At 71.9% G+C, this 55,636-nt stretch carries 54 protein-coding genes, 1 tRNA gene and 1 pseudogene (1 of these 56 cut by a window edge); 22 read left to right on the top strand and 34 right to left on the bottom strand.

The window, feature by feature from the left end:
• Positions 1–131 precede the first annotated feature (131 nt).
• From CXH06_RS14700 to CXH06_RS14715, 4 genes are all read right to left on the bottom strand, one after another.
• A tRNA-Ala gene (locus CXH06_RS14700) sits at positions 132–204 on the bottom strand.
• A gap of 78 nt (positions 205–282) precedes the next feature.
• Positions 283–1,161 carry an inositol monophosphatase gene (locus CXH06_RS14705; protein ID WP_114855953.1) on the bottom strand — a complete coding sequence of 293 codons (879 nt, stop codon included), beginning with the start codon at positions 1,159–1,161 and terminating at the stop codon, positions 283–285.
• A gap of 76 nt (positions 1,162–1,237) precedes the next feature.
• A complete protein-coding gene (locus CXH06_RS14710) occupies positions 1,238–2,110 on the bottom strand; it encodes a hypothetical protein (RefSeq protein ID WP_114855954.1) in 873 nt (290 codons plus the stop codon).
• A 36-nt stretch (positions 2,111–2,146) separates the two neighbouring features.
• On the bottom strand, positions 2,147–2,773 hold the full coding sequence (locus tag CXH06_RS14715; RefSeq protein ID WP_114855955.1) for a GNAT family N-acetyltransferase: 627 nt from the start codon (positions 2,771–2,773) through the stop codon (positions 2,147–2,149).
• A gap of 86 nt (positions 2,774–2,859) precedes the next feature.
• Between CXH06_RS14715 and CXH06_RS14720 the strand changes: the two genes are divergently transcribed.
• The 3 genes from CXH06_RS14720 (at position 2,860) to CXH06_RS14730 (ending at position 4,696) form a co-directional block, all read left to right on the top strand.
• Positions 2,860–3,516 (top strand): 5-formyltetrahydrofolate cyclo-ligase, encoded by a 657-nt coding sequence (locus CXH06_RS14720; RefSeq protein WP_114855956.1) that lies wholly within the window; start codon positions 2,860–2,862, stop codon positions 3,514–3,516.
• 74 nt (positions 3,517–3,590) lie between these two features.
• Positions 3,591–3,923 (top strand): FmdB family zinc ribbon protein, encoded by a 333-nt coding sequence (locus CXH06_RS14725; RefSeq protein ID WP_114855957.1) that lies wholly within the window; start codon positions 3,591–3,593, stop codon positions 3,921–3,923.
• Positions 3,924–4,039: 116 nt separating this feature from the next.
• Positions 4,040–4,696, top strand: coding sequence for an SAF domain-containing protein (locus tag CXH06_RS14730; protein ID WP_114855958.1), 657 nt, complete (start codon positions 4,040–4,042; stop codon positions 4,694–4,696).
• Between the two features lie 9 nt (positions 4,697–4,705).
• Here the strand turns inward: CXH06_RS14730 and CXH06_RS14735 are convergent.
• Positions 4,706–4,849, bottom strand: a pseudogene (locus CXH06_RS14735) (ISL3 family transposase); the annotation flags it as partial.
• Between the two features lie 50 nt (positions 4,850–4,899).
• Between CXH06_RS14735 and CXH06_RS14740 the strand changes: the two are divergent.
• The 3 genes from CXH06_RS14740 (at position 4,900) to CXH06_RS14750 (ending at position 6,845) form a co-directional block, all read left to right on the top strand.
• Entirely contained in the window at positions 4,900–5,406 is a 507-nt protein-coding gene (locus tag CXH06_RS14740; RefSeq protein ID WP_114855959.1) for a DinB family protein, read from the top strand.
• A 99-nt stretch (positions 5,407–5,505) separates the two neighbouring features.
• Positions 5,506–5,916 carry a large conductance mechanosensitive channel protein MscL gene (mscL, locus tag CXH06_RS14745; RefSeq protein WP_114855960.1) on the top strand — a complete coding sequence of 137 codons (411 nt, stop codon included), beginning with the start codon at positions 5,506–5,508 and terminating at the stop codon, positions 5,914–5,916.
• 59 nt (positions 5,917–5,975) lie between these two features.
• Positions 5,976–6,845 carry an A/G-specific adenine glycosylase gene (locus CXH06_RS14750; protein ID WP_114855961.1) on the top strand — a complete coding sequence of 290 codons (870 nt, stop codon included), beginning with the start codon at positions 5,976–5,978 and terminating at the stop codon, positions 6,843–6,845.
• A gap of 4 nt (positions 6,846–6,849) precedes the next feature.
• On the opposite strand, the gene CXH06_RS14755 is transcribed toward CXH06_RS14750, so the two are convergent.
• From CXH06_RS14755 to CXH06_RS14765, 3 genes are all read right to left on the bottom strand, one after another.
• Positions 6,850–7,350, bottom strand: coding sequence for an amino-acid N-acetyltransferase (locus CXH06_RS14755; RefSeq protein WP_114855962.1), 501 nt, complete (start codon positions 7,348–7,350; stop codon positions 6,850–6,852).
• The gene (locus CXH06_RS14760) at positions 7,347–8,096 is read right to left on the bottom strand and encodes a DedA family protein (RefSeq protein ID WP_114855963.1); all 750 of its coding nucleotides are present in this window, start codon (positions 8,094–8,096) and stop codon (positions 7,347–7,349) included. The genes CXH06_RS14755 and CXH06_RS14760 overlap by 4 nt, the downstream gene beginning before the upstream one ends.
• A gap of 165 nt (positions 8,097–8,261) precedes the next feature.
• Positions 8,262–10,844, bottom strand: coding sequence for an ATP-dependent Clp protease ATP-binding subunit (locus tag CXH06_RS14765; protein ID WP_114855964.1), 2,583 nt, complete (start codon positions 10,842–10,844; stop codon positions 8,262–8,264).
• A 183-nt stretch (positions 10,845–11,027) separates the two neighbouring features.
• Here CXH06_RS14765 and CXH06_RS14770 point away from each other — a divergent pair, with 183 nt between their 5' ends.
• Positions 11,028–11,762 carry a FadR/GntR family transcriptional regulator gene (locus CXH06_RS14770; protein ID WP_198684087.1) on the top strand — a complete coding sequence of 245 codons (735 nt, stop codon included), beginning with the start codon at positions 11,028–11,030 and terminating at the stop codon, positions 11,760–11,762.
• A 149-nt stretch (positions 11,763–11,911) separates the two neighbouring features.
• Here the strand turns inward: CXH06_RS14770 and CXH06_RS14775 are convergent, their stop codons facing one another.
• Genes CXH06_RS14775 through CXH06_RS14795 form a run of 5 tightly spaced genes read right to left on the bottom strand, consistent with a single transcriptional unit; the run spans position 11,912 to position 16,640 of the window.
• Positions 11,912–12,769: an amidohydrolase gene (locus tag CXH06_RS14775; RefSeq protein ID WP_114855966.1), complete on the bottom strand. Its 858-nt coding sequence runs from the start codon at positions 12,767–12,769 to the stop codon at positions 11,912–11,914.
• Positions 12,759–13,697, bottom strand: coding sequence for an aldo/keto reductase (locus tag CXH06_RS14780; protein ID WP_114855967.1), 939 nt, complete (start codon positions 13,695–13,697; stop codon positions 12,759–12,761). The genes CXH06_RS14775 and CXH06_RS14780 overlap by 11 nt, the downstream gene beginning before the upstream one ends.
• Complete coding sequence (locus CXH06_RS14785; RefSeq protein ID WP_114855968.1) at positions 13,694–14,041, bottom strand: L-rhamnose mutarotase; 348 nt, start codon at positions 14,039–14,041, stop codon at positions 13,694–13,696. The genes CXH06_RS14780 and CXH06_RS14785 overlap by 4 nt, the downstream gene beginning before the upstream one ends.
• 5 nt (positions 14,042–14,046) lie before the next feature.
• Entirely contained in the window at positions 14,047–15,342 is a 1,296-nt protein-coding gene (locus CXH06_RS14790; protein ID WP_114855969.1) for an alpha-L-fucosidase, read from the bottom strand.
• Complete coding sequence (locus CXH06_RS14795; protein ID WP_114855970.1) at positions 15,339–16,640, bottom strand: enolase C-terminal domain-like protein; 1,302 nt, start codon at positions 16,638–16,640, stop codon at positions 15,339–15,341. Before CXH06_RS14795 ends, CXH06_RS14790 begins: the two co-directional genes overlap by 4 nt.
• A gap of 349 nt (positions 16,641–16,989) precedes the next feature.
• Here CXH06_RS14795 and CXH06_RS18355 point away from each other — a divergent pair, with 349 nt between their 5' ends.
• The 5 genes from CXH06_RS18355 (at position 16,990) to CXH06_RS14820 (ending at position 24,193) form a co-directional block, all read left to right on the top strand.
• Positions 16,990–18,774, top strand: coding sequence for a hypothetical protein (locus CXH06_RS18355; RefSeq protein ID WP_157975768.1), 1,785 nt, complete (start codon positions 16,990–16,992; stop codon positions 18,772–18,774).
• A gap of 90 nt (positions 18,775–18,864) precedes the next feature.
• A complete protein-coding gene (locus CXH06_RS14805; RefSeq protein WP_114855971.1) occupies positions 18,865–19,818 on the top strand; it encodes a carbohydrate ABC transporter permease in 954 nt (317 codons plus the stop codon).
• Between the two features lie 7 nt (positions 19,819–19,825).
• Positions 19,826–20,833, top strand: a complete 1,008-nt coding sequence (locus CXH06_RS14810) for a sugar ABC transporter permease (RefSeq protein WP_114855972.1) — start codon at positions 19,826–19,828, stop codon at positions 20,831–20,833.
• 56 nt (positions 20,834–20,889) lie between these two features.
• A complete protein-coding gene (locus CXH06_RS18770) occupies positions 20,890–22,644 on the top strand; it encodes an extracellular solute-binding protein (protein WP_114855973.1) in 1,755 nt (584 codons plus the stop codon).
• Positions 22,645–22,711: 67 nt separating this feature from the next.
• On the top strand, positions 22,712–24,193 hold the full coding sequence (locus CXH06_RS14820) for an arylsulfatase (RefSeq protein WP_114855974.1): 1,482 nt from the start codon (positions 22,712–22,714) through the stop codon (positions 24,191–24,193).
• A gap of 18 nt (positions 24,194–24,211) precedes the next feature.
• Here CXH06_RS14820 and CXH06_RS14825 read toward each other — a convergent pair whose 3' ends face one another.
• Entirely contained in the window at positions 24,212–25,522 is a 1,311-nt protein-coding gene (locus CXH06_RS14825; protein ID WP_114855975.1) for an alpha-L-fucosidase, read from the bottom strand.
• Between the two features lie 165 nt (positions 25,523–25,687).
• Between CXH06_RS14825 and CXH06_RS14830 the strand changes: the two genes are divergently transcribed.
• The 7 genes from CXH06_RS14830 (at position 25,688) to CXH06_RS14860 (ending at position 33,030) form a co-directional block, all read left to right on the top strand.
• Positions 25,688–26,365, top strand: a complete 678-nt coding sequence (locus tag CXH06_RS14830) for a DUF624 domain-containing protein (RefSeq protein ID WP_157975769.1) — start codon at positions 25,688–25,690, stop codon at positions 26,363–26,365.
• Between the two features lie 109 nt (positions 26,366–26,474).
• The gene (locus CXH06_RS14835) at positions 26,475–27,224 is read left to right on the top strand and encodes a DUF624 domain-containing protein (RefSeq protein ID WP_114855976.1); all 750 of its coding nucleotides are present in this window, start codon (positions 26,475–26,477) and stop codon (positions 27,222–27,224) included.
• 162 nt (positions 27,225–27,386) lie between these two features.
• Positions 27,387–28,871: a malate:quinone oxidoreductase gene (locus CXH06_RS14840; RefSeq protein ID WP_114855977.1), complete on the top strand. Its 1,485-nt coding sequence runs from the start codon at positions 27,387–27,389 to the stop codon at positions 28,869–28,871.
• A gap of 91 nt (positions 28,872–28,962) precedes the next feature.
• Positions 28,963–29,748, top strand: a complete 786-nt coding sequence (locus CXH06_RS14845) for a (Fe-S)-binding protein (protein WP_114855978.1) — start codon at positions 28,963–28,965, stop codon at positions 29,746–29,748.
• The gene (locus tag CXH06_RS14850; protein ID WP_114855979.1) at positions 29,745–31,304 is read left to right on the top strand and encodes a lactate utilization protein B; all 1,560 of its coding nucleotides are present in this window, start codon (positions 29,745–29,747) and stop codon (positions 31,302–31,304) included. Before CXH06_RS14845 ends, CXH06_RS14850 begins: the two co-directional genes overlap by 4 nt.
• A complete protein-coding gene (locus tag CXH06_RS14855; protein ID WP_114855980.1) occupies positions 31,301–32,068 on the top strand; it encodes an LUD domain-containing protein in 768 nt (255 codons plus the stop codon). Before CXH06_RS14850 ends, CXH06_RS14855 begins: the two co-directional genes overlap by 4 nt.
• On the top strand, positions 32,065–33,030 hold the full coding sequence (locus CXH06_RS14860) for an aldose 1-epimerase family protein (protein ID WP_114855981.1): 966 nt from the start codon (positions 32,065–32,067) through the stop codon (positions 33,028–33,030). Before CXH06_RS14855 ends, CXH06_RS14860 begins: the two co-directional genes overlap by 4 nt.
• Before the next feature lie 114 nt (positions 33,031–33,144).
• On the opposite strand, the gene CXH06_RS14865 is transcribed toward CXH06_RS14860, so the two are convergent.
• From CXH06_RS14865 to CXH06_RS14935, 15 genes are all read right to left on the bottom strand, one after another.
• The gene (locus CXH06_RS14865; protein WP_114855982.1) at positions 33,145–33,471 is read right to left on the bottom strand and encodes an Lsr2 family protein; all 327 of its coding nucleotides are present in this window, start codon (positions 33,469–33,471) and stop codon (positions 33,145–33,147) included.
• A 115-nt stretch (positions 33,472–33,586) separates the two neighbouring features.
• Positions 33,587–33,769: a hypothetical protein gene (locus CXH06_RS14870; protein WP_114855983.1), complete on the bottom strand. Its 183-nt coding sequence runs from the start codon at positions 33,767–33,769 to the stop codon at positions 33,587–33,589.
• Position 33,770: 1 nt separating this feature from the next.
• Positions 33,771–35,279, bottom strand: a complete 1,509-nt coding sequence (gene lysS / locus CXH06_RS14875) for a lysine--tRNA ligase (protein WP_114855984.1) — start codon at positions 35,277–35,279, stop codon at positions 33,771–33,773.
• A gap of 43 nt (positions 35,280–35,322) precedes the next feature.
• Positions 35,323–36,192, bottom strand: a complete 870-nt coding sequence (gene panC, locus CXH06_RS14880) for a pantoate--beta-alanine ligase (protein WP_114855985.1) — start codon at positions 36,190–36,192, stop codon at positions 35,323–35,325.
• On the bottom strand, positions 36,189–37,091 hold the full coding sequence (locus CXH06_RS14885; protein WP_114855986.1) for a Rossmann-like and DUF2520 domain-containing protein: 903 nt from the start codon (positions 37,089–37,091) through the stop codon (positions 36,189–36,191). The genes panC and CXH06_RS14885 overlap by 4 nt, the downstream gene beginning before the upstream one ends.
• Positions 37,088–38,764, bottom strand: a complete 1,677-nt coding sequence (locus tag CXH06_RS14890; RefSeq protein ID WP_114855987.1) for a PH domain-containing protein — start codon at positions 38,762–38,764, stop codon at positions 37,088–37,090. Before CXH06_RS14890 ends, CXH06_RS14885 begins: the two co-directional genes overlap by 4 nt.
• The gene (locus CXH06_RS14895; RefSeq protein ID WP_232820380.1) at positions 38,761–39,324 is read right to left on the bottom strand and encodes a PH domain-containing protein; all 564 of its coding nucleotides are present in this window, start codon (positions 39,322–39,324) and stop codon (positions 38,761–38,763) included. Before CXH06_RS14895 ends, CXH06_RS14890 begins: the two co-directional genes overlap by 4 nt.
• A gap of 77 nt (positions 39,325–39,401) precedes the next feature.
• The gene (locus CXH06_RS14900) at positions 39,402–39,911 is read right to left on the bottom strand and encodes a DUF3180 domain-containing protein (protein ID WP_114855989.1); all 510 of its coding nucleotides are present in this window, start codon (positions 39,909–39,911) and stop codon (positions 39,402–39,404) included.
• Entirely contained in the window at positions 39,908–40,798 is an 891-nt protein-coding gene (folK, locus tag CXH06_RS14905) for a 2-amino-4-hydroxy-6-hydroxymethyldihydropteridine diphosphokinase (RefSeq protein ID WP_114855990.1), read from the bottom strand. The genes CXH06_RS14900 and folK overlap by 4 nt, the downstream gene beginning before the upstream one ends.
• A complete protein-coding gene (gene folP, locus CXH06_RS14910; RefSeq protein ID WP_114856019.1) occupies positions 40,795–41,652 on the bottom strand; it encodes a dihydropteroate synthase in 858 nt (285 codons plus the stop codon). Before folP ends, folK begins: the two co-directional genes overlap by 4 nt.
• A gap of 5 nt (positions 41,653–41,657) precedes the next feature.
• The gene (folE, locus tag CXH06_RS14915) at positions 41,658–42,224 is read right to left on the bottom strand and encodes a GTP cyclohydrolase I FolE (RefSeq protein WP_114855991.1); all 567 of its coding nucleotides are present in this window, start codon (positions 42,222–42,224) and stop codon (positions 41,658–41,660) included.
• A 1-nt stretch (position 42,225) separates the two neighbouring features.
• Positions 42,226–44,391: an ATP-dependent zinc metalloprotease FtsH gene (gene ftsH, locus CXH06_RS14920; RefSeq protein WP_114855992.1), complete on the bottom strand. Its 2,166-nt coding sequence runs from the start codon at positions 44,389–44,391 to the stop codon at positions 42,226–42,228.
• 4 nt (positions 44,392–44,395) lie between these two features.
• Entirely contained in the window at positions 44,396–44,950 is a 555-nt protein-coding gene (gene hpt, locus CXH06_RS14925; protein WP_114855993.1) for a hypoxanthine phosphoribosyltransferase, read from the bottom strand.
• 44 nt (positions 44,951–44,994) lie between these two features.
• On the bottom strand, positions 44,995–46,089 hold the full coding sequence (gene tilS / locus CXH06_RS14930; protein WP_114855994.1) for a tRNA lysidine(34) synthetase TilS: 1,095 nt from the start codon (positions 46,087–46,089) through the stop codon (positions 44,995–44,997).
• Positions 46,089–47,498, bottom strand: a complete 1,410-nt coding sequence (locus CXH06_RS14935; RefSeq protein WP_114855995.1) for a D-alanyl-D-alanine carboxypeptidase/D-alanyl-D-alanine-endopeptidase — start codon at positions 47,496–47,498, stop codon at positions 46,089–46,091. Before CXH06_RS14935 ends, tilS begins: the two co-directional genes overlap by 1 nt.
• Positions 47,499–47,590: 92 nt before the next feature.
• Here CXH06_RS14935 and CXH06_RS14940 point away from each other — a divergent pair, with 92 nt between their 5' ends.
• Entirely contained in the window at positions 47,591–48,103 is a 513-nt protein-coding gene (locus CXH06_RS14940; RefSeq protein WP_114855996.1) for an inorganic diphosphatase, read from the top strand.
• Positions 48,104–48,194: 91 nt separating this feature from the next.
• Here CXH06_RS14940 and CXH06_RS14945 read toward each other — a convergent pair whose 3' ends face one another.
• Both CXH06_RS14945 and CXH06_RS14950 read right to left on the bottom strand, forming a co-directional pair.
• On the bottom strand, positions 48,195–48,932 hold the full coding sequence (locus tag CXH06_RS14945; protein ID WP_232820381.1) for a hypothetical protein: 738 nt from the start codon (positions 48,930–48,932) through the stop codon (positions 48,195–48,197).
• A 139-nt stretch (positions 48,933–49,071) separates the two neighbouring features.
• A complete protein-coding gene (locus tag CXH06_RS14950) occupies positions 49,072–49,755 on the bottom strand; it encodes a peptide deformylase (protein ID WP_114855997.1) in 684 nt (227 codons plus the stop codon).
• 193 nt (positions 49,756–49,948) lie between these two features.
• On the opposite strand from CXH06_RS14950, the gene CXH06_RS14955 reads away from it, so the two are divergent.
• Together CXH06_RS14955 and CXH06_RS14960 are read left to right on the top strand one after the other, a co-directional pair.
• The gene (locus CXH06_RS14955; RefSeq protein WP_114855998.1) at positions 49,949–51,034 is read left to right on the top strand and encodes an ABC transporter ATP-binding protein; all 1,086 of its coding nucleotides are present in this window, start codon (positions 49,949–49,951) and stop codon (positions 51,032–51,034) included.
• Positions 51,035–51,208: 174 nt separating this feature from the next.
• On the top strand, positions 51,209–52,450 hold the full coding sequence (locus CXH06_RS14960; RefSeq protein ID WP_114855999.1) for a DUF4032 domain-containing protein: 1,242 nt from the start codon (positions 51,209–51,211) through the stop codon (positions 52,448–52,450).
• 200 nt (positions 52,451–52,650) lie between these two features.
• Here CXH06_RS14960 and rlmB read toward each other — a convergent pair whose 3' ends face one another.
• The 3 genes from rlmB to CXH06_RS14975 form a co-directional block, all read right to left on the bottom strand.
• The gene (rlmB, locus tag CXH06_RS14965) at positions 52,651–53,616 is read right to left on the bottom strand and encodes a 23S rRNA (guanosine(2251)-2'-O)-methyltransferase RlmB (RefSeq protein WP_114856000.1); all 966 of its coding nucleotides are present in this window, start codon (positions 53,614–53,616) and stop codon (positions 52,651–52,653) included.
• Positions 53,617–53,636: 20 nt separating this feature from the next.
• Complete coding sequence (gene cysS, locus CXH06_RS14970) at positions 53,637–55,082, bottom strand: cysteine--tRNA ligase (RefSeq protein ID WP_114856001.1); 1,446 nt, start codon at positions 55,080–55,082, stop codon at positions 53,637–53,639.
• A gap of 170 nt (positions 55,083–55,252) precedes the next feature.
• A protein-coding gene (locus CXH06_RS14975; RefSeq protein ID WP_114856002.1) for a phage holin family protein crosses the window boundary here: on the bottom strand, positions 55,253–55,636 show its 3' portion. The gene runs 99 nt beyond the window's last position; 384 of the gene's 483 nt are visible here — the last part of the coding sequence; its start codon lies beyond the right edge, outside the window — the gene reads right to left on this strand; it ends in the stop codon at positions 55,253–55,255.

Consider the following 55,636-nt stretch of genomic DNA (forward strand, 5'->3'; position numbering starts at 1 on the left):
TCGCCGAGTTCACCATCGACACCACCCGCGGCTACCAGCCAAAGAAGAAGGGCCCCGGTGAAAACCGGGGCCCTTCTTCGTGAACCATGTCCCGAGACATCTGCGAACGATGTCCCGAGACTTCACAACGGTGGAGCTAGGGGGATTCGAACCCCCGACCTTCTCATTGCGAACGAGACGCGCTACCAACTGCGCCATAGCCCCATGTCGCCGTGGCGACCTGGACAACTCTAGCATCGGCCGGGCCGTGCTGCCGCACCGAGCGAACGGCCTTGAGGAAGGTCACACCGCGGGGACCCGCAGCGCCTGGAGCTCGTCCTGCAGGGCGTCGAGGATCTCCAGCCGCTCCGGGCCGGTGCAGGCCACGTAGGCGGGCTGGAGGTGATCCGGGCGCTGTGCGTCGCCCGTCCCGGGCCAGGTGCGGATCGAGCCTCCCGCCCGGCGCAGGATGTGGAAGCCGGCGGCCACGTCCCAGGAGTTGATCCGCCCCAGCGCCGTGGCATCGGCCCACCCGGCGGCCACGTAGGCGAGCTCGAGAGCGGCGGTGCCCAGGTGCCGCACGGAGGAGACGCCCTCGCCCAGCTCCACGGCGGCGCGCCCGGCGAACTCCGGGAACTCGCGGCCGATCGTGTGGCCGGGGAAGCCGGAGACCACGAGGGCGTCGGCCGCGGGGCGGGTGGCGCGCGGGGCGAGCGGGCGCCCGTTGAGGGTGGCGGCTCCGTCCGCCGCGGCGAAGACCTGCCCCAGGATCGGGGCGTCGATGACGCCGGCCACCAGCTCGTCGTCCACGCTCACGCCGATCGAGACGCAGAACAGCGGCAGGCCGGCGGCGAAGTTGCTGGTGCCGTCGATGGGATCGACGTAGAAGCTGACGACCGGCCCGTCGGACTCCGCGGCGGGGCCCTCGGCGGCGCGCACGCCGCCCTCCTCGCCGACGATGCGGGCGGAGGGCAGCCGGCGGCGCAGCTCGGCGACGATGATCTCCTCGCTGGCCCGGTCGTGCTCGGTGACGATGTCGTGGCTGGAGGTCTTGTATTCACGCGCGAGGTGGTCGCGGTCCAGGGAGCGCAGGTACTCGGCGGCGGCGTGCGCGGCGGAAGTCGCGATCTCCAGCAGGCGCGCGGCGGAGGGAACAGGGACGGAGGGCGCGGAGGTGTTCATCCCTGCCAGGATAGTCGGCCCTGGTCAGCGCGGAGCGATGGCCCGCGGTGCGGACGGTCCGCCCCGCCCCTCCGGGTCAGGCTCGGCGCCGCGCGAGGATCTCGTCGAGCTGCAGGTCCTGCGCGGGCGCGTAGGACTCGTCGACGGCCTCGAGCTCCTCGACGCGGTCGCTCTCGAACGGGACGGAGGTCGCGCGCATGCTCTCGCGGTGGGCGGCATGCCGGGATGCCAGGTCCTCGACCTCCCCGCGCAGCGCGTAGGTGGGACGCGGGACGGGACGCGGGGTCCACTCCCCCGGACGGCTCACCTGCTGAGCGGCGCGCACGTAGGTGTCCTCGAGCGGTGCGCGCTGCGCGGTCTCCTCCACGGCGGGAGCCGCGTCACCGGCATCGGCCTCCTCGGCGGCGGCCCGGCGGCGAGCGGTCTCCGCCTCGGCGAGCTCCCGACGGGCGCGGGTCGCGGCGCGGGTGGCGCGGGCGCGGCGCTCGAGCTCGGCGCGGCGCAGGCCGACGAGGAAGGCTCCCACCCCGGCCAGCGCGATCAGCGGAGTCCACCAGGCGATGAGCTGGGCCAGGGCGAGACCGATCAGCACCGCGGTGCTGGCCAGCAGAGCTCCGAGCACGATCGTCAGCAGCCGGCGGGAGCGGCCGCGCTCCTCGAGCTGGTCGATGCGCGTTCCCGGGACGGCCTCGAAGCGGGGGCGGCTGGTGGGATCGGCGGGACGCAGGATCAGGCGGTCCTGGGACATGGGCGGCTTCCCCTCGGAGGACGGGCGGCGGGCGTGGACGGCCGCGGAGAGATCCCGCGCCTGCGGGGTCATCTCGGCGCTGTCCGCGGCGCGGGCACGTCCCATCTCGTCGCGCCGGCCGGCCGTGCGGGGCAGGGCGTACGTCACCCACAGCAGCAGCAGGACACCGAACAGGACGGCTCCGAGATTGATCGACTCCACGGGGCCACAGTAGTGACACCGATGTGATTTCCCTGGTCACGTCCTGGGCGTGTCGGAAGGAAACTCCCGGTGGAGTCTCCGGAGCACACCACGCCCGTCATCGCCGGTGGTGACCTCCTCGGCGGTGAGGGCGAACACCAGGTGATCGCGCCAGGCGCCGTCGACGTGGATCGCCGCGCGACGCATCCCCTCCGAGCGCAGGTGCAGCTTCTGGACCACCCGCAGGCTCGCCGCGTTCTCCGGTCGCACCGTGACCTCCACGCGGTGCATGCCGAGCTCCGCGAACAGGTGATCGATGACCAGCGCCGCCGCGCGCGGCACCACTCCCCGGCCCGCCCGTCCCCGGTCGATCCAGTACCCGAGCACGGCCGAGCGCAGCGCCCCGTACTGCAGCGGGCCGGCCGTGATCTGGCCCGCCAGCCGGCCGTCCACACAGATCACCAGGGGCAGGGACGCTCCCAGGCGGGCCTGGGACTCGTTCCAGCGGCGCAGGGTGCGGAAGGGGAGCGGCACTCCCCCGCCCTCGGGGTCGGTCGCGTCCCACGGGCGCAGCCAGCCCGCGTTGCGCTGCCGCAGGCGCTCGAACTCCCCGCGGTCGCGACGACGCAGAGGCCGCAGGGTGACCTCCGCGTCATGCAGGGCCAGCGGCCACACGTGAACCATCGCGCCATCGTAAGCGGACCGTCGGCGCCGCCCGAACGGCGTGCCCGCGCCGACCGCCGCCGGGGCGGCCGTGGGAACCTGGGGGCATGGACACCGAGACGATGCGGTCCCGCAAGCAGCAGCTGCGTCGGGACCTGCGCGCCCGGCGCGAGCGGGACTACGCGGGCGAGGCCGGGGCGGCCCGCCGCGCCGAGGAGGCGCAGCGCCTCGTCGCGCACGGCGCGCTGCTGGTGGAGAGGATCGAGCGCGTGGTGGCGGAGCGGCCCGCGGCCCCGCCCCTGGTGGCCGCCTTCCATCCCACCCCTCTCGAAGTCGACGTGATGCCCCTGGCGGTGCGTCTCGCCGCCGCCGGCGCGCAGCTGATGTTCCCGGCCGCGGCCGAGGGCCGTGCACTGCACTGGATCACCTGGGACGGAAACTCCGCCTTCCTCCCCTCGCCCGGACGCGGGTTCGGCCGGGAGCCGGACGGGCGACGTCTGGGACCGGAGGCGCCGGCCCGGGCCGATCTCGTGCTCGCGCCGGCCGTGGCGGTCGATCGCTCGGGCACCCGGATCGGACACGGGGGCGGCTACTACGACCGGGCGCTGTCCATGGTCCCGAGCTCCACCGCGGTGGTCGCCGTGGTCCACCCCTCGGAGCTGCTCGCGGCCGGTGCGCTGCCGCGCGGGGCGCTCGACGTCCCGGTCCCGGCCGTGCTGACCGCCGATGCCCTCGTCTCACTGGTCACGTCCGCGCGCCGGTGAGGGCTCCGCGGCCGTAGAATGCTGCGGGCCGCGTCCGGCGCGGCCGTGCTCATCGATCCTCCGGAGGAACCAGCGTGCCCACGTACGTCTATGCCTGCAAGAGCTGCGGGTACCGTTTCGAGCAGTACCAGAGCTTCAGCGATGACTCGCTGCTGACCTGCCCCGAGTGCACGCAGGACGCCCTGCGGAAGGTGTTCGACTCCGTGGGCATCGTCTTCAAGGGGCCGGGCTTCTACTCCACCGACTCCGCGAGCACCGGCTCCTCGGCCGCCTCCTCGAGCAGCTCCTCGGACGCCTCGAGCAGCTCCTCCACGTCTTCGAGCAGCTCTACTGAGTCGTCGAGCAGCACGGCGAGCTCGGGCACCGGGGGCTCCCAGCCCGCCGCGGCCCCCGCCGCCGCCTCCTGAGCATCCTGCCGTAGGTCGCCGCCCGGCGCCGCGACCGTTCCTCCCCAGCGCCCGGTCCTCCACCGCGAGGTGGGGCCGGGGCGCGCGGACACGGTGCCGGTCCTAGCGTGACGGGCATGCTCTCCCGTCTTCGCGCTCAGCTCCCTGCCTGGCGTCGCGCCCTGCGCCGACGGCGCCGCACCCTCGCGGTGCTCGTCCTCGCGGCGACCGCCGCCGCCCTCCTGCCGATGTACCTCCCGCCCTCGACGCAGGGCACCACGGTGCTGGTCGCGGCGACGGACCTCCCAGCGGGCACCGTCCTGACCCCCGAGCACCTGCGCGCGGTGGAGATCGCCGAGGAGCTGATGCCCGAGGGCACGGCGAGCACAGCGGACGCCGTCGCGGGGAGCACCACGGCGCTGCCCCTCCGCGCCGGCACGCCCCTGCTCCCCGGCATGCTGCGGGAGCACAGCCCCTCGGCCGTCCCCGAGGGATCCGTGCTCATGCTCGTCCCGGCCCCCGCGGCCCTCGCGACGCACCTGGGACCGGGCAGCAGGATCGAGCTGCTCACCACGGACCTCGCCACCGGCAGCACCGGGAGCCTCGTCGCCCAGGTGCTCGCACCGGCCGCATCCGCGGCGAGCACGCCGCAGGTCTCCCTCGGCGGGCCCGGCGCGGACGCGGGGCCCGGCAGCGGGGCCGTGCAGCTTCTGGTCGCGGTGGATCGCGAGGACTCGCGAGAGCTGGCGCACGCGCTCGCGGGAGGCACGACGACGGTCTCGATCATCGACTGAGGTGGCTCTTCACCATCGAGGGTGAAGTGGGGGTCCGAAGCCGCCGGTCTCGAGCAGTGATCTGGCGACGCAGTGCGTCAGGTTGCGGAAGCCGAGGGCCGGGCCGCGGAGGTGTTCGAGGCGGCCGTTGATCGCTTCGGTGGGGCCGTCGGAGCCCAAACACCCCCGGGTGCGAGGGTCGGCCCGCGTGCTACGTTCGGTCCATGTCCAGACCCGGTGAGATCCTCGGCAGTGTGGTCGCCGCCAGCGAGCGCGAGCAGCTCGAGACGTTCCTGGATTACCTGCGCGACGCCGTCGTGCGCAAGGCCCGCGGGGTGTCGGAGGAGGACGCCCGGCGCAGCCCGGTGCCGACCGGCACCACCCTCGGCGGCCTGATCAAGCACCTGCGGTGGGTGGAACTGGGCGCGTTCGCCGAGCAGATCGGGCAGATCCCCGCCGCGGAGCTGCCCACGCCGCCGTGGACCGACGCAGACCCGGAGGCCGACCTGCACCTGGAGCCGAACGAGAAGCTCGACGACATCATCGGCGCCTACCAGGCGGAGTGCGACCGCTCCCGCGAGATCGCCGCCCAGCACAGCCTCGATGACGCACCGCGGGGCGGGGAGCCGACGTTGCGGTGGGCGTACCTGCACGTGATCCTGGAGACCGGCCGGCATGCGGGCCACGCGGACATCCTGCGCGAGATGATCGACGGCAGCGTCGGCGACTGACGACGCGCCGACCGGACTGCACCCTCGACAGCGAAGAGCCGCTACAGTCCTGCTCGTACTCGGCCTCGGCCGTCCCCCTCCTCCTCTGTAAGGATCCCCATGAAGGGCTTCAAGGACTTCCTCATGCAGGGCAACGTCATCGACCTCGCGGTCGGCGTCGTCATCGGCAGTGCGTTCACCGCGCTGATCACCGCCCTCGTCGACAACGTGATCCAGCCGATCATCAACGTCTTCGGCGGCCAGAACGTCGACGGCCTGGCCTTCACGATCACCAACGAGTCCACCACCGTGGACGTCGGCGCCCTCCTCTCTGCGGTCATCGCCTTCCTCATCACCGCCGCCGTCGTGTACTTCGTCTTCGTGGTCCCCGTCTCCACGGCACGGGCCGCGGACCGCAGGCGTCGGGGCCTCGGCCCCGAGGAGGACGAGGTCTCGGAGGACATCGCCCTGCTCACCGAGATCCGCGACGCGCTCGTGGCCCGCGACAACGACTCCGCGCCGCGGGCGTGAGCGGGCCGAGCGGCTCCGCCCCCGGAACCGACCCCGGCGGAGCCGCTCCCCCCGCGGCGATGCCCGAGGACGGGATCGACGCCGTCATCGCCTGGTTCGCCGCCTCCGGGCGCGACCTCCCCTGGCGGCATGAGGACACCACGGCCTGGGCGATCCTGGTCTCCGAGGTGATGCTGCAGCAGACCCCCGTGGCCCGGGTGCTGCCGCGCTGGCAGGAGTGGATGGCCCGCTGGCCCGCGCCGGCCGACCTCGCCGATGCGACGACCGCCGAGGTGCTGCGCCAGTGGGACCGTCTGGGCTACCCCCGCCGCGCCCTGCGTCTCCAGGAGTGCGCGCGGGCGATCGTGCGCGAGCACGGCGGCCGCGTCCCCCACGGCGAGGAGGCCCTGCGCACCCTGCCCGGGATCGGCGAGTACACCGCCGCCGCGGTCACCGCCTTCGCTCACCACGACCGCGCCGTCGTGGTGGACACCAACATCCGCCGCGTGCTCGCGCGCTCCGTGAGCGGGCGCGCCCTGCCGGACCGCTCCTACAGCGCCGCGGAGCGCGCCCTCGCCACCCGCAGCCTGCCGCGCGACCGCGGGCGCTCGGTGGCCTGGAACCAGTCGGTGATGGAGCTCGGCGCCCTGGTGTGCACGGCGCGCGCTCCGCGCTGCGAGCAGTGCCCGCTGCGGGAGGTCGGCTGCGCCTGGGTCGCCGCCGGACGGCCCGCTCCGCAGGAGGACGGACGGCGGACCCAGGCCTTCGAGGGCACCGACCGCCAGATGCGCGGGCGGATCATGGCCCTGCTGCGCACGCACGGCGCCGCCTCGCAGGCGCAGCTGCTCGCCGAGGACGCGGAGGATCCAGCGCGGGTGACCCGCTGCGCGCGGTCCCTGGTGGCCGACGGCCTCGCGGTCCGGGCCGAGGACGGTCTCCGCCTTCCCTGACGCCCTAGTCGAGGTGGGTGATCATGCGGGTGTTGCCGAGCGTGTTGGGCTTCACCCGCGCGAGGTCCAGGAACTCGGCGATCCCCTCGTCCGCGGAGCGCAGCAGCTGGCTGTACACCTCGGGGTCCACCTCCTCGCTCATCACCTCGAAGCCGTGGCGGGAGAAGAACTCGACCTCGAAGGTGAGGCAGAAGACCCGCGACAGACCCAGCCGGCGGGCCCGCTCCAGCAGGGCCTCCAGCATCCGGTGCCCCAGTCCCGTGCCGCGCTGGCTCTCATGGACGGCGAGGGTGCGGACCTCGGCGAGGTCCTCCCACATGACGTGCAGGGCCCCGCAACCCACCACGGTGCCCTGCTCGTCGACGGCCACGAGGAACTCCTGGACCGCCTCGAAGTACGCCACGAGGTCCTTGCCGAGCAGGATGCCGGTATGCGTCATCGGCGACACCAGCGCGTCGATGGCGCGCACGTCGGCCGGAAGGGCGGGTCGGAGGGTGATGCTCACGGGGTGGCCTCCTCGTCGGCCTCGCGGTCGAGCGTGCTCTCGCCGGGCTCCTCGTCGTCCTCGGCGCCGGTCTCCGCACTTCCCGCGACCGCGGCCTCCTGCGCCTCGGCCCGGCGGTCCAGCACGCGGTGCACCATCGCGATCAGCCGTTCCACCACCAGTGCCATGACCACCGCCGCGATGAGGGCGACGGTGATGGCCAGCAGGTGGTTGTCCTCGAACCAGGCTCCCGCCACCGCGCCGATGGCGCAGGAGTACACGGCCCAGACGAAGGTGGACAGCAGCGAGCGCGGCCAGAAGTTCTTGTGCGGGTAGTGCACGGCGCCGGCGACCAGATTGACGGCGGTGCGGCCGAAGGGGATGTAGCGCGCGGTCATGAGGAAGATCAGGGCGCGCTTCTCCAGGCCGCGCTCCGCGGCGTCGACGGCGGCGCGCCCCTTGCCCTCGCGCAGGAACCGGAAGCGTTCCCAGCCGATCTTGCTGCCCAGCAGGTAGCCGAGGTTGTCACCGGTCCAGGCACCGATCCAGGCGGCCAGGCCGATCAGGACGATGTACGGGCGGCCCGAGGAGGACCACAGGGAAGAGAGCGTGACGATGACGGATTCGCTGGGCACCGTCGGGAAGAATCCGTCGAGCATCGCGCACGCGTACACGACGAAGTAGATCCACCAGGCGTCGGCGACATGGAGGACCCAGGTCTCGATCAGCCCTGACAGCCCGAGCAGCCAGTCGATGACGTCGCCCATGCGTCCTTCCCGTCCGGGTCCCCGAGGTGCTGTCCCGGGAGGTCCGGGAGCGTCGGGGCATGAGTCCGGGCCCCGTTGTCACCGGGCCCCGGGAGGTCCGCGGCACGGCGCGCGCCGTGCCGCGGACGGGAGGTGCCGGTCCCGCGGACGGGACCGGCACCGTGCTCAGGAGGCGTTGGCCCCTGCGCTGTCCGTGGAGGGCAGGCCCGCGCCGTCGGCGTGGGTGGCGTCCTCCGCACGGGCCTGGGTCATCGACTCGACGTCCACGATGTCGGAGATCGGCTGGAGCACGCCGTCCGCGCCGCGGCGGGCGAAGGTCAGCACGCCCAGCGGGCCGTCGCCCTCGGCGCCGACCACGATCTGGTCGCCCACCTCGATCTGGCCGAAGAGGATCTTCTCCGACAGGGCGTCCTCGATGTCCCGCTGGATGGTGCGGCGCAGCGGGCGGGCACCGAGCACGGGGTCGTAGCCCTTCTCCGCCAGCAGGGTCTCCGCCGCCGGGGACAGCTCGATGGTCATGTCCTTGTCGTGCAGGCGCTTGGCGAGCTTGGCGACCTCGAGATCGACGATCCGGATGATCTCCTCGCGGGACAGCTGCGGGAACACCACCACGTCGTCGACACGGTTGAGGAACTCCGGCTTGAAGTGCTGCTTGAGCTCTTCGTGGACCTTCGACTTCATGCGGTCGTAGTCGGTGTTCAGATCGCCGCCGGCGCTGAAGCCCATGGACACGCCCTTGGCGATGTCCCGGGTGCCGAGGTTCGTGGTCATGATGATCACGGTGTTCTTGAAGTCCACCACGCGGCCCTGGGAATCGGTCAGGCGACCGTCCTCGAGGATCTGCAGCAGCGAGTTGAAGATGTCCACATGGGCCTTCTCCACCTCGTCGAACAGCACCACGGAGAACGGCTTCCGGCGCACCTTCTCGGTGAGCTGGCCACCCTCGTCGTAGCCGACGTACCCGGGGGGCGAGCCGAACAGGCGCGAGGCGGTGTGCTTCTCGCCGAACTCGGACATGTCCAGCTGGATGAGCGAATCCTCGTCGCCGAACAGGAACTCCGCGAGCGCCTTGGCCAGCTCGGTCTTGCCCACGCCGGTGGGGCCGGCGAAGATGAAGGAGCCGCCGGGGCGCTTGGGATCCTTCAGGCCCGCACGGGTGCGGCGGATCGCCCGGGAGATGGCCTTGATGGCCTCGTCCTGGCCGATGACCCGCTTGTGCAGCTCGTCCTCCATGTGGAGCAGACGCGAGGACTCCTCCTCGGTGAGCTTGACGATCGGGATGCCGGTCGAGGCGGCGAGCACCTCGGCGATGACCTCCTCGGAGACGGTGGTCACGGCATCGGACTCGCCGTGGCGCCAGGCCTTCTCCTTCTCGTCCCGCTCGGCCTTGAGCTGCTGCTCCTCGTCGCGCAGGGAGGCGGCGAGCTCGAAGTCCTGCCCGTCGATCGCCTCCTCCTTCTTCGTGCGCGTGGTCTCGATGCGGGCGTCGAACTCCTTGAGCTCGGGCGGCGCGGTGAGACGGCGGATCCGCAGGCGGGCGCCGGCCTCGTCGATCAGATCGATGGCCTTGTCCGGCAGGAAGCGGTCGTTGACGTACCGGTCGGCGAGGTTCGACGCGGCGACGAGGGCGGCGTCGGTGATGGTCACCCGGTGGTGCGCCTCGTAGCGGTCGCGCAGACCCTTGAGGATCTCCACGGTGTGCGCCACCGAGGGCTCGTCGACCTGGATCGGCTGGAAGCGGCGCTCGAGCGCGGCGTCCTTCTCGATGTGCTTGCGGTACTCCTCCAGGGTGGTCGCCCCGATGGTCTGCAGCTCACCGCGGGCCAGCATCGGCTTGAGGATGCTCGCGGCATCGATCGCGCCCTCGGCGGCACCGGCCCCGACGAGGGTGTGGATCTCGTCGATGAACAGGATGATGTCGCCGCGGGTGCGGATCTCCTTGAGGACCTTCTTCAGGCGCTCCTCGAAGTCGCCGCGGTACCGGGAGCCGGCGACCAGCGAACCGAGATCGAGGGTGTAGAGCTGCTTGTCCTTCAGCGTCTCGGGCACGTCGCCGGCGACGACGGCCTGGGCCAGGCCCTCGACCACGGCGCTCTTGCCGACGCCGGGCTCACCGATCAGCACCGGGTTGTTCTTGGTGCGGCGCGAGAGCACCTGCATCACCCGCTCGGCCTCCTTCTCGCGCCCGATGACCGGGTCGAGCTTGCCCTCGCGGGCGGCCTGGGTGAGATTGCGGCCGAACTGGTCCAGCACCAGCGAGCCGGAGGGCTGGCCCTCCGAGGGGCCGCCGGCGGTGGCCGGCTCCTTGCCCTGGTAGCCCGAGAGACGCTCGATGACCTCCTGACGCACGGCCGACGGCTCGGCCTTGAGGCGGGAGAGCACCTTGACGGCGGTGCCCTCGCCCTCGCGCAGCAGGCCCAGCAGGATGTGCTCGGTGCCGATGTAGTTGTGGCCCAGCTGCAGCGCCTCGCGGAGGCTCAGCTCGAGGACCTTCTTCGCGCGGGGCGTGAAGGGGATGTGACCCGAGGGGGTCTGGTTGCCCTCCCCGATGATGTCGCGGACCTGCTCGCGCACGGCGTCGAGGGTCACGCCGAGAGCCTCGAGCGCCTTGGCGCCGACTCCCTCGTTCTCATGGATCAGCCCGAGCAGGATGTGCTCGGTGCCGATGTAGTTGTGATTGAGCAGCCGAGCCTCGTCCTGTGCCAGGACGACGACGCGGCGGGCGCGATCGGTGAAGCGTTCGAACATGGTCCTCCCCCGTCCGGTGGTGGTGTTGGAACGAGAGTACGCGGGTTCACCGAGGATTCCCCGCCTGTTCGCCGCGGGCGTGAAACGCGCGGGGACTGCCATCCGCCGGGGCGCCGGCGCTGCGAGCGCGGACTCGCACCCGCTCCACGTACCATGTGCCCAGCACAGCTCCGAGGAGGATCCATGGCAGTCACCGACAAGGCGATCTCCGCGATCAAGCAGATGATCGTCGACGGCTCGATCGGTCCCGGCGACCGCCTGCCCCCGGAGAAGGAGCTGTCCGAGCGGCTCGGGCTCTCCCGCAACTCGCTGCGCGAGGCGGTCAAGGCGCTCGAGCTGATCAGGGTCCTCGACGTGCGCCAGGGGGACGGCACGTACGTCACGTCCCTCTCCCCCGGAGTGCTGCTGGAGGCGCTGGGCTTCGTCATGGACCTCAGCCGCGACAGCTCGGTGCTGGAGCTGTTCGCGGTGCGGCGCCTGCTCGAGCCCGCCGCGGTCGAGGCCGCCTGCGAGCATCTCGACGCCGCCGCCCTGGCGGAGCTCGAGGCGCTCATGGCCCCGCTGGACGAGGACACCGACGTGGAGACCCTCGTCGCCGCGGACATCACCTTCCACCGGATCATCAACGCGGCCTGCGGGAACGCCTATCTCTCCTCGCTGCTGGACGGTATCGCCGATGCGACCGCGCGAGGACGGGTGTGGCGTGGTCTCACCGAGGCCGGCGCGGTGGCCAAGACCCTCGACGAGCACCGGGCGATCCTCGATGCGCTCCGCTCGCGCCGGGGCGACCTCGCCCGGGCCTGGGCGACCGTCCACGTCTCGGGCGCGGAGATGTGGCTCTCGCACGCAGCGCTGAGCGCGGCGGACGGCATCCCCGACGCCGGGGCCCCGCTGCCCGGTCAGTCCGCATCCTCCTGACCGATCACCGACCGCTCGCACGCTCGCAGCACGTCGATCAGCACGCACCTTCCCGACTGATCTCCTACCGCTCGCACGCTCGCAGCACGTCGATCAGTCCGCACCTTCCCGACTGATCTCCTACCGCTCGCACGCTCGCAGCACGTCGATCAGTCCGTCGGCAGGCCGTAGACCCGCTGGGCGGTCCCGCCCAGGACCAGGTCCCGCTCCCGCTCCGGCCAGGTCAGGATCTCCTCGAACAGCGCCTGCGTCCCGGAGGCGTGGTCCGCGACCTGCGGGGCGATCGGCCAGTCGGAGCCGTACATCAGCCGCTCGGCGCCCAGCAGCTCGCGGGCCTGCGCGAGGACCGCGACGAGGTCTCCGCGATCTCCCGTGCCGCTGGTCGCGAGGCCGCTGAGCTTGGCCACCACCGACTCGTGCTCGGCCAGGCGCGCGAGCATCTCACGCCAGGTGCGCAGCGTCCCGGGATGGGCGCCCAGGGGCGGCTTGCCGAGATGGTCCAGGACGATCGTGAGCTCCGGGTGCTCGGCGGCGAGCTCGGGCAGGTAGGCCATCTGCGCCGGGAAGGCATCGGGCACGTCGAGCGGGAGGCCCGCCGCGGCGAGCAGCTCGAGGGAGTCCGACACCTCCGGGCGGCGCAGGAAGAAGGGGTCGGGATCGTCGTGGGTCAGGTGGCGCACCCCGACCACGCGCTCCATCGCCTCCGCATCGGCCAGGAGCCGGCGCACCTCCGCGGGCTCGGCGAGCGGCATCCAGGCGACCACCCCCACGGCGCGCAGGCTCGGCTCGAGCAGCGGGAGCTCGCGGGAGAGGCGCTGGAGGTGGGCGGTGTCCTCCCGGGTGTCGTCGGCCTGGACGAGCACCAGCTGCCGGATCCCGAGCTCACGCAGCGCGGGCAGCACCTCCTGGGGCGCGAAGGTGCGGCGCAGTTCCGTCGGCGCCCCCGCCAGCCACGCGTACGGGCTGCGCTCGAGGTCCCACAGATGCAGGTGCGCATCACAGCGCATCGATCGCCTCCCACAGCTCCGACGGGATCCGGGCCTCCATCCGCGCGAGGTTCGAGGCGACGTGCTCGGGGGTGCGCATCCCCAGCGTCACGTTGACCACCGCGGGGTGGCGCAGCGGGAAGTGGGTGGCCGCCTGGGGCAGCGTCACGCCGTGCTCCTCGCACAGCGCCGCCAGCGCCATGGCGCGCTCCCACACCGCCTCGGGGACCTGGCCGTACTCGTAGGCGGACTCGCGCGAGGGCGTCTCGCGGGAGAGGATCCCGGAGTTGTAGACGCTCACGGCGACCGCACGGGTGCCGTGGCGCTCGCACAGCGGCAGCAGCTCCCTCGCGGCGGGCTGCTCCAGCAGCGTGTACCGCCCCGAGATCATCACCAGATCCAATGCACCGGTGGCGGTGAAGCGCGCCAGGGCGCGGTCGGACTTGGAGCCGACGCCGACGGCGCGCACCACGCCCTCCTCGCGCAGCGCGATCAGCGCGGGCAGCGCCTCGGCGAAGGCCTGGTCCTCGGGCCCCTCCTCGGGGTCGTGGAGGTAGGCGATGTCCAGGCGGTCCAGCCCCATCCGCTCCAGGGACTCCTCGATGCTGCGCCGGATGCCGCCGGCGGAGACGTCCCAGACGCGCTGCGTGGAGTCCGGGACGGCGAAGCCGTTGTCGAGGTCGTCGCCGCTCCCGCCCGCGGGATCGTCGACGATCAGCCGCCCCACCTTGGAGGAGAGGACGAACTCGCTGCGCTCCCTGGTCCGCAGCATCGCGCCGAGGCGGCGCTCGGAGAGTCCCATGCCGTAGTGCGGTGCGGTGTCGTAGTACCGCAGGCCGCCGTCCCAGGCCGCGGCGAGGGCGGCCTGGGCGACGTCCTCGGGCGTGGGTCGGTACAGGTTCCCCATCTGGGCGGCGCCGACGCCGAAGGCGGGAAGCTCGATGCTCATCGTGCCCCCTCCTCCCCCTCGGCGGCCGGGGTGGCGGGCAGCTCCCAGACCTGTCCGATTCCCAGGTCATCGCCCGCATAGGAGTCGGCGACCTCGAGGAAGGCGTTGATGTGCTCCTGCCAGGCGACGTTGGCGGGGTCCTCGGCGAGACGGCGGCGCATGGCGCGGTAGTCCTCGACCTCGACGAGGTGGAACAGGTCCCGCCCGTCGCGCCAGATCCGCCAGCTCGCCACGCCCGCGCGGCGCAGAGCGGCGTCCAGGGGCGCCGGGATCACGGCGTGCTCGCGCTCGTAGTCCTCCTCACGGCCCTCCGCGATGCGGGTGTGCAGGGCGATGGTCTCCATGGCGCTCACTCCTCCGTCCCGTCGGCCGCGGTCTCCTCCGCGTCCTGCAGGCGGATCTCGAGGACCGGCAGCAGGACGTCCGGCCGGCGGATCGGCAGCGTGAACGTCACGACGTCCGCTCCGATCCCGCCGACCGTCATGTTCTGGGCCTTCTGCTCCGGGTCGATGGTCCGGAAGCGCACCTCGGAGCCGTCGTGGAGCAGCCGGGCGAAGCGCACCCGGCCGGCGAGACCGCGGAGGTGGAGGTGCTGCATCGGCCAGGTCGCCAGGTGCACGTAGAGGCGCTCCCCGGAGCGCGTGAGGATCGTCCCCTGGGGCGCCTCGAGGCCGTCGGCCGGGCCGGCGCCGTGCACGGACGCCTCGTGCAGCTCCATCCAGCGCGCGATCTCCGCGAGGGCGTCCACGTCCTCGCGGCGCAGCCCGCCGCGGCCGTCCGGCCCGATGTTCAGCAGCATGTTCCCGTTGGTGGCGACCGAGTCCACGAGCATGCGCAGCAGGAGATCCGCGCTCTTGAAGTCCTGGTTGTCGCGGTCGTACCCCCAGGAGCCGTTGGTGGTCTGGCAGGCCTCCCAGCGCACCCGGTCCCCGGAGGCGTCCGTCATCGGCGCGGCGGGCTGGTACTGCTCCGGGGTGACCAGGTCGCCGGGGATGCCGAGGCGGTCGTTGACGACGATGTCCGGCTGCAGCTCGCGGACCATCGTCAGCAGCGCCTCGCTGTCCCAGTCCTCCGGGCCCTTGCCGTCCGTGCCCGGGTAGGTGAAGTCGAAGAACAGGTAGTCGATGGTGCCGTAGTTCGTCAGCAGCTCACGGACCTGGCCGTGGAGGTAGGCGCGGTAGCGCGCCATGTCCCGGGAGGCGTTCCGCTGCTCGCGATCGGCCGCGTCGCGCAGGGGATGGTTGCTGTCGATCGTGAAGTCGGGATGGTGCCAGTCGATGAGCGAGTGGTAGATCCCGACCCTCAGCCCCTCGGCCCGCAGCGCCTCGGTCCATTCGGCCATGAGGTCGCGACCGCAGGAGGTCACGGAGGTGTAGTCCGTCAGGGCGCTGTCGAAGAGGCAGAACCCCTCGTGGTGCTTGGTGGTGAGCACGGCGTAGCGCATCCCGGCCTCGCGGGCGCGGCGCGCGATCTCGCGCGCGTCGAAGCGATCGGGATCGAAGACCTCGGCGTAGCGCTCGTAGTCCTCGGGCGTGCGGCGCTCCCAGGTCATCGACCATTCGTGGCGGGCGGGGATCGCGTAGAGGCCGAAGTGCACGAACAGGCCGAAGCGGCCCTCGTCGAACCAGTGCTGGGGGGAGGTCATGCGGCCGGCTCCTTCCAGACCGGCCCATCGGGGAACCGGTACTGCGCGATGGTGTCGGGATGCATCCGGGCCCCGATGCCCGGCCCGCGCGGAGCCACGTACGCACCGCCGGAGATGCGGACGGGCTCGACGAAGTGCTCGTGGAGGTGGTCGACGTACTCGATGCGCCGGCCCTCCATCGTGCCGCTGATCGCCACGAAGTCCGCCATCGCCAGGTGCTGGACCATCTCGCACAGGCCCACACCCCCGGCATGGGGGCACACCGGCGTGCCGAACTTGGCGGCCAGCAGCAGGATCGCCAGGTTCTCATGGATGCCGCCCACGCGGGTGGCATCGATCTGGACCACGTCCACGGCATCGGCCTGCAGCAGCTGCTTGAACATGATGCGGTTGTGGACGTGCTCCCCGGTGGCGACGCGCACGGGGGCGATGCGGCGGCGGATCGCGGCGTGGCCCAGCACGTCGTCAGGGCTGGTGGGCTCCTCGATCCAGTAGGGGTCGGCCGGCCGCAGGGCGTCGATCGCGGCGACGGCCTCGTCGACCCCCCAGCGCTGATTGGCGTCGGTCGCGATCGGGAAGTCCTCGCCGAGCACCCGCCGGGCGATGGCGAAGCGCCGCAGGTCGTCCTCGATGTCCTCGCCGACCTTGAGCTTGACCATGTCGAAGCCCTGGTCGCGAGCCTCGCCCAGCAGACGCTCGAGCTTCTCGTCGCTGTAGCCCAGCCATCCGGGCGTGGTGGTGTAGGCGGGATACCCCGTGGCCTCGAGCCGCGCGATGCGCTCGGCGCGGCCGGGGACGGCGGCCTCGAGGATCTCCCGGGCCTCCTCGCGCGTCAGCGCGTCCTCGAGGTAGCGGAAGTCGACGAGATCGAGGAGCTCCTCGGGGTCGAGCTCGGCCAGCACCCGCCACAGCGGCTTGCCCTCGCGCTGGCATCGCAGGTCCCACAGGGCGTTGACGACCGCGCCGATGGCCATCTGCATGACGCCCTTCTCCGGGCCCAGCCAGCGCAGCTGCGAGTCCTCGGTCATCGCGGCGCCCGCCGCCCCGAGGTCGTCGAGCACCTCGTCCACGTCCCGGCACAGCAGATGCGGGGCGAGGACCCGGATGGCCTCGGCCTGGACGTCGTTGCCGCGGCCGATGGTGAACACGAGGCTCGCGCCGCTGCGGCCGTCCGAGGTCCTCAGCTCGAGGTAGGCGGCCGAGTAGTCGGGGTCCTTGTTCATCGCGTCGGAGCCGTCGAGGGACTGGGACGTGGGGAAGCGGACGTCACTCACATCGAGTGCGGTGAACGTGGCCATGGGCACCTTCCTGGCGGGGCGGGGGCGCTCGGCGGCGGTCGTGACAGCCGGCGGAGACAACCGGGAGACATCGGTGGAGACATCGGTGGACTGAGGCCCACAGACCTCGGATGTCTGAGGACACTACTGCACAGGATCGGAGGGGACAACACCGGTCCGGCACTCCTCAGCGCCGCCCATCTCTGTCGTTCCAGCAGGTCACCCACCCCTTCGGGGCACGCCAGGACGAGCCCTGTCGACACCCGGGCCCTGGCGTGGCATGGTTGCCCCAATCATCGGGCCTATGCGATAGTCCGTGAATCGAATCACGTGCCACCGTCGGCCGTGGACAACGACAAGGGAGTCCCGCATGTCTGACGCAGACGTTCCGTCCCCCGCTCCACGCTTCACCGTGGACCGCCGTGCGTTCCTGGGCCGCAGCGCCGCGGTCGGCACGACCGCGGTCGCCGCGCCGCTGCTCCTGGCCGCCTGCGGCGGTGAGGACGCCGATGACGAGGTCACCGGCGGCGACGACTACGAGCCCGGCAGCGCGGCCCTCACGGTCGAGCTGGCCCCCGAGATCGAGGGCGTCCTCTACCCCGAGGACTACGTGGGCCCCCGGGCCCGCGAGCTCGAGCCCTTCGGCGACGGCGAGACCGAGTTCACCGTCCTCAGCCAGGTCGATCCGGAGATGGACCTCGCCACCAACTACTACTCCGGCCTGGTCGCCGAGAAGACCGGCATCAACGCCACCTATGTCACCGTCCCCGCCGGGGAGGACGGCAAGACCAAGGTCAACGCGATCGTCGCCGGCGGCGACCTCCCTCACTCCCTGATGGTCGGGCAGGACATCTTCAACCTCTCCGAGATCTCCATCTACGGCGAGCAGGGCCTGTTCATCCCCCTGGACAAGCTCATCGACGAGAACGCCCCGCACATCCTCGACATGTTCGCCTCCTTCCCCGACATGCGGAAGCAGTACAGCTCCCCCGACGGCAAGCTCTACGCGATCCCGTCGATGAACGACTGCTACCACTGCAAGTCCGCCAACATCCGCACCTGGATCAACTCCCGCTGGCTCGAGGGCGTCGGCGCCGAGCAGCCCGAGACCCTCGACGACTTCGACACCCTCATGGACGAGTTCCGCGCCTACTCCGGCAAGCCCGACGGCTCGGTCATGACGATCACCGATGCCGACACCATGCCTCAGCTGATGCAGTTCTTCCTGGGCTCCTTCCTCGAGATGCCCGCGGCCTGGCTGCGCCGCAGCGGCGGGACCATCGAGTGGCTGCACGAGGACCCCGCCTACCGCGAGGGGATCATCTGGATCCAGGAGCAGTTCGCCAAGGGGAACCTGGATCCGGGCATGTTCTCCTACACCGCCGAGCAGTACCAGAAGCTCGGCGACAGCCCGGACGGCCCGAAGTTCGGCGTGGCCTACGGCTACTCGACCTTCAGCTTCAGCGCGGCCTCGGACTACACCGATCCGGACAACGTCGCCCTCATCATGAAGCCCCTGGCTCCGATGGCCGGTCCGGACGGGGTGCGGACCGCGCAGTGGGACCACTTCGCCTACGGCTACCCCAACTTCGTCATCACGCCCAGCTGCCCCGATCCGGCCCAGATGGTCCGCTGGGCCGACTACCAGTTCGAGCTCGGGCTGACGATCTCCGTGGGCCGTGGGGAGCAGGGCGTGGGCTGGGACTGGGCGACCGAGGGCCAGGTCGGCATCGACGGCCAGCAGGCGGTCTCGCAGGTGCTCCCCACCCCGGAGGAGCTCAAGAACCAGGCGTGGCGCGAATGGGGGCCGCTGTACAAGTCGATGTCCCAGCGCCACGGCGAGGCCGTGCTCGAGTCCACCCCGTCCGTCGAGCCGATCCTGTACGAGGCCGGGACGCTCTACGAGCCCTTCGCCACCGCCGAGGAGTCCGGCGTGCCGCCGCTGGTGCTGGACCTCGACCAGTCCGCGGCCGCCGGCGAGATCCTCACCAACCTCGACAGCCACTTCACCCAGGCCATGGCCGCCTTCGGCACGGGAAAGAAGGACGCCTCGAAGGACGCCGACTGGAACGAGTACCTCGAGACCGCGCGGTCGATCGGCATCGAGACCTACGTCCAGACCCACCAGGAGGCGTACGACGCCCAGTACGGGTGACCCGCCCGGCGCCCGGCACGACGACGTGGCGGGCGTCGCCAGTCCCCTCATCCCCTCTGCGCCCTCCGCGGCCGGAAAGGCTTTCGTCCCATGGCAGTTCTGTCCACCGAGCCACGGCCGCCGGACGTGCGCGAGAGCGCGCCGCCGCGCCGGCGCATCAAGGACCCGCGGTCGGACCGGATCCTCAACGTCGTGCTGGTCGTGCTGCTCGTCCTGTTCACGCTGACGATCGTGTACCCGTTCGTCTACATCGTCAGCGCGTCACTCTCCACGCCCGCGGCGGTGTCCTCGGGCGAGATGTGGCTGTGGCCCGTCGGCTTCAGCCTGGACGCCTATCAGGCGGTGCTGGACTATCCGGCGATCACGCGCGGCTTCCTGAACTCGATCCTGTACTCGGGCGCGGCCATGCTGATCGGCACGGCGGTGACCGTCATGGGCGGCTACGCCCTCTCCCGCGCGGACCTGGTGGGCAGGAACTTCTTCACCCTCGTGTTCGTGCTGACCATGATGTTCTCCGGCGGCATGATCCCCACCTATCTGGTGGTGCGGGACCTGGGCATGCTCAACACGATCTGGGCGATGATCATCCCCACCGCGGTGAGCGTCTGGCAGCTGATCGTCACCCGGACCTTCTTCCAGACCACCATCCCCCACGAGCTGCTGGAGTGCTCCCGCATCGACGGGGCCAGCGACATGCGCTTCTTCGCCCAGATCGTGATGCCGCTGTCCAAGCCGATCATCGCTGTGAACCTGCTGCTGTACGGCGTCGCGACCTGGAACGCGTACTTCAACGGCCTCATCTACCTCACCGACGAGGAGCTGTATCCGCTGCAGCTGGTCATGCGGAACATCCTGCTGGAGAACGCCTTCGATCCCTCGGACATGGCCAATGCCGATCCGGAGCGCATCGCGGCGATGCAGCAGCTGGCCGACAAGCTCAAGTACGCCCTGATCATCATCGCGTCCGTCCCCCCGCTCATCGCCTACCCGTTCGTGCAGAAGCACTTCGTCAAGGGCATGATGATCGGTTCCCTGAAGGGTTGATGTCCATATGAGTACCGACCAGGGAAACTTCGTCGACCAGCTCCGCGTCGACGACACGCCGAAGAAGCACCGCAAGCGCGCCCCGGTGCTCGAGGGACAGCGCACGGTCCCGCTCTCCCGGCGCCTCTCTCGCTCCTGGCAGCTGTACCTGCTGCTGCTGCCGGCGGTGGTGTGGGTGATCCTCTTCGCCTACTGGCCGATGTACGGCATCCAGATCGCGTTCCGCGACTTCACGCCCGCCGGCGGCATCACGGGCTCCGACTGGGTGGGGCTCAAGCACTTCGAGAAGTTCGTGACCAGCTACAACTTCTGGCCGCTGCTGCGCAACACGCTGGTGCTCGCCTTCTACGAGCTGATCGCCGGGTTCCCGGTCCCGATCATCCTGGCGCTGGCGCTGAACGCCGTGCGGCAGAAGTACTTCTCCCGCGTCGTCCAGCTCATCACCTACGCCCCGAACTTCATCTCGATCGTGGTGGTCGTCGGCATCCTGGTGATGCTCCTGGACCCGCAGTCGGGCATCGTCACCCACGCCTTCTCGCTGCTGGGCCTCGAGGCGCCGGCGTTCCTCACCGATCCGGGATGGTTCCGCCACACCTACGTGTGGTCGGGGATCTGGCAGACGGCGGGCTTCAGCGCGATCATCTACCTGGCCGCGCTCTCCTCCGTCCCGCCGGAGCTGCACGAGGCGGCGAAGGTGGACGGCGCCTCGCACCTGCGACGCATGTGGCACATCGACCTGCCCGCGATCATGCCGATCGCGATCGTGCTGATGATCCTCAACGTCGGCTCGATCATGAGCGTGGGCTTCGAGAAGGTGCTGCTCATGCAGAACCCGCTGAACCTCTCGACCTCCCAGGTGATCGACACCTACGTCTACGAGGTGGGCCTGAAGAGCCCCATCCCCCAGTACAGCTACGCCACCGCGATCGGCCTGTTCCGCAGCGTCGTCGGGCTGATCCTCCTGCTCGCGGTCAACGCCCTCTCGCGGCGCATCACGAAGGCCGGATTGTTCTGATCTCCCGGGGCGCCCGCCCCGGAGTCCCCCATGACGACGACGTCAGGAGAACGCCCATGTCCGCCATCCCCTCCCCCGACCGTCCCCTCGCCCGCCGATCCGTCCTCGTCGGCGCCCTCGCGGCGCCCGGTATCGCCTCCCTCGCCGCCTGTTCGGGCGACACCGGAGGCTCCGCGACGCCCGAGGTCCCGCAGGTCGAGTACGAGCAGGGCTCCTCCTCGCTGAAGGTCGAGCTCGGCCCGGAGATCGAGGGCGTCCCGTACCCCGAGGGGTATGTCGGCCCCCGAGCCCGAGAAATCGAGCCCTTCGGCGACGGATCGACGGAGTTCAGGGTCCTGACCCGCAGCGGTGCGGGCCTCGACTTCGAGACCAATCTCCACTCGCTCTACCTCGAGGAGAAGACGGGGGTGCGGATCGCCTACGAGACCGTCCCCCAGGGCGAGGAGGGGGCGCCCAAGGTCAATGCGATCCTCTCCGGCGGGGACCTGCCCGACGGGCTCATGCTGGGCCCGGAGTGGATGGGTGGCTTCACGAAGTCACAGATCTACGCCTACGGCGCCCAGGGTCTGTTCCAACCGCTCGACCAGCTGATCGACGAGTACGCTCCGCAGCTGCAGGAGCTGTTCGAGCAGAACCCGGACCTGCGCGCGTCCTGGACAGCACCCGACGGCGCGATGTACGCCATCCCGTCGGTCAACCAGTGCTACCACTGTGCCTCCTCGGACACTCGGACCTGGGTGCATCAGCCCACCATGGAGGCGGCCGGCTGGACCGAGCAGCCCACCACGCTCGAGGAGTTCGAGCAGATGCTGCGCGACATGCTCGCCGCGGATCCCGACCTCCGCCCGTTCAGCGGGGACAAGGCGGTGCTCCCCTTCGGCCTCATCGGCGCCTCCGTCTACGACATGGGCATCAACAAGCTCCGCCGCGACGGCGACGCCATCGTGTACACGCCCGTCGAGGACGGGTTCCGCGAGGTGCTCACGGTCGTCGCGCGACTGGTGAAGGACGGGCTGCTGGACCCCAATGCCTTCACCCAGGACAACGATCAGCTCAAGCGCCTGACCATGGATCCCGACGGCTCCCGGGTGGGCGTGCTGCAGATGGGCAACCAGTACGGCATCGTCGACGTCGAGTGGACCGGCCCGGACGCGCTCGTCCATCAGTTCGTCCCCCTGGCCCCCTTCTCCGGCAGCGGCGGGGATCCGATCATCCCCTGGAACGAGTCCCACGGCGACGCCAGCGGACTGGTCATCACCAGCGCCTGCGAGGATCCCGTCACCCTCGTGCGCTGGGCCGACGCCCAGCTCGGGCTCCTCCCCACCCTCGAGATGCGCCTGGGCGCCATCGACCGCCACTGGGAGTGGGGGTCCGACGACCAGCTCGGCATCGACGGCCGTCCCGCCCTCTACGCGCGTTTCCCGGTGGAGGGCGAGGAAGAGGACAACATCACCTGGCCCGAGTCCGGGGTGTACAACCTGGGCATGGACGTCCGGCACGGCGAGAGCGTGGACGAGAACACCTCCGTGGAGCCGGTCCTCTACCAGGCGGGGAAGCTCTTCGAGCCGTACCGCGCCCCGATCGAGTCCCTGTTCATCCCCCCGTTCTTCTCCGCCGAGGACTCCGCGGAGATCGGCGAGCTGCGCGCGAACATCGACAGCCTCTACGCGCAGGGGACGGCGAAGATGGCTCTCGGCGATCTCGACCCCACCAGCGACGAGGACTGGGAGTCCTTCGTCGCGAGCTTCGAGAGCGCGAACCTCCCGCGCTATCTCGAGATCCTCACCGAGGCGGACCGCCGTCGCCCCTGAGGGCACCGGCGGACCCGAGCTGCGCGCGGACCGGACAACGACAGACGGACGGAGAACGAACCACACCATGACGGAGAAGCGACCGAATGTCGTCCTGATCATCGCCGACGACCTGGGATGGGGGGATCTCGGCTGCAACGGGGCGACGCTCATCCCGACGCCGCACACCGACCGCATCGCGCGGGAGGGCCTGACCGCCGGCGACGCGCATTCCGCGTCCTCGGTCTGCACGCCGAGCCGGTACGCGCTGCTCACCGGGCGCTATGCGTGGCGGAGCCCGATGAAGTCCGGGGTGCTGCTCGGCCACGGCGCACCGCTCATCGAGCCCGGCCGGCCGACCATCGCGTCGGTCCTGTCCGCGGCGGGATACGCCACCGGCGCCTTCGGGAAATGGCACCTCGGTCTGGACTGGGCGAGGAAGGATCCTCGGGACGTCGAGCCGCTCGACGAGCAGGCGCACGGGATCGACGGGTCGGGAGGAGCGGCGCTGTCCCTGGGCGAGATCCGCGACATCGGGAACGACATCGACTACTCCCTGCCCTTCCGGGGCGGACCCGTGGACCTCGGGTTCGATCGCTTCTTCGGGATCTCGGCCTCCCTGGACATGGCGCCCTACTGCGTCCTCGACCAGGATCGAGCGCTCGAGCTGCCGGATCGGCCCAAGCGGCGGCTGCCCGGGCAGAGGCCGGGCTTCCAGACCCCGGGCTGGGAGGACGACCAGGTGGATCTCCGCTGCGCCCGGGAGGCGGCGGACTGGATGACCGAGCAGGCGGGAACCGGATCGCCGTTCTTCCTGTACCTGGCGACCACCTGCCCCCACCGTCCCTGCGTCCCCCCGGAGCATGTCCGCGGTCGCACGGGGATCGGTGCCCGGGCCGACCATGTCTGCCTGTTCGACGAGATCGTGGGCCAGATCGACGAGGCCCTGCAGGCGGCGGGAGCGGCGGACGACACGCTCCTCATCGTCACCAGCGACAACGGTGCGCCCACCGGGTTCCCCGAGGACGGGGACGTCGTCACCCATCGCCCCAACGGGCCGTACCGGGGCCAGAAGGCGGACATCTGGGAGGGCGGCCACCGCGAGCCGCTCCTGGTCCGGTGGCCGGGTCGCGTCCCTCCGGGGGCCGGCACGGATCAGCTCATCGGGCTGAACGACCTCTTCTCCACCATCGCCTCCGCCGCCGGTGCGCTGATCCCGCGAGGAGCCGCGGAGGACTCCGTCGACCAGCTGGCAGCCATCACCGGGGAGCCGCCGTCGGAGCGCCCTGCGCTCGTCCACCACTCGTTCTCCGGCGTCTTCGCCGTGCGGATGGGCTCGTGGAAGGTCGAGTTCGGCACCGGCTCCGGCGGAGGCTTCAGCCGACCTCCGGGGCGGGTCTTCGATCGCGATCACCCCGAGGGCCAGCTCTATCACCTCGGGGCCGATCCCGGAGAGACCATGAACCTCTGGGACGAGCGTCCCGACATCGTCGCCGAGGCCTACGACGTGCTCCGCGGCATCGTGCGGGATCCGGAGCACGGACTGGACCTCGAGGTGCCGCTGCGGTGACGGGTCCGGCGGCGGCACTCAGTCGATCGGCGCCTCGGTCGGGGCCCGGAAGTCCTCGGGCAGCGCCGGGACGGGAGCGCCGGTGGCGTCGTGGACCTGCACGGCGGTGAGCGCGGCGCCCTCGCCCTCGACCTCGACGATCACCGCGGCGGCCTCCACCGCGGCCGGCAGGCGGTGGAGGCGGCGGACGCCGATCGTCCCGCCCTCGGCCAGCACCGATCCGTCGGAGTCCAGCACACGATGGCTGCGCACACGCTGCCCGGCGGTGATGTCCTCGGCGATCTCGACGTGGTCGAAGAGCGCGACGCCGGGCAGATGCGCCCGGACCCGGCCGCCCGACGGCGTCATCGTGCTCTCGAGGCGCGCCGCGACGGGCCGGCCGAAGCGGGCGTCCAGGGCCGCGCGGAACTCGACGAGCCGCGCCGCGTCGTCCTCGCCGATCCGACCTTCGCGGTTCGGCGGCACGTTCAGCAGCAGGTTCGCCCCGAGCCCCAGGGAGCGGTCATGGATCTCCAGCAGGTGGGGGACGGACTTCGGCTCCTCCCCCTCCTGCCAGAACCAGCCGCGTCGCAGCGAGACGTCGCACTCGGGCGGCAGATAGCGGGCCTCGCCGAGCTCGACCACGTCGGGGTCGTAGTTGTTGAGGTCCGTGGAGCGGGTGACGTAATCGCAGGGATCCGCGGCGAGGCCGTCCTCGTTGCCGACCCAGCGGATCGTCGCGGGCCCCATGTTGAAGACCATGGCGCCCGGCTGCAGCTCGGCGATGAGGGCGCCGATGCGGTCCCAGGCGTACTCCCGCCCGGCGGAGCCGGCACCGTCGAACCACAGCTCGAACAGCTCCCCGTAGTTCGTGCACAGCTCGCGCAGCTGGGCGAGGTAGAACTCGTCGTAGACCGCGGGGTCCTCGTACTGCGGCGCATTGCGGTCCCAGGGGGAGAGATAGAGCCCCAGCTTCATGCCGTGGCGCCGGCACGCCGCGGCGAGGTCGCCGACCACGTCCCCCTGCCCGCCCTTCCACGGCGAGGAGGCGACGGAGTAGGTGGTGGTCGCCGTCGGCCACAGGCAGAAGCCGTCGTGGTGCTTGGCGGTCAGCACGACGTACTTCGCCCCCAGGTCCCGGGCGGTGCGCACCCACTGGTCGGTGTCGAGGTCGGAGGGGTCGAAGAGGTGCGCGGGGACGGTGCCGTCGCTCCACTCCTTGCCCGCGAAGGTGTTGATCCCGACATGGAAGAAGACCCCGAGGCCGTCCCGCTGCCACTGCAGCTGCTCCGGCGTGGGGGCGATCAGGGGCTCGGCGGCGGACGGAGTGTCGGCGGAGGTGGTGACCATGCCGGAAGTCAATCAGACATCGGTCCTCTCCCGAGGGATCGACGCGCCCCGGCGTCTCCCACCTGGCCCGAACTCACGCGTCGAGGGGCCGGCCCCGGCAAGACGTCGGGCCTCTGATGGTGTCCTCGAGCGGACCGGCCCGCGAGGGAGGCTACCCTCGGGAAGGTGAACGCCTCTCGCTCGCCCTCCGGTCCCGCGCAGGTCCCCTCCTGGGTGCTGCGCGGCAACGAGATGATCGAGCGCGTCGTCCTCGTGCTGCGGATCAACCTGGTGTGGATCGCCCTGACCCTGCTGGGACTGGTCGTCCTGGGCGTCGCGCCGGCCAGCGTCGCCGCGGCCGATGCCCTGCTGGCCGCCCGCGAGGGCCGACGGGTCCGCGTGCTGGCGTCGATGTGGTCCACCTACCGCCGCCAGCTGGCGCCCGCGACGATCCGCGTGCTGCCCCTGATGGCGGTCCAGGCGGGCGCGACCTCGATGCTGTGGCTGGTCATCGGGGGCGCCGTCCCCTCGGCACCCCTGGCCGTGGCGCTGGGGACGGTGGCGGCGATCAGCGGCGCCTGGGCCACCGTGAGCGCCGCCGCGATCGTGGCCACGCCGCGGCTGCGCCGTCAGGACGTGCTGGTCACCTGGCGCCTGGCGCTGCTCCTGCCCGGCGTGCTCCCGGCGCGGGCGGTGGGCCTGCTGCTGGGACTGCTGGTGTGGGCGATGCTGTGCGCCCTGCTGTGGCCCCTGGCGATCCTGGTCGGGGCGGCCGCGGCGATCGACCTCGCGACGGGCCTGCTGACCCGCCGCATCGAGCACCTCCTGCAGGAGATCGACGCCGCCGGGCAGGAGCGCCCCTGAGGGCGGGGACGGAGCAGGGCGTCGCCGTCGGCCCCGTCGCGCCGGCGCATCTGCGCCGCCCCCGCGGACTCCCCGGCGCCCCGCGGACCCGGATGGGTACCGTGGCGGCATGGACGAGACCGTGACGGCGAGGACGCCGCCCACCTCCCGCAGCACCGACCACTCCGCGCAGGCCCCGCGGCGGGGCCGGGGCATCCGGGAGCCTGATCAGCCCGCGGCGTGGTCGACCCGTCTCTCCGAGGCCGTGGACACGCTCTGGCTGGCGCTCCGCATCAACCTGGTCTGGATCCTGCTGACCCTGCTGGGCCTGGTGGTCCTCGGAGCGGCGCCGGCGACGGCGGCCGCCGCCGGGGCCTTCCGCGCTGCCCGGCACGGCGTCCCGGTGCGCGTGCTGCCGACGATGTGGGCGAGCTTCCGCGCCGAGCTGCTCGGCGCGAACCTGCGGATGCTGCCGCTGCTGGTGGTGCAGGCCGGATCCCTGGCGATGGTGTGGATGATCGCCGCCGGCGCGGTCGATCACCCCCTGGCCACCGCGGCACTGGGCACCCTGGCGGCGGTGGCCGCGGGCTGGGCGACCGTCGGGCTCGGGATGATCGCCGTCGTGCCCCGCGTGCGGGACCAGGAGCTCCTGGTGACCTGGCGGCTCGCCCTGATGCTCCCCGCCGCCCTGCCGCTGCGCTCGCTGTCCGCGGTGGCGCTGCTCCTGGCCTGGGTGCTCCTGTGCTCCCTGCTGTGGCCGCTGGCCCTGCTGGTCGGTGCCGCGACCGCGATCGGCCTGACCGGAGCGCTGCTGGTGCGTCGGACGGAGCTGCTGCTCGAGGACGTGAAGCGGAGGCAGGACACCACGACGGCGCGGTGACCGCCGGGTCGCGGCGGGGATCCGCGCCGTGCACCTGCCCGCGGTGGAGGCGGCGACGCCCTCCCCGGGAAGGGCGATAGTCTGGAGGCACGGCCGCCCGGCGTCGCGCGAGGTTCCGCGCGTCGGCCCGCGGCCGCCCCGTGCACGCTGGAATGGAGAGACATGGCAGACCTGGACGTGACCCGCGCCGATGCGGTGCTGATCGGCGGCGGCATCGCCAGCGCGACCCTCGCCGCGATGCTCACCGAGCTCGAGCCGAGCTGGGACATCGTGGTCCTCGAACGGCTCGATGCGCTGGGTGCGGAGTCCAGCGACGCCTGGAACAACGCCGGCACCGGCCACAGCGCCCTGTGCGAGCTGAACTACACCCCGCAGGACGTGGACGGGTCGGTGAGCCCCGCCAAGGCGATCTCGATCAACGAGCAGTTCCAGGTCTCCCGCCAGTTCTGGGCCCATCTGGTCGAGAACGACCGCATCGGCGACCCCTCCACCTTCATCCACTCCGTGCCCCACATGAGCTTCGTGCACGGCGCCGACAACGCCGACTACCTGCGCCGCCGCCACGAAGCGCTCGCCGCGAGCCCCCTGTTCGACCGCATGGAGTTCACCACCGACCACTCCCGCCTGGCGGACTGGGCTCCGCTGGTCGCCGAGGGCCGCCCGGTCACCGAGACCATCGCCGCCACCCGCTCCCCCGACGGCACCGACGTCGACTTCGGCGCGCTGACCCGACAGATGCTCGCCTTCGCCGAGCACGGCAGCACCGAGGTCGCCACCTCCTCCGAGGTCATCGACCTGCGCCGGATGGGCACGGACTGGGGGGTGATGGTCCGCTCCACCCAGGACGGCACGCTGCGCGTGGTGCGCGCCCCGTTCGTCTTCGTCGGCGCCGGCGGCTACTCGCTGCCGCTGCTGCAGAAGTCCGGGATCGAGGAGATCCGCGGCTTCGGCGGGTTCCCGATCTCCGGGCAGTGGCTGCGCTGCACCGACCCCGGGATCATCGCGCGCCACGACGCGAAGGTCTACGGCAAGGCCGCCGTGGGCGCCCCGCCGATGAGCGTCCCCCACCTGGACACCCGGTTCGTCGACGGGCAGCGCTCGCTGATGTTCGGCCCCTATGCCGGGTGGTCGCCGAAGTTCCTCAAGACCGGCCGCTACACCGACCTGCTGCAGTCGATGAAGCCCTCGAACATCACCCAGATGATGGCGGTGGCCCCGCCCAACCTCGACCTCATGGTCTACCTCGTCTCCCAGCTCGCCGCGAGTCCCGCACAGCGCTTCGAGGCGCTGCGCGAGTACATGCCCGAGGCCCGCGCGGACGACTGGGAGGAGATCACGGCCGGCCAGCGGGTGCAGGTGATCGCCCCGGACCGCGGCCGGCACGGCGTGCTGCAGTTCGGCACTCAGCTGATCACCGCGGCCGACGGCTCCATCGGCGGCATGCTGGGCGCCTCCCCGGGCGCCTCGACCGCGACCAGCATCATGCTCTCGATGCTCGAGACGATGTTCCCCCAGCGCATCGACGCCTGGCGGCCGCACCTGCTGAAGATGGTGCCGAGCTGGGGTCGCTCGCTGGCCACGGACGCCGACGAGGCCCATCGCACTCTCCAGCGCACCGCCGACGCGCTCGGCCTGCAGCACACCTGAGCCGGCGCAGCCCTCCGGCGCCGCCGTCCGGCGCGGACGGCATCCGGCGCCCCTGCCCGCAGCCCCGCACGATGAGGAAGAAGGACCGCTGATGCGCATCTCGCTGATGACCACCTGTCTGGTGGACGTGATGGCCCCGGACGTCGCCCGGGCGACGGTCACCCTGCTGGAGCGCCTCGGGCACGAGGTGGTCTTCGACAAGCGGCAGACCTGCTGCGGGCAGATGCACACCAACTCCGGGTACTACACCGAGGCCGCGCCGATCGTGCGCAGCTTCGTGGACACCTTCTCCTCGCAGCTCGACACCGTCGACGCGATCGTCATGCCCTCCGGGTCCTGCACCGGCTGCGTGCGCGATCAGCACGAGCTGGTGGCCCGCCACGAGGGAGACACCTCCCTCGAGGAGCGCAGCAGGGAGGTCGCGGCGAAGACCTACGAGCTGTCGGAGCTGCTGGTGGACGTGCTGAAGGTGACCGATGTGGGCGCCTACTTCCCGCATTCGGTGACCTACCACCCCACCTGCCACTCGATGCGGTTCCTCAAGGTGGGCCCGCGCCCGGTGAAGCTGCTGCGCGCGGTGGAGGGCATCGAGGTCAGGAACCTCCCGGAGTCCGACTCCTGCTGCGGGTTCGGCGGCACCTTCTCCGTGAAGAACGATGCCACCTCCGACGCGATGGTCACCGACAAGGCGGAGAACGTGGTGCGCAGCGGCGCCGAGTTCGTCGTGGCCGGCGACGCCTCGTGCCTGATGAACATCGGCGGCAAGCTCCGCCGCACCGGTGCCGCACCGCAGTCGGTCCACCTCGCACAGATCCTCGCCTCGACCCGCGAGGACCCCTTCGTCCCGTCCGAGACCATCCTGGGGAGGACCTCATGACCACCGTGAATCTGGGCATCCCGTCGGTCCGACCGCAGCACGCCTCCCCCTCCTCGCACCTGCGCGGGACGCGGGGGTTCCCGGCGGCCGCCCGCGAGGAGCTCGGCGACGAGACCCTGCGCGGGAACCTGCGCCATGCCACCTCCACCATCCAGTCCAAGCGCGCCTCCGTGGTGCGCGAGGTGCGGGACTGGCAGAAGCTCCGCAATGCCGGAAGCGCCCTGAAGTGGCAGGTCACCGACCATCTCCCGGAGCTGCTCGAGCAGCTCGAGGAGTCCGTGACGGCCGCGGGCGGTGTGGTCCACTGGGCGCGCGACGCCGAGGAGGCCGGGGAGATCGTCACCCGCCTCGCCCTCGAGCGCGGTGCGGAGGAGGTCCTCAAGGTCAAGTCGATGGCCACCCAGGAGATCGGCCTCAACGAGACGCTCGCCCATGCCGGCATCCGCGCCATCGAGTCCGATCTCGCCGAGCTCATCGTGCAGCTCGCCGATGACACCCCGAGCCACATCCTGGTCCCGGCGATCCACCGCAACCGCGCCGAGATCCGCGAGATCTTCCTGGAGGCGATGCCGGACCTGGATCCCTCCATCACCGACGAGCCGGCCGAGCTGGCCGAGGCCGCGCGGCGCTTCCTGCGCGAGAAGTTCCTGGACATGCCGGGGTCGGTGGCGATCTCCGGGGCGAACTTCGCCGTCGCGGACACCGGCACCCTGGTGGTCGTCGAATCCGAGGGCAACGGGCGCATGTGCCTCACCCTCCCCCGGACGCTGATCTCCGTGGTGGGCATCGAGAAGATCGTGCCCAGCTTCCAGGACCTCGAGGTCTTCCTCCAGCTGCTGCCCCGCTCCTCCACCGGCGAGCGGATGAACCCGTACACGACCCTGTTCACCGGGGTCCACGAGGGCGACGGCCCCGAGGAGTTCCACCTGGTGCTCCTGGACAACGGCCGCTCCGCGGTGCTCGAGGACCCGGAGGGACGCAGCGCGCTGCACTGCATCCGCTGCTCGGCCTGCCTCAACGTGTGCCCCGTCTACCAGCGCTCGGGCGGTCACGCCTACGGCTCCACCTATCCCGGGCCGATCGGCGCGATCCTCTCCCCGCAGATGACGGGCATGAGCGGCACCGACGACCCGAACTCCACCCTCCCCTACGCCTCGAGCCTCTGCGGTGCCTGCTACGACGTGTGCCCCGTGAAGATCGACATCCCCTCGGTGCTGGTGCACCTGCGGGAGAAGGACGTGGACCGTCGGCGCGAGACCCGCGGCGACTTCCACGGCACCTGGGACGTGGCCCTGCAGGGCGCCAGCAAGCTCATGAGCTCCCCGCGCGCCTACGACCTCGCGGTCCGCTCGGCGGGCCCGCTGTCCTCGGTGCTGGGTGGCACGAACATCGGCAAGCTGCCCGGGATCCTCCCCCTGATCCCGGGATGGACCGATCATCGTGACCTGCCCAAGCCCGGCACCTCGTTCCGCTCCTGGTGGGATGCGCGCGAGAAGGAGCGGGCCTCCGCCCCGGAGCCCGCCCAGGCCCCGACCGAGGACGAGGAGCAGGCGTGAACGAGTGGACCCAGGAGCGCCCGGTGCGGACCCCCGGACTCAGCGCGAAGGAGGAGATCCTCGCGCGGGTGCGGTCCGCGCTGGCGACGCCGCGTCGCGACGAGATCACCGAGGCGCAGGACGTCCCCCGCGACTACCAGCGCGCCGACGACAAGCAGGAGCAGCGGACCGCCCCCGAGAAGATGCGCGACGTGCTCGTCCAGCGGCTCGAGGACTACACCGCGATCGTCCACCGCACCACCGCCGCCGAGGCCCCGGCGATCATCGCCGCGGCTCTCGGTGAGGCCCGCGGCGTGGTCGTTCCCTCCCAGCTGCCGGAGGACTGGACCTCCGCGGTGGACGCGGAGCTGCTCGTCGACGACGGCAGCGCCTCCCCGCACCGGCTCGATGCGCTCGACGCGGTCCTCACCGGCTGCCACACCGCGATCGCGATCACCGGCACCATCGTCCTGCGCGGCGACGGTCGCAGCGGGCGCCGCGCCATCTCGCTGGTGCCCGATCACCACGTGATCGTGGTCGAGGCGGAGCAGGTCGTGCTCGGCGTCCCCAAGGGGATCGAGCGCATGGCCGAGGATCCCACCGCCGCCTGGACCATGATCTCGGGACCGAGCGCGACCAGCGACATCGAGCTCAGCCGGGTGGAGGGAGTCCATGGCCCCCGTCGCCTCGAGGTCGTGCTCATCGAGCCGGAGCCCGAGCCCGATCCGGCCCCGGAGGCCGCCACCGATCCCGCATCCGCATCGACGAAGGAGAGCACCGCATGAGCGCACCGCAGACCACCGAGGGGACCGGGTCCCCGGAGGCCGGCACGGCCGGCGACCGGGGGACCCGGTTCGTCCTGTCCGCCGGGACCTACCGTGCGGAGATCTCCTCCGTGGGGGCGATCCTCGAGTCGCTGACCGTGGACGGGCGGGACCTGGTGGTCCGCAACCCCGAGAGCGGGCCGATGCAGTTCTACCGCGGCGCCGTCGTCGCGCCCTGGCCCAACCGCATCGGGGACGGCGCCTATTCCTGGGACGGCCGGCAGATCCAGGCCGCGCTGACCGAGCCGGAGCGGGGCAATGCGCTGCACGGCCTGGTCTCCTTCATGCCCTTCGCCGCGGTGACCGTGGCCCCGCACGAGGTCGTGCTGCGCACCGAGCTGTTCCCCTCCGCGGGCTACCCCTTCCACCTGCTGCTGACCGTGCACCACGCGCTCGATGCCGAGGCCGGGCTGACCACCACCGTCACCGCCCGCAACATCGGCGCCCAGGACGCCCCCTACGGCGTCTGCCCGCACCCTTACCTGGTGGCCGGCCCCGAGCCCCTGGACGAGTGGTCGCTGCGGATGGCGGCCGGCACCGTGGTCACCGTCACCGAGGACCGCCTGCTGCCCACGGGGACCGCCGAGGTCGCCCCCGGCAGCGACTTCGACTTCGCCGCGGCGCGGGAGATCGGGGAGCTGTTCATCGACCACGCCTTCACCGACCTCGCGCGGGACGCGCAGGGGCGGATGGACATCACCGTCACCGCGCCCGGCGGCACCGGGGTGCGGATCACGGCCGGGCCCGAGTGCCCCTGGCTGCAGGTGCACACCGGCGACCGTCCGGAGTCGGAGGACCACCGGCTGGGCCTCGCCGTCGAGCCGATGACCTGCCCGCCGGACGCCTTCCGCAGCGGCACCGACGTGGTGCGCCTGGCCCCGGATGCGGAGCACTCCGCGGCCTGGACGATCAGCGGCTGGTGACCCTGCCGCCGGGCCACCCGGCCGGAGCATGCACGACGCCCGTCACCGTGTCGGTGACGGGCGTCGTGCCGTGACGGGAGCGACCCGGGCGCCACGGCGCCGGGGCCGCCGGCCTCACTGGTCGTGGGCCTCTTCGTACGCCTTGCGCAGGGTCGCCGAGATGCGGCCGCGATCGGGGACCTCGTAACCGGCCTCGCGGGCCCACTGGCGGATCTGCGCGGAGTCGTTGGACCGGTTGCGGGACGCCCCGCCGCGGCTGCGACGACCGCCCACGCGGCGGCTCTTCTGCACCCAGACGCCGAGCTCCTCGCGGAACGTCTCCGCGTTCTCCGCGGACAGGTCGATCTCATAGGCGACGCCGTCCAGGGCGAAGCTCACGGTCTCGGCGGCCTTGTCGCCGCTGATGTCGTCGATGAGCTCCACGTACGTCTTCCGTGCCATCGGGGTACTCCCTCGTCGTGTAGGTGTTTCCTCCGTGATCACACGAGGTGTCACGATCGAGCACCAGTATCATGCCCGTGCTCGAGCATATCAATATCGCCCTGTGAATTAATGGTCACGCGACATGATTCTGTTCGTCCCCGTCATGGCTCTCCCGGTATTCCCGTTCCGCCTCGCGTTCCGCCCGGCGTTCCGAACGATCCGCGCGCAGGAGGGCGCGGAGGGCGAACCAGAAGATCAGCCCCACCCCGATGGACGGCAGCAGCGCCCCGGCCTCGAACAGGAATCCGGAATCCATCTCAGGCCCCCGGCTTCACGAGCGGGAAGAGGATGGTCTCGCGGATGCCGAGCCCGGTCAGCGCCATGAGCAGACGGTCGACGCCCATGCCCATGCCCCCCGTCGGCGGCAGCGCGTACTCCATGGCCTCGAGGAAGTCCTCGTCCAGGAGCATCGCCTCGTCATCGCCCTGCGCCGCGAGGCGCGCCTGCTGGGCGAAGCGCTCGCGCTGGATCACGGGATCGACGAGCTCGGAATAGCCGGTCCCGAGCTCGAAGCCCCGCACGTACAGGTCCCACTTCTCGACCACGCCGGGCGTGTCGCGGTGCTCGCGCACCAGCGGGCTGGTCTCCACCGGGAAGTCCATCACGAAGGTGGGCTCGTGGAGATGATCGCCGACGCGGTGCTCGAAGAGCTCCTCGACGAGCTTGCCGTGACCGAACTTCGGGTGCTCGAGGTCCAGGTCGAGCGATCGGGCGATCTCCCGCAGGCGCTCCGGGCCGGTCTCCGGCGTGATCTCCTCGCCGAGGGATTCCGAGAGCGAACCGTAGACGGTGATCCGTGTCCATTCCCCGGAGAAGTCGTACTGGGAGCCGTCGGCGAGCGTGACGACCTGCGAACCGGTCGCGTGCTCCGCCGCCTCCTGGATCAGCGACTGCGTGAGCGCGCCGATGGTGTGGTAATCCCCGTATGCCTGGTAGGCCTCGAGCATCGCGAACTCGGGAGAATGCGTGGAGTCCGCCCCCTCGTTGCGGAAGTTCCGATTGATCTCGAACACCTTCTCGAGACCTCCCACCGCGGCGCGCTTGAGGAACAGCTCGGGCGCGATCCGCAGGTAGAGATCGAGATCGAAGGCGTTCATATGCGTCACGAAGGGCCGGGCGGCCGCCCCGGAGGGGATGACCTGGAGCATCGGCGTCTCGACCTCCACGAACTCCCGCTCGCGGAAGGAGGTGCGCAGCGAGTGCATCACCTCGGCGCGGCGGCGCACGGTGTCGCGGGCCTCCTGGCGGACGATGAGGTCCACGTAGCGGCGGCGGACCCGGGACTCCTCGGAGAGGTCGGCGTGGAGCACGGGCAGGGGGCGCACCGCCTTGGCGGCCATCTGCCAGGTGTCGGCGAAGACGCTCAGCTCACCGCGGCGGGAGGCCCCCACGCGGCCGTGGAAGAAGACGTGGTCGCCGAGGTCGACATCGGCCTTGAGGTCCGCGAGGCGCTCCGGCCCGATCACGGCCTGGGAGGCCATGATCTGCAGGCGCTCCCCCGCACCGTCCTGCAGCGTGATGAAGGCCAGCTTGCCGGTGCTGCGCTGGAACACGACGCGGCCGGCCACGCCCACCTCGTCCTCGGTCTCCTGACCGGCCTCGAGGTGTCCGTAGCGGGCGCGCACCTCGGAGATCTCGGCGGTCACCGGCACGGAGACGGGGTAGGCCTCCTCGCCGCGCTCCAGGAGGCGCTCCCGCTTGGACTTGCGGATCGCGACCTGTTCCGAGGCGTCCGTCAGGTCGGGGGCAGGGGGATCTACGCTCATGCGGGCGATTCTCTCATCACTGCACCGGGGAGGTCCCGCGAGATCAGGGAGCTGTCGCCACCGTCACGGCCGCATCGAGCAGCCGGGTGCCCTCGACCCTCCCGGCGAGCGCCACGAGCACCTCCCCGCGATGGTCGGAGGTGATCTCCTCGAGCGTGGCCGGGTCCAGGGCGAGCGCATAGGCCCAGTCGATCTCGCCACGGTCCACGGCACGGGCGAGGGCACCGCGGATCCCGGAGACCGAGGGGGCGGCGCCGATCGCCTCGGCGAGGGTGCGCGAGAGCGCGAGGGCCTGCTCGCGACCGGCTGCGCTGAGGTACGCGTTGCGGCTCGAGCGGGCCAGCCCCGTCACCTCGCGCTCGATCTCGATCGGCTCGATCCGCACCGGGAGGTCGAGGTCCGCCACGAGGCGCTGGATGATCGCGAGCTGCTGGGCGTCCTTGCGCCCGAACACGCTGAGATGGGGCTCGGTGAGGTGCAGCAGCTTCGCGACGACGGTCACCACGCCGTCGAAGTGCCCGGGCCGTGCGGCCCCCTCGAGGATGGTGCCGGCGCGGCCCGCGCTGAGCGAGACCGTCGGCGGCAGCACCGGGTACATCTCCCGAACCGAGGGGGCGAAGACCAGGTCCACCAGGCCGTCCACGAGCGCTAGATCCGCCTCGAGGTCGCGCGGGTAGGCCTCGTAGTCCTCGCCGGGGCCGAACTGGAGGGGGTTGACGAAGTCGGTGAGGATCACGTGATCGGCGAGCTCGCGGGCACGCGCCACCAGAGCCAGGTGCCCGTCGTGCAGCGAGCCCATGGTCAGGACCGCGGCGACCGTGCCCTCCATCGCGGCGCGCCGGGAGCGCAGCTCGGCCTTGGTGGTGACCAGCTCGGTGGCGGTCTCCGGACCGGCGACCTTCTCCTGCATCATGCGTCCTCCGTGGGCGGGTGGTCCTCGAGCAGCTCCCGGATCCGGTCCCGGGCGTCCTGGGGAAGTCTGGCACGGCGCAGCGCCGCGAGCGCGAGGTGGCGGTAGGTCTCCGCGACATCGCCGGCCTCGCCCGGGGCGCCGGTGGCGTCGAGATCGTCCAGCGCCTCGAGGTGCCCGGCCACGGTGCCCGCGTCGCCGCGCACCACCGGACCGGTCAGCGCGCTCGCCCCGCGGCGCAGCGATTCCTCGAGCGCGGCCTCGAGCAGGGGGCGCAGGGTGGCGCCGGGGTCCTCGATGCCGAGCCGGCGCAGCGCCTCCCGGGACTGATCCACGAGGACCACGAGGTGGTTCGCGGCGTGGGCGAGGGCTGCGTGGTAGAGGGGGCGGTCGCCCTCGGCGAGCACCACCGTCTCTCCCCCGAGCTCGACCACCAGCGCCGCGGCGATCGGCAGGAGATCGGGCGCGGCGGTGACCGCCATCGGGCAGCCGACCAGGCGCGCCAGGTCGGTGGAGGTCCCGGTGAAGGTCATCGCGGGGTGGAGGGCGAGGGTCGCGCTGCCCACCTCGGCCAGCGGGGCGAGCACCTCGGTGCCGTAGCGGCCCGAGGTGTGCACCACCAGCTGGCCGCCGGGGACCAGACCGCTGGCGGCGATGCCGGCGGCCAGCGGGCCCAGCTGGTCGTCGGGCACGGCGAGCAGCAGCATCTCGCTGCGCTCGATGATCGCCGGGACGTCGAGCAGCGGCACCCCGGGCAGGAGCTCCGCCGCCCGCTCCCGGGAGGCGTCGGAGACGGCGTAGGCGCCGGTGACCGCGTGGCCCTCGGCGCGCAGCGCGGAGCCGAGGACCGCGCCCACCCGGCCCGCACCGATCACGCCGATGCCGAGGCGCGGTGGGGTCATCGCCGCTCCTCCTCGTCCGGCGGCGCCGTCTCCGGGGCGCCCTGGACCGGCGGCGGAGCCGGGCGCCCCGCCGCGGGGCTCAGCACGGGCCGCGGCCACCGCTCCTGGTCGCGATAGCGCCGCAGGGTGGCGGCGTCCCGGGTGAGCACGGCGTGCAGGCGCAGGACGTCCTCGCGCGCCAGATCGTCGAGGTTCAGCGAGTGCCCTGCGACGTCGATGGTCAGGTCGAGCACCCCGAGGCGCCGGGCGAGCGGCCCGTCCCCGACGCGGAGCTGCTGGAGGCGCTCGCGCGGGATCACCTCGACGGAGCGGGTGAGCACACCGCGCCGGACGACCAGGGCGCCGGGCAGGAGCACGCTGACCCGGGTGCGGCGGGAGATCCAGAAGAGGCCGACGGAGGTGCGCAGCCCCTCGATCTCCCGCGCCGGCGCGGTCAGCAGGTGCTCGAGGGTCGCGAGGTCGTCGGCGGTGCCCAGAGGAGCGGCGAGATGGCCGAGGGTGGCGCGCAGCTCCTCCCGCGTGCCGACGGGCAGGACGCTCTCGGCCCCGTTCTCGTCGTCGTCCTCGATGCCGGCGACGGTGGCGGTGACGGCGGTCCAGCCCGGGCCCCGCCACAGCAGCGGCCGGCGCAGCGCGATGCGCTGGATGCGGCCGGAGGCGATGTTGTCAGTGCGGGTGTTGGCCAGGCCGCGCCGCATCCGCAGCCCGCGATCGGTGATGCGGGAGAGGAAGCCCCAGCCGGACTCGATGCGCCCGAAGACGTACCGGGGCACCGCGATGAGCGTGGGCAGCAGGGCGATGATCATCGCGATCGAGAAGCCCTCCTGCCAGAATCCCAGCGCGATCGCGACCGCCACCCCGACGATGCTCATGACGATCCCGGCCAGGAAGCCGAGGTCGCGCAGGAGCGAGCGCACCAGGCGCCCGGTGGGGATCTGCGCGATCAGCTCGCCGTCGGTGACCCCGTCGTAGAGCAGCCGGTCGCGGGCGGAGACGGCACCGTCGCCGCCGTCGCGGGCGGGCTCCTCCCCCGTGCCGGGGACGGACGACGCGGTGACGGATCCGGACGCCGCGCCCGGAGCGCCGCCGTCCCTGCGCTCCTCCTCCGGGGTGCGGGTGCGGGCCGCGACCCCGAGGATGCCGCGGCGCAGCTCCTCGGCGTCGGCCGAGCGCACATACTCGATGTCCAGGTAGGACTCGCCGCCGCCGGCGACCTCGATGCGCACCTTCGCCAGTCCCAGCAGCCGCGCCAGCAGCGGCCGCTCCACGGAGACCGATTCGATGCGGGCCCGCGGGGCGTACTCCCGTGTCCGGCTGAGCATCCCCTTGTGCAGGGAGACGCCGCCCTCGTCGACCGCGTAGGTGGTGAACCACCAGGACAGCGCCGCGAAGAGGACGGACACGAGCACCGCGGCCGCGATCACCCCGAGCCCGATGAGCGCGCGGGTGATCGTGAAGTCGTTCGCCAGGCGGGCGATGTTCTGCGCGGTCAGCACCGCGATGATGCCGATGACGATCTTCCACCCGGTCACCAGCGGGGTGATGGGATGGGTGCGCCGGCGCTCGGCCGCGGGATCGGGCCCGGCGGCGGTGGCCGGGGCGGAGGCCGGGGCGGAGGCCGGGTCCGGGTGCCCGTCGGGAGGCGGGGGAAGCGGCTGCTCGGGGCTGCTCACAGCGCCGCCATGGTCGAGATCCCGCGGTCGGTCAGCAGCGTGCGCAGCCGCTCCGCCTCCTCCTTCGGCAGCCCGGGCAGCGTCACGGTGGATCCGCCCGCCGCGGTGCTCACCGACAGCTGCGCGAGGCCGTAGCGGCGGTCCACGGGCCCCTCGTCGATCTTCACGGACTGGACCCGGCCGTAGGGGATCGAGCTCACCGTGCGGAACATGATGCCGCTGGCGATCGTGAGCTCGTCCTCGCCGTCGTGATAGCCGATGGCGCGCACACGACGCGGGGTGAGGGCGAGGCTCTGGACGATCAGCGCCACCGGGAGCAGCGCGAGCAGGCCGAGCCACCACCATCCGGTGAGGACCGCCCCCACGATCGCGCCGGCGATCGCGATCAGCCCGAGCGCGTAGCCGACGGTGGCCGCGAGATAGCGCGCGGGGACGAGCTTCGGCGAGACCGGGCGCAGCGCGTCCTGGCCCAGCAGGCCTCCCGGGACGTCGGACAGCACGGGCCGCGGGGGCTCGGACGCGGCCGTGCCGGGTTCGTGGGGATCAGGTGCTGAGGTCATGGGACCCATCGTGTCATCCTCGTCCTTCCCGGTCGCTCCGACCCCGGTGGCGCGCCGCCCCGCCGAAGGTCGAGTGCTCAGCTGCCGGCCTCCGCGCCCCGCGCGGCGCCCTCGCCGTCCTCCGGGGGCAGCTGCCCCCAGCGCTCGACGAGCACCCCGAGCACGCCGAGCACGATGCCGGCGACGGCGGCGGCCGCGGTGGGCAGGATCCCCAGCAGCGGGTCGCCGGTGCCGGTGATGACGAGATACAGGGCCTGGCCGGTGAAGATGCCGCCCACCACCGCCCCGGTGTAGGCGCAGGCCCGGGCCAGGAGCACCGTGCGGTAGGCGGTGAGCAGATCGATCTGGTGCCGGCGCGGGGCGAGCGTGGGGTGGTGCCGCCGCTCCTCGCTCTCGAGCAGGTAGCGACGCATCGGCAGGCCGTAGACGAGCAGCACCGCGCTCAGTCCCAGCAGCACCAGGGTGGTCAGCCAGCCGGCGATCGGCAGCGAGTGCCCGCGCGCGGCGAGGGTGTCCAGCATCTGGGCACCGAGCCCCGCGCCCAGCACGAAGATCAGCAGCAGCACGGGGACGTTGAGCGGCTTCACGAGATCCCGTACCCCTCGACCGCGGGCCCCGGGCGCAGCCCGTCGCGGTCCTCGGCGCCCTCGAGCAGGGCGCGGAGCGGGCCGCGGCCGGGCAGCTCGGCCGCGGGGCGCGCGGCCAGCCAGGGTGCCAGCACGAAGGCCCGCTCGTGGGCGCGCGGATGCGGCACCGTCAGCTCCTCGTCCGCGCTGCGCCAGTGACCGTAGGTGATCACGTCGACGTCGAGCGTGCGCGGACCCCACCGGACCAGCCGCTCGCGGCGGGCGTCGCGCTCGGCGCGACGGGCCGCCTCCAGCAGCGCGAAGGGGCCCAGCACCGTGCGCACGCCGAGCACCGAGTTCAGGAACGCGCCCTGCCCCTCGGGGCCGCCGACGGGGGCGGTCTCCAGCACCGGCCCGGTCCACGCGATCTCGATCCCCTCGGTGTCCGCGAGCACCGCGAGCGCGCGTCGCAGATGCTCCTCGCGGTCGCCGAGGTTGGTGCCCACGGCCAGGACCGCGTCCAGCGGAGCGGCCTGCCTCTCGATGCTCACGGTGACGTCGCCGACGGCCAGACCGACGGGGGCGGCGGGCTTGTGCACCCGCACCCCGACGCGGCGGGTCAGCGGATGGCCGGTCTCGCCGAGGACGCGCTGCGCGATCCTCTCGGCGAGGGTCTCGACGAGGTCGTGGGGGCCCCCGAGGATCTCCTGCTCGACGGCGGCGGCGACCTCGGCGTAGTTCACGGTGCGCGAGAGCGCGTCGGCCCGGCCGGCGGGGGCCGTGTCCAGGTGCAGGGTGATGTCGACGACGAACTGCTGGCCGAGATCCTTCTCCTGGGCGAGCACCCCGTGGTGCCCCCAGGCGCGGATCCCGGTCACCTCGATCCGGTCCAGCTCCGGGCCGGTCATCGTCGCACGCTCCGGCGCAGGCGGTCGCCGACGCGCACGGCGGCGACGGTGGCGGGGACGTCGTGGACCCGCACCGCCCAGGCCCCGTGCTCGGCGCTGTACGCGCTGATCGCGGCGGTCGCGGCATCGCGGTCCACGCCCAGGGCGCTCACGAAGCGCTTGCGGGAGGCTCCGACGAGGATCGGCAGGCCGTGGGAGGCCAGGGCGTCCCAGTCCCCCAGCACCTCCCAGTTCTGCTCCCCGGTCTTGGAGAAGCCCAGCCCCGGGTCCACCACCAGGTAGCGCTCCTCGACACCGTCCTCGCGCAGCGCCGCGAGGCGCTCCTCGAGCTCGACGGCACCGTCGCGGGCCACGTCCTCGTAGTCGGTCAGCTCGTTCATGACGTCGCTGTGGCCGCGCCAGTGCATGGCGATGAAGACCGGCGGGGTGCCGCGTCGGGTGCGCAGCCGCGCGACCTCGCCGCCCATGTCCTGATCGGCGCGGCCCGCGGAGACGTCGTTGACGATCAGCGCGCCCGCCTCGACGCTCGCGGCCGCCACCGAGGCGCGCATCGTGTCCACGCTGACCACCGCGTCCTCGGCCGCCAGGGCCTCGACCACGGGCAGGACGCGCCGCAGCTCCTCCTCCTCGTCGACCCGCGGGGCGCCCGGGCGGGTGGATTCCCCGCCGACGTCCACGATGTCCGCGCCCTGGGCGATCAGGTGCCGGCCGTGGGCGAGCGCGTCGGCGAGCCGGTAGTGCTCCCCGCCGTCGGAGAAGGAGTCCGGGGTGACGTTCAGGACGCCCATGACCAGGGTGTCGTCGGCGCCGAGGCGCGCGGGGAGGCCGTCGGGGCGCGGGGAGTGCACGGCCACGGCGCTCACACCCTGTTGATCAGGGCCATGGCCTCGCCGCGGGTGCTGGCGCTGTCGCGCAGCATGCCGCGGACGGCGCTGGTGACGGTGCGGGCCCCCGCGGCGCGCACGCCGCGCATCGACATGCACATGTGCTCCGCCTCGACGACGACGATCGCGCCGCTCGCACCGAGCTCGTCCATCAGCGCGTCCGCGATCTGGAAGGTGAGCCGCTCCTGGACCTGCGGGCGCCGGGCGTAGACGTTCACGAGCCGGGCCAGCTTGCTCAGGCCGGTCACGACGCCGTCCCCCGGGATGTACCCCACGTGGGCCTGGCCGTGGAAGGGCAGCAGGTGGTGCTCGCACATGGAGTAGAAGCTGATGTCGCGCACCAGCACCAGCTCCTGGTGGTCGATGTCGAAGGTGGTCGACAGCGGTTCGTGCGCGTCCTGGGAGAGCCCGGAGAAGACCTCGCCGTACATGCGGGCCACCCGGGCGGGAGTCTCCTGCAGACCGTCGCGGTCCGGATCCTCGCCGATCGCGGTGAGGATCTCGCGCACGGCGGCCTCGATGCGGCCCTGGTCGACGCTCATCTCAGGACCCCGCGCCGTCGTGGTCGTCGCCCCGGTCCTCGGTCCGCCGCGGCGCCGAGGGCCCGCCCTGGCCGGGAGGGCTGTAGGAGCCCGGCCCGTAGGGGCCGTCGCCGTAGGGCGTCCCGCCCTGCGGGGCGCCCGGGATCTCGGGTCCGTCGCCGCCGGGATGCGGCAGCTCCGGCGGGTTCGGCTGCAGGGGCTCGCCGGCGTCCTGAGACTCCGCGCCGGTGGCGGTGGTGGTGGAGCCGACGCGCGGCGCCTCGAGGGTGGGTCGCTCGACGCTCGAGCTCCACACCTCGCGCAGCGGCCGCTTCCTGACGTCCCGGAAGATCTCGGCGAGCTCGTGCTCTCCGAGGGTCTCCTTCTCGAGCAGCTCGCTCACCAGGCGGTCCAGGACGTGGCGGTTGTCCACGATCACCGACCACGCCTCGTCCAGCGCGTCGTCCAGCAGGCGGCGCACCTCCTGATCGACGAGGCCCGCGGTCTCGGCGCTGAAGCGGGGACCCTGCCCCTGCTGCATGCCCACGAAGACCTCCTGGTCGCCCTCGAGGGCGACCTGGCCGACGGTCTCGCTCATCCCCAGCTGCATGACCATCGTGCGGGCGATCTTGGTGGCGTTCTGCAGGTCGGAGCTGGGCCCGGTGGTGACGTCGTGGAAGATGCTCTCCTCCACGGCGTAGCCGCCCATGGCGTAGGCCAGGCGGTCCAGCAGCTCGTTGCGGGACTGGTAGTTGCGGTCCTGGGTGGGGACCACCATCGTGTAGCCGCCCGCACGGCCGCGCGGCAGGATCGTCACCTTGGTGACCGGCGCGGAGTTGTTCATCGCGGCGGCCACCAGGGCGTGGCCGCCCTCGTGGTACGCGGTCATCTGGCGCTCGCGCTCGGTCATCACCTTCGAGTACCGCTGCGGACCCATCGAGACGCGGTCGATCGCCTCGTCCAGCGCGCGGTTGTCGATGATCTGGTTGCCGGAGCGGGCGGTGAGCAGCGCGGCCTCGTTGAGGACGTTGGCGAGGTCCGCACCGGACATGCCGATCGTGCGCTTGGCGACGGCCTCGAGGTCGACGTCGTGCGCCAGCGGCTTGCCCTTGGCGTGGACGCCCAGGATGTGCAGACGGCCCTTGAGATCCGGGGCCTCCACGCCGATCTGGCGATCGAAGCGCCCCGGTCGCAGCAGGGCCGGGTCCAGGATGTCCACGCGGTTCGTGGCGGCGATGAGGATGACGTTCTGGTTCTCCTCGAACCCGTCCATCTCCACCAGCATCTGGTTCAGCGTCTGCTCGCGCTCGTCGTGCCCGCCGCCCATGCCGGCGCCGCGGTGGCGGCCCACGGCGTCGATCTCGTCGATGAAGATGATCGCCGGGGCGTTCTCCTTCGCGGTGTTGAACAGGTCGCGCACGCGGCTCGCGCCGACGCCCACGAACATCTCCACGAAGTCGGAGCCGGAGATCGAGTAGAAGGGCACGTTCGCCTCGCCGGCGACGGCCTTGGCCAGCAGGGTCTTGCCGGTGCCGGGCGGGCCGTAGAGCAGCACGCCCTTGGGGATCTTCGCGCCCACGGCCTGGTACCGGCCCGGGTCGATGAGGAACTGCTTGATCTCGTCGAGCTCCTCGACGGCCTCCTCGGCGCCGGCGACGTCCGCGAAGGTGACCTTGGGGGCCTCCTTGTTGAACAGCTTGGCCTTGGACTTGCCGAACTGCATCGCCCGGCCGCCGCCCTGGGCGTTCATGATGAGGAACCAGAACAGGCCGATGAAGATCAGCAGCGGCAGGAAGCTCAGCAGCAGCGTCGACCACCACGAGCCGGCCTCGATCTCGTCGGTGTAGCCGTCGGTGGGCGCGGCGGCCTCGACCGCGTGCACCACGTCCTCGGCGCGCGCGTCGACGTAGGAGAACTGCACCTGCGTGCCCTTGTTCTCCTCGCCGTCGACGAAGTCCTCGGCGAGGACCAGGTCCACGCGCTGCTGGTTGCCGTCGATGATCTTGACCTGCTCGACGGTGCCGCCCTCGAGCAGCTCGAGACCCTGCTGGGTGTCGATCTGCTCGTAGCCGTCACGACCGAACAGGGAGAACATCACCATGCCCAGGACCAGGGCGAGGATGATCCACAGCGCGATGCTGGTGACGGGACGGCGCTTCTTGCCGGAGCTCTTGGCGGAATCTGCCACAGGATCAGTCCTCGTAGATCGAGCGCTTGAGGACGCCCACGTAGGGAAGGTTGCGGTACTTCTCGGAGTAGTCGAGACCGTAGCCGATGACGAACTCGTTGGGGATGTCGAAGCCGACGTACTTCACGTCGATCTCCACCCGTGCCGCGTCGGGCTTGCGCAGGAGCGTGCAGACCTCCACGCTCCGCGGGCCGCGCGAGCGCAGGTTCGACAGCAGCCACTTCAGGGTCAGGCCGGAGTCGATGACGTCCTCGACGATGAGCACGTTGCGCCCGGTGATGTCGCCGGAGAGGTCCTTGAGGATCCGGACCACGCCCGAGGACTTGGTGCCCGAGCCGTAGGAGGAGACGGCCATCCAGTCCATCTCGACCGGGAGGTCGACCGACCGGGCCAGATCGGCCATGACCATGACCGCGCCGCGGAGGACGCCCACCAGGATCGGCGGCTCGTCCGCGTAGTCCGCGGCGATCTGCTCTCCGAGCTCGGCGAGCCGCTCGCGGATCTGCTCGGCATCGAGCAGCACGCGGTCGACATCGGGGTGGGGCTGCGTCTGTGGCACGCGGATCTCCTCCAGGGAACGTGGTGGGGTGCGTCCGCCGCGGCTCACGGTTCCGTACGGCGCCACACCAACAGGCCGTCGCGGCGAGCGACCTCGATCCTACCCGGAACGGGTACGGCCGACTGACCGTGCCACGAGACGACCAGAGCGTCGAGGGCGAGGACCTGCCGTCGCAGCAGGGACTTCGCCGATCCTCCCCCTCCCCGGGCGCGGATTGCGCGGTCAGCGGAACGTGAGGCGTCCCGCAGGATGCGGGTGCGCAGCGGCGCGGCGAGCGCGGCCAGCGCGTGGACGTCCAGCAGCAGGAGATCGCCGTCCTCGCGCAGCTCGCCGCCGTCGCGGTGCAGGGACTCCAGCAGCTCGCGGGCCTCGGCGTCGAGATGGTCGACGTCGGGCCGGACCAGGTCGGCGGTCCGCGCCAGGTTCTCGTCGATCTGCTCGCCGAGGATCTCCCGCAGCAGCGGGAGGGCGCGGTGACGGACCCGTGCACGCAGCATCGACTCGTCGGCGTTCATGGGGTCCACCCACCAGTCCAGGTCGTGGAGGCGGCAGATCTCCTCGGTGTCGGCCCGGCGCAGCGCCGTGGCCTCGTCGCGGCCCGTGCCCAGGAACGGCCGCAGGAGCGCTCCGCGGCGGCGCGGGATGCCGGCCAGCGCCCGCGGCCCGGCCCCGCGGGCGAGGCCCATGAGCACCTGCTCGGCCTGATCGTCGAGGGTGTGCGCGAGGAGCAGGGCGAGGGCCCCGCGCTCGTCGCGCCGGCGCTCGAGGGCGTCGTGGCGGGCGAGGCGCGCGGCGTTCTCGAGGCCGCCGGGAGCCTCCGGGTCCACCCGGACCGTGAGCACGTGGGCGCTCGCGCCGAGACGCTCGGCCTGGGTGCGAGCGCGCTCCGCGACCTCCGCGGAGCCGTCCTGGAGCCCGTGGTCGACGATCGCCGCCTCGGTCTCCAGACCCATCCGGGTGCCGACCCAGACCGTCGTGGCGAGCAGTGCGAGCGAGTCCGCTCCCCCGCTCAGGCCCACGAGCAGGCGCGGGGACAGGCGCCCGGCGGCGGTGTCGTCGGCCAGCTGCTCGAGCCGAGCGGCGAGGGCGCCGCGCACGGCGGTGCGCGCCCGGGCCACCACCGGGGGCGGGCCGGCCATCAGTCGACCTCCACGATCTCGGAGGCCGCTCGGTCCACGGCTGCCCGGGCGGCGTCGGCATCGGCCCCGTCGAACCCGTGCACGACGATCGAGTAGCCGACGGTCTCCCCGCTGGGCAGCACCGCCACCCCGGCGAGGGTCGCGGCCCCGCCCAGATAGCCGGTCTTGCCCCGGACCAGTCCGCGCGCGTCCTCGGTCTCGGCCGCGTCGAAGCGCTCGGCGAGGGTCCCCGAGAGCCCGGCGACCGGGACGTCGAAGAGGATCGGCTCGAGGGCCGGCTCCTCGCCGGAGGAGACCTCGGCGAGGACGGCGGCGAGCAGAGCGGGCGGGACACGGTTCTCGCGGGAGAGCCCGGAGCCGTCGTGGATCTCGAGACCCGCGAGGTCCTCCTCGGCCACCCCCAGCTCGGCGCCGAGCGCGCGGATCTCGGCCTCGACCGCCGCCGCGGCGCTCTGGGGCGTGGTGGCCTCGCCGCGGCTCAGCGCGACCAGATGGGCGAGCAGCTCGGCCAGGGTGTTGTCGGAGATCTGCAGCGTCTCGCGCACGATCTCCTCGAGGGGCTCCGAGTGGATCTCCGTGCTCGCGGCCCCCGGCGGGGCCGTCCCCTCGGTGACCTCGCCGCGGACCGTCAGCCCGACGTCCCCGAGCAGCTGCGCGAAGCGGCGGGCGGCGTCGCCGGCGGGGTCGACGGACTTGGGGCCGTACTGCTCGCCGTCGAGCCATCCGCGGTCCAGGGCGAGGGACGCGGTGGGGGTCACCCAGCCGCCGGCGGTCCCGTTGTTCCCCCACGCGGGGTTCTGCCCGCCCTCGATGAGGCTGTCGTCCAGCACCACGGAGACCTCCTCGGTCCCCTGCTCGGCGGCCAGCGCCGCGGCGGACTCCGCGAGAGCGCGCAGATCCTCCTCGCTGAGAGTCATGTCACCTCCGCTCACCAGGGTCACCACCCCGTCCTGCACCGCGGCTCGGGTGACGAGCACCTCCTGCCCGGTGTACTGACGCAGCACCGCGGCGGCGGTGAGCAGCTTGAGGGTCGAGGCGGGCACACGGGGGGTGTCGGGGTCCCGCGACGCGATCACCTCGCCGGAGCCCGCCTCCACGACGCTGTAGGCCAGGCCGCCGGAGACGACCGGCAGCTCGGCGGTCGCGTCCATCCGCTCCTGCAGGTCACCCTCGGCGATCGCCGGCGGCGGGACCCCTGCTCCCGGGCCGCCGTCGTCGATCGCGACACGCTCCCACTCCTCGGCCAGCGCCGGTGGGCCGGCGGCGGGGGACTCGCGGTCGGCACGCACCGTCAGCACGCCCGGGAACGCGTCCGTCAGATCGCCGAGCACGTAGAAGCCGGCGGGGACGGCGGCGCACATCACGATCGCCGTGGTGCGCCAGACGCGTTCCGATGCTCGAAGGGCCATGGGCCCACGATATGGTGTCCGGGTCAGAACCAATGGCCCCAGGGGCCCGAGCAACCACAGGCCTCAGGGGCCCGAGCAACGGAGCGGCTGTCGTGGAATTCGACGTGACGATCGAGATCCCTCGCGGGAACCGGAACAAGTATGAGGTGGACCACCACAACGGGCGCATCCGGCTGGACCGGATGCTGTTCACCGCCACTCGCTACCCGGACGATTACGGCTTCATCGAGGGGACCCTCGGCGAGGACGGCGACCCCCTGGACTGCCTGGTCCTGCTCGAGGAGCCGACCTTCCCGGGCTGCCTGATCCGATGCCGCGCGCTGGGCATGTTCCGCATGCGCGACGAGGCGGGCGGCGACGACAAGATCATCGCGGTGCCCGTCGGCGACCGTCGACAGGTGCGCCGCCAGGAGCTCACCGACGTCTCGGAGTTCCACCGCCTGGAGATCCAGCACTTCTTCGAGGTCTACAAGGACCTCGAGCCCGGCAAGAGCGTCGAGGGCGCGCACTGGGAGGGCCGCTCCGACGCGGAGGCGGAGATCCGCCAGTCCTACGTCCGCGCCGCCGGCACCGAGCACGCGAACGAGTTCACCCAGGAGGTCTGAGCGCTCCCCGCTGGAGCACCCGGATCGCCACGAGGGCCGGTCCCCCAGATGGGGGGCCGGCCCTCGTCGGTGCAGGGAGCCGCGCGTGCGGTCAGCTCTCGTCCACGGCCTCGCCCTCGAGCGTGGAGGCCTGGGAGTAGATCTCGAGCATCGCCTCGACCACGGACTTCGAGACGATCCGGGCGCCGATGGCGCCGATGAGGGCGCCGAGCCCGAAGGGCAGGAGGCGGGCCAGCCAGATCCCTCCGGTGCGGGCCAGCATCCGCCGGCGGATGTACTTCGAGACCTGCCGGCTGATCATGCCCGGCAGGAAGCCCCCGCCGTTCCCGCCCAGGAGCGAGTTCCACTGCAGGCCCTGCTTGCCCATGGCCTTGGCGATGATCTCGGTGCCGCGCTCGCCGCTGAGCACCGCCAGGAGCACCAGGCGCCGCGTGTTGCGGTCGCTCATGTCCACGTCGTGGATGTCCGCCGCGGCGAGCGTGAGGAAGGCGCAGGACTCGGCGAAGGTGAGCCCCTCGCCGACGGTGAGACCGACGGCGGCGACCGTGCCCAGCCCGGGCAGCGCCGCGGCGCCGCCGATGCCGGCGCCGGTGGCGATGTTCAGCGCGGAGAAGCGCCGAGTGACCATCTCGAGCAGCTGGCGGTCGGTCGCCTCGGGGTGCTTGGCCCGCAGCCGGTCCACGTAGCGGTGCGCGATCGGCGCCTGCACCTTCAGCGCGGCGTCGACGAGCGCCAGCCAGCGCTCGTCGATCAGCTCGGGGGGCACGTCCAGGGCCTGCTTCTCGCTGGATTCCGGGTCGGGGGTCATCGCATCGCTCGTGGCCACCATCGGCTCCGTTCTGTGGGGTCGTCAACGAGGGTCACGGTACCGCCGCCGGCTGGGGGATCCGGGCATCCTTCGCGGACGCGGCGCGCGAAGGATGCGGGACGGAGCGCGCTGCGACGCTCCGGACGGCGGGAGGTGCACGTCAGGACAGGACGACCTCTCCCTCGCCCAGCCGGGTGATCTCCCCGGTCAGGCCCAGCAGGCGGACCGCCTCCGAGAGCTCCTGGTAGTGGCCGGCGTAGCCGGACCCGATGAGGGAGCGGGGCACCATGCGGTCGTGGCACAGGGTGCCGTCCAGATGGTCGGTCTCATGCTGGAGGATGCGCGCGCTCCAGCCGATGTGCTCCTCCTCGACCTCCTGCAGGACACCGCCCGGACGCAGCTCGAGGGCCCGCAGCCGCACCCGCCGGGCCCGGGGGACGATCGACTGCCAGCCGTCCACGGAGAGGCAGCCCTCGAAGGCGAAGACGCGCTCCTCGCCCAGGGGCTCGAGCACCGGGTCGAGCAGGGCGCGCAGGGGCAGCGGACGGCGTTCGAGCAGGGCATCGTCCGGATCCTCCCCGTCCTCGCTCGCGAAGGGATCCTCGGCGACGAAGAACCGCATCGGCAGCCCCACCTGCGGGGCGGCCAGGCCCACGCCCGGTGCGTCGCGCATGGTGACGGTCATGGCATCGGCGAGCTCCGCCAGCAGGGGGAGCTCGAGCCGGTCGCGGGCCGTGACGGCCCGACGGCGCAGCGCCGGGTGGCCGGCCTGCACGATGCGCAGCGGGTCGCCCTCCTTCTCACGGCGGTCGAGGATCTTCCGGGTCAGCTCAGTGGTGTCCACCGTGCCAGTATCGCGCAGGCGGTCGCGGGCTCCCGCGACACCCCGTCGCGAGCAGGTGCGCGAGCATGGTGAGACGTGGGCTACACTTCCGGTGGCCGGTGCGAGGACGCACCTCTCCGAGACGTCCGAGACCGGCTGGCATCACTTCACAACGGACCGTCCGGCACGTACCTGCCGGTGAAGGAGAAACACCATGGCAACAGTCACGTTCGACAACGCATCACGCGTCTACCCGGGCCAGGAGCGCCCGGCCGTCGACAACCTCAACATCGAGATCGGCGACGGCGAGTTCCTCGTGCTGGTCGGCCCCTCGGGCTGCGGCAAGTCGACCTCCCTGCGCATGCTCGCCGGTCTCGAGGAGATCGACGCGGGACGCATCCTCATCGGCGACCGCGACGTCACCGACGTCCCGCCGAAGGACCGCGACATCGCGATGGTGTTCCAGAACTACGCGCTGTACCCGCACATGTCGGTGGCCGACAACATGGGCTTCGCCCTGAAGATCGCCGGCACCCCGAAGGCCGAGATCCGCAAGCGGGTCGAGGACGCGGCCGCGATCCTGGACCTCACCGAGTACCTCGACCGCAAGCCGAAGGCGCTCTCCGGCGGTCAGCGCCAGCGTGTGGCCATGGGACGTGCGATCGTCCGCTCGCCCCAGGTGTTCCTCATGGACGAGCCGCTCTCGAACCTCGATGCGAAGCTCCGCGTCTCCACCCGTACCCAGATCGCGTCGCTGCAGCGTCGCCTGGGCGTCACCACGGTCTACGTCACCCACGACCAGACCGAGGCCATGACGATGGGTGACCGCGTGGCGGTCCTCGACCGCGGCGTGCTCCAGCAGATCGACTCGCCCCGCCGCATGTACGACCACCCGAACAACGTGTTCGTGGCCGGCTTCATCGGCTCCCCGGCGATGAACCTGCTCGAGGAGCCCCTCACCGATCAGGGCATCCAGTTCGGCGGCGCCGTGATCCCCGTGGACCGCACCACCCTCTCCGGCACCGACGAGAAGTCGGTGACCGTGGGCGTGCGCCCCGAGGACCTCGAGCTGGTCGGCACCGACCAGGGCATCGCGGTCGAGGTCGACGTCGTCGAGGAGCTCGGCGCCGACGCCTTCATCTACGGTCGTCGCGCCGGTGCGGCGGACACGTCCAAGCCGTTCATCGCCCGCGTCGACGGTCGGAACGCCCCGGAGAAGGGGTCGACGGTGTTCTTCCGCCCCAAGCCGGACCACCTGCACCTCTTCGACGTGAAGAACGGTCAGCGCCTGGGCGACTGAGTCCCCTCAGGCACCATGCGACGGGCGTCCGGCTGCTGCCGGGCGCCCGTCGTCGTCCGCGGCGGGCGCCGGGGTGCGCCGCGGGAGGGTGCCGGATCGTGACGTCGGTGTGGAGATGACGGGAAAACGCGCCGGGAGTGGTCCCGAGGGCCCCGGACGGGAGAGAATGGACCAATGGCACCTCTGGAGATCACCGCGGCCCGGCCCGATCCGGCCCTGCTGGACCTGCCGTGGGGGCAGGCTCTCGAGCACTGGCCCGAGGACATCCTCGCCGCGCTCCCCCGCGGCATCTCCCGGCACGTGGTGCGCTTCGTGCGGGTCTCCGGCCGCGTGCTCGCCCTCAAGGAGATCAACCACCACCTGGCCCGGCGCGAGTACGAGATGCTGCGCGTGCTGCGTCGGATGGGGGTCCCCGCGGTCGAGCCCTTCGCGGTGATCTCCGGTCGCACCGACGCCGAGGGCGAACCGCTCGATGCCGTGCTGATCACGCGCCACCTGCAGTTCTCACTGCCCTACCGGGCCGTGTTCAGCCAGGTCTCGCGCCAGAACACCGCGCACCGGCTGCTGGATGCGCTGGCCGTCCTGCTGGTGCGTCTGCACCTCGACGGCTTCTACTGGGGCGACGTCTCGCTGTCCAACACCCTGTTCCGCCGTGACGCCGGCGAGTTCGCCGCCTATCTCGTCGACGTCGAGACCGGGTCGCTGTACGAGAAGCTCACCGTCGGCCAGCGCCACTACGACCTCGACCTCGCGCGCACCAACATCATCGGCGAGCTCATGGACCTCCAGGCCGGCGAGATGTTCGATCCCGAGGCGGATCCGGTCCTGACCGGCGACGACCTGGTCTCCCGCTACACCGAGCTGTGGGAGGCGCTGACCTCCAAGGAGCGGTTCTCGGCCGACGAGAGGTGGCGGGTCTCCGCCCGGATCGAGAAGCTCAACGCCCTGGGCTTCGACGTGGGCGAGCTCGACATCACCACCGACCTCGACGGCACCACCCTCGCGATCCAGCCCAAGGTCGTGGACGCCGGGCATCATTCGCGGCGCCTGATGCGCCTGACCGGCATCGACGCGCAGGAGAACCAGGCCCGCCGGCTGCTCAACGATCTCGACCAGTACCAGGCCGCCACGGAGCAGCAGGCCGAGGACGAGGAGTTCGTGGCCCACGAATGGCTCAAAGAGCAGTACGAGCCGGTGGTCCGCGCGATCCCCCGGTCCATGCGCTCCAAGCTCGAGCCCGCGGAGTTCTTCCACGAGATCCTCGAGCACAAGTGGTTCCTGTCCGAGCAGAAGGGGCTGGACGTCAGCCTCGACGACACGGTGCGCGACTTCATCCTCTCGGAGCTGATCCACCGCCCCGACGAGAAGTCGCTGGTGACGACGGAGACCTCGGCGCTGTCGATCTTCGACAGCTGAGGCCGGGCCCGGCCGGAGCGGGCGCCGGGACCGCCGGCTCCCGCGCCGAGCTGGTCTTCCGGTCCGGTGAGCACATGCTCACGGGACCCTATGACCAGCTCGAGCGCGGCCGGGCGGCCGGTGGGGTCCTCCCCGGGAGGTCGATCAGGCTGCGCCCTCTGCCCGATCTCCTGCCGGTTCGTCCCTCACCAGCACGTCGATCAGGCCAAGCCCTGCCGCTCGCGGACCCCGGAGAGCTCGTAGAGCGCGATGGCGGCGGCGACCGAGGCGTTCAGCGACTCCGCGCGTCCGCCCATCGGGACCGAGACCACCTGGTCGCTGATCTCCCGGGCCAGGCGCGAGAGACCCTTGCCCTCGGCGCCGACCACGAGCGCGGCCGGCTGGGTGCCCAGCTCGAGCCCGCGGGTGGTGACATCGCCGTCCGCGTCGAGGCCCAGCACGAACACGCCCTTCTCCTTGAGGGAGGTCAGGGCGCGGTTGAGATTGGTGACCTGGGCGACGCGCACACGGCCGGCCGCACCCGCCGCGACCTTCCATACGCTCGCGGTCATCGAGACGCTGCGACGCTCGGGCACGATGACACCGTGCGCACCGAAGGCGTCGGCCGAACGCAGGATCGCGCCCAGGTTGCGCGGGTCGGTGATCCCGTCGAGGGCGACCAGCAGCGGGGGCTCGAACCGCTCCGCGGCGACGGCCAGCAGCTCGTCGAGGTCCGCATAGGAGTAGGGCGGAATGGTCAGCGCCACGCCCTGGTGGACGGAGCGATCGGTCATCCGGTCCAGGTCCGTGCGCGAGGCCTCCGCGATCGGCAGGCCCCGGGCGGTGGCCAGGCGCATGATCTCGCGCACCCGCTCATCGGAGTCCAGGCGGACCATGACGGTCAGCTGCGTGGCCGGGATGTCCTCCCGCAGCGCTTCGAGCACCGCGTTGCGTCCGGCGACCTGGTCGCTGCCGGGGGCCTTGCCCTTCCCGGAGCCTCCGCGGCGCGCGCCGGAGCCGCTCGCCGCGGAGGAGGTGCCGGCGAAGGCCTTGTGGGCGGGCCGGTCCTGCGCCTTGGGGGTGGGGCCCCTGCCTTCGAGTCCGCGGCGGCGCACGCCGCCGGAGCCGACGGTCGCCCCCTTCTTGCTCTTGCGCACCGCGCCGCGGCGCGAGCTGTTTCCTGCCATGGAAGTCTCCTCAGTCCTGCTCAGTCTCGGGTCTCGAGCGTCCAGCGGGCGCCGTCCTGGCCGTCCTCGATGCGGATGCCCGCGGCGCTCAGCGCGTCCCGCAGGGCATCGGCCCGGGCCCAGTCCTTCTCGGCGCGGGCGGCCGCGCGGGCGGCCAGCTGGGTGGTGATCAGTGCGTCCAGCGCGGCGTGCTCGGCACCGGCGGATCCGGAGTGCTCGCCCCACTGCGCACCCAGCGGATCCAGTCCCAGCACGTCGAGCATCGCCCGCAGGCGGCCCAGGCCCTGCCCGACCGCCGTGCCGTCGGATGCCCCGCCGGCGGCCAGCAGGGAGTTCAGCGCCGACTGCTCGCGGTGGATCACCGCGAGAGCCTCGGGGACGGCGAGATCCTCGTCCATCGCCGCGACGAAGTCCTCCGGCAGCTCCACCGCGGCGAGATCGGCCTCCGCGGCCGCGATCGGGTCCTCGCCGAGGAGCTCCGCGGCCCGTCGCGCGGTGGCGGTGAAGCGCTCCCAGACCACCTCCGCCTCGCGCATCGCCGTCGCGTTGTACTCGACGGTGGCGCGATAGTGCCCGCCCACCAGGGCCAGCCGCACGGCGGGCGTGGGGTGCTCGGTCAGCGCGCGAGCCGCGGTGACGAAGTTGTCCAGGCTCTTGCCCATCTTCAACCCGTCCACCGTGAGCACGCCCGCGTGCATCCAGCGGCGCGCGAAGCCGTAGCCGGCGGCATGGGACTGCGCCTGTTCGTTCTCGTGATGAGGGAAGCGCAGGTCCAGCCCGCCGGCGTGGATGTCGAAGGTCTCCCCCAGGTACTTGCGGCTCATCGCCGAGCACTCGAGGTGCCAGCCCGGTCGGCCGCGTCCGAAGGGGGTGTCCCAGGAGGCGGTCTCCGGCTCCGCCGGCTTGGCGGCCTTCCACAGCGCGAAGTCGCGCTGGTCCCGCTTGCCCGGCTCGCGCTCCTCCCCCGCGTCCTGCATGTCTTCCAGCGACTGCCGGGTGAGGGCGCCGTAGGTGGGGAAGGAGGCCACGTCGAAGTAGACCGACCCCTCGCCGTCGGCGTAGGCGTGCCCGCGCTCGATGAGGCGCTGCATGAGCTCGATCATCTCCGGGACGTGGCCGGTGGCCCGCGGCTCATAGGTGGGCCGGCGATTGCCGATCCGGTCCAGCACGTCCTGGAACTCGCGCTCGAAGCGCAGCGACCAGGCCCACCAGGCGGTGCCGGCCTCGACGGACTTCGTGAGGATCTTGTCCTCGATGTCGGTGACGTTGCGGACGTGCGTGACCTCGTGCCCGCTGCGCTCGAGCCAGCGCACCAGCACGTCGAAGGCGAGGAAGGTGCGCAGGTGACCCAGGTGCGGCGCGCCCTGTGTCGTGGGACCGCAGACATACAGCGACACCGCCCCCTCGCGCACCGGCTCCAGAGGGGCCGTCGTACGGGTGGCGGTGTCGTGCAGTCGAAGGGTCACGTGCTCCAGGGTACTGCCCCGGAGGACGCCCGGTGCTCACGAGCTCGCAGCACGTCGATCAGTCGGTGCCGTCCTGACTGATCTCCTGCCGCTCGCACGCTCGCAGCACGTCGATCAGTCGGTGCCGCTCTGACTGATCTCCTGCCGCTCGCACGCTCGCAGCACGTCGATCAGTCGACGCGAGCGCTGACCTGCTTGCCGTAGAGCTCCTCGAAGGTGTCGTCGTAGGAGACGGCGTTCTGGCGGCGCTTGCCCTGGACCGCCTCGACCGCGGACTGCGCGGTCTGGATCGTGGTCTCGGGCGCCTTGAGCCTCTTGGACACCAGGAACGCGACCAGACCGGCGATCGCGCCGAGCAGGATGAACACGCCGGCGATGATCAGGAAGGACAGCCAGTAGGAGAGCCCCAGCGCCTCGAGGCCGGTGGCCGCGGCGAACAGCAGCATCACCCAGGCGGAGAGCAGCAGGAACAGCAGCACCGCGGCCATGGCGGCGATGATGCCGACCTTGATGGCGAGCGCCGTGAACTCCTTCTTCGCGATGTCGATCTCGTG

This window comes from Brachybacterium sp. YJGR34 (genome assembly GCF_003347015.1).
Taxonomy (GTDB): domain Bacteria; phylum Actinomycetota; class Actinomycetes; order Actinomycetales; family Dermabacteraceae; genus Brachybacterium.

Excerpts from the sequence above, each read along its gene's own strand:
- CXH06_RS14705 (WP_114855953.1), bottom strand. The coding sequence starts at position 1,161 with ATGAACACCTCCGCGCCCTCCGTCCCTGTTCCCTCCGCCGCGCGCCTG.
- CXH06_RS14715 (WP_114855955.1), bottom strand. The coding sequence starts at position 2,773 with ATGGTTCACGTGTGGCCGCTGGCCCTGCATGACGCGGAGGTCACCCTG.
- CXH06_RS14720 (WP_114855956.1), top strand. The coding sequence starts at position 2,860 with ATGGACACCGAGACGATGCGGTCCCGCAAGCAGCAGCTGCGTCGGGAC.
- CXH06_RS14730 (WP_114855958.1), top strand. The coding sequence starts at position 4,040 with ATGCTCTCCCGTCTTCGCGCTCAGCTCCCTGCCTGGCGTCGCGCCCTG.
- CXH06_RS14740 (WP_114855959.1), top strand. The coding sequence starts at position 4,900 with ATGTCCAGACCCGGTGAGATCCTCGGCAGTGTGGTCGCCGCCAGCGAG.
- mscL (WP_114855960.1), top strand. The coding sequence starts at position 5,506 with ATGAAGGGCTTCAAGGACTTCCTCATGCAGGGCAACGTCATCGACCTC.
- CXH06_RS14750 (WP_114855961.1), top strand. The coding sequence starts at position 5,976 with ATGCCCGAGGACGGGATCGACGCCGTCATCGCCTGGTTCGCCGCCTCC.
- CXH06_RS14760 (WP_114855963.1), bottom strand. The coding sequence starts at position 8,096 with ATGGGCGACGTCATCGACTGGCTGCTCGGGCTGTCAGGGCTGATCGAG.
- CXH06_RS14765 (WP_114855964.1), bottom strand. The coding sequence starts at position 10,844 with ATGTTCGAACGCTTCACCGATCGCGCCCGCCGCGTCGTCGTCCTGGCA.
- CXH06_RS14770 (WP_198684087.1), top strand. The coding sequence starts at position 11,028 with ATGGCAGTCACCGACAAGGCGATCTCCGCGATCAAGCAGATGATCGTC.
- CXH06_RS14775 (WP_114855966.1), bottom strand. The coding sequence starts at position 12,769 with ATGCGCTGTGATGCGCACCTGCATCTGTGGGACCTCGAGCGCAGCCCG.
- CXH06_RS14780 (WP_114855967.1), bottom strand. The coding sequence starts at position 13,697 with ATGAGCATCGAGCTTCCCGCCTTCGGCGTCGGCGCCGCCCAGATGGGG.
- CXH06_RS14785 (WP_114855968.1), bottom strand. The coding sequence starts at position 14,041 with ATGGAGACCATCGCCCTGCACACCCGCATCGCGGAGGGCCGTGAGGAG.
- CXH06_RS14790 (WP_114855969.1), bottom strand. The coding sequence starts at position 15,342 with ATGACCTCCCCCCAGCACTGGTTCGACGAGGGCCGCTTCGGCCTGTTC.
- CXH06_RS14795 (WP_114855970.1), bottom strand. The coding sequence starts at position 16,640 with ATGGCCACGTTCACCGCACTCGATGTGAGTGACGTCCGCTTCCCCACG.
- CXH06_RS18355 (WP_157975768.1), top strand. The coding sequence starts at position 16,990 with ATGTCTGACGCAGACGTTCCGTCCCCCGCTCCACGCTTCACCGTGGAC.
- CXH06_RS14805 (WP_114855971.1), top strand. The coding sequence starts at position 18,865 with ATGGCAGTTCTGTCCACCGAGCCACGGCCGCCGGACGTGCGCGAGAGC.
- CXH06_RS14810 (WP_114855972.1), top strand. The coding sequence starts at position 19,826 with ATGAGTACCGACCAGGGAAACTTCGTCGACCAGCTCCGCGTCGACGAC.
- CXH06_RS18770 (WP_114855973.1), top strand. The coding sequence starts at position 20,890 with ATGTCCGCCATCCCCTCCCCCGACCGTCCCCTCGCCCGCCGATCCGTC.
- CXH06_RS14820 (WP_114855974.1), top strand. The coding sequence starts at position 22,712 with ATGACGGAGAAGCGACCGAATGTCGTCCTGATCATCGCCGACGACCTG.
- CXH06_RS14825 (WP_114855975.1), bottom strand. The coding sequence starts at position 25,522 with ATGGTCACCACCTCCGCCGACACTCCGTCCGCCGCCGAGCCCCTGATC.
- CXH06_RS14835 (WP_114855976.1), top strand. The coding sequence starts at position 26,475 with ATGGACGAGACCGTGACGGCGAGGACGCCGCCCACCTCCCGCAGCACC.
- CXH06_RS14840 (WP_114855977.1), top strand. The coding sequence starts at position 27,387 with ATGGCAGACCTGGACGTGACCCGCGCCGATGCGGTGCTGATCGGCGGC.
- CXH06_RS14845 (WP_114855978.1), top strand. The coding sequence starts at position 28,963 with ATGCGCATCTCGCTGATGACCACCTGTCTGGTGGACGTGATGGCCCCG.
- CXH06_RS14850 (WP_114855979.1), top strand. The coding sequence starts at position 29,745 with ATGACCACCGTGAATCTGGGCATCCCGTCGGTCCGACCGCAGCACGCC.
- CXH06_RS14860 (WP_114855981.1), top strand. The coding sequence starts at position 32,065 with ATGAGCGCACCGCAGACCACCGAGGGGACCGGGTCCCCGGAGGCCGGC.
- CXH06_RS14865 (WP_114855982.1), bottom strand. The coding sequence starts at position 33,471 with ATGGCACGGAAGACGTACGTGGAGCTCATCGACGACATCAGCGGCGAC.
- CXH06_RS14870 (WP_114855983.1), bottom strand. The coding sequence starts at position 33,769 with ATGGATTCCGGATTCCTGTTCGAGGCCGGGGCGCTGCTGCCGTCCATC.
- lysS (WP_114855984.1), bottom strand. The coding sequence starts at position 35,279 with ATGAGCGTAGATCCCCCTGCCCCCGACCTGACGGACGCCTCGGAACAG.
- panC (WP_114855985.1), bottom strand. The coding sequence starts at position 36,192 with ATGATGCAGGAGAAGGTCGCCGGTCCGGAGACCGCCACCGAGCTGGTC.
- CXH06_RS14885 (WP_114855986.1), bottom strand. The coding sequence starts at position 37,091 with ATGACCCCACCGCGCCTCGGCATCGGCGTGATCGGTGCGGGCCGGGTG.
- CXH06_RS14895 (WP_232820380.1), bottom strand. The coding sequence starts at position 39,324 with ATGACCTCAGCACCTGATCCCCACGAACCCGGCACGGCCGCGTCCGAG.
- folK (WP_114855990.1), bottom strand. The coding sequence starts at position 40,798 with ATGACCGGCCCGGAGCTGGACCGGATCGAGGTGACCGGGATCCGCGCC.
- folE (WP_114855991.1), bottom strand. The coding sequence starts at position 42,224 with ATGAGCGTCGACCAGGGCCGCATCGAGGCCGCCGTGCGCGAGATCCTC.
- tilS (WP_114855994.1), bottom strand. The coding sequence starts at position 46,089 with ATGGCCGGCCCGCCCCCGGTGGTGGCCCGGGCGCGCACCGCCGTGCGC.
- CXH06_RS14935 (WP_114855995.1), bottom strand. The coding sequence starts at position 47,498 with ATGGCCCTTCGAGCATCGGAACGCGTCTGGCGCACCACGGCGATCGTG.
- CXH06_RS14945 (WP_232820381.1), bottom strand. The coding sequence starts at position 48,932 with ATGGTGGCCACGAGCGATGCGATGACCCCCGACCCGGAATCCAGCGAG.
- CXH06_RS14955 (WP_114855998.1), top strand. The coding sequence starts at position 49,949 with ATGGCAACAGTCACGTTCGACAACGCATCACGCGTCTACCCGGGCCAG.
- CXH06_RS14960 (WP_114855999.1), top strand. The coding sequence starts at position 51,209 with ATGGCACCTCTGGAGATCACCGCGGCCCGGCCCGATCCGGCCCTGCTG.
- rlmB (WP_114856000.1), bottom strand. The coding sequence starts at position 53,616 with ATGGCAGGAAACAGCTCGCGCCGCGGCGCGGTGCGCAAGAGCAAGAAG.